The sequence below is a fragment of the Streptomyces sp. NBC_00986 genome (genome assembly GCF_045162565.1).
Lineage (GTDB): Bacteria > Actinomycetota > Actinomycetes > Streptomycetales > Streptomycetaceae > Streptomyces.
In genome coordinates this window covers 8,888,209-8,945,879 of sequence record NZ_CP108733.1, presented here as the reverse complement: position 1 = coordinate 8,945,879, position 57,671 = coordinate 8,888,209, and the positions used below count along the sequence as shown (strand labels likewise).

At 69.4% G+C, this 57,671-nt stretch carries 50 protein-coding genes (2 of these 50 only partly in view); 22 read left to right on the top strand and 28 right to left on the bottom strand.

The window, feature by feature from the left end:
• The 5 genes in view from cbiE to cobC are tightly spaced (each overlapping or abutting the next) and all read left to right on the top strand, a layout consistent with a single transcriptional unit that may run on beyond the window.
• Nucleotides 1–608, top strand: the end of a protein-coding gene (gene cbiE / locus OG504_RS40170) for a precorrin-6y C5,15-methyltransferase (decarboxylating) subunit CbiE (protein ID WP_405994187.1). 631 nt of this gene lie to the left of the window's left edge; 608 of the gene's 1,239 nt are visible here — the last part of the coding sequence; the start codon falls outside the window, past its left edge; its stop codon occupies nucleotides 606–608.
• A complete protein-coding gene (cobJ, locus tag OG504_RS40165) occupies nucleotides 605–2,314 on the top strand; it encodes a precorrin-3B C(17)-methyltransferase (RefSeq protein WP_405994186.1) in 1,710 nt (569 codons plus the stop codon). Before cbiE ends, cobJ begins: the two co-directional genes overlap by 4 nt.
• A complete protein-coding gene (locus OG504_RS40160; protein WP_405994185.1) occupies nucleotides 2,311–2,910 on the top strand; it encodes a precorrin-8X methylmutase in 600 nt (199 codons plus the stop codon). The genes cobJ and OG504_RS40160 overlap by 4 nt, the downstream gene beginning before the upstream one ends.
• The gene (locus OG504_RS40155; protein ID WP_405994184.1) at nucleotides 2,907–3,845 is read left to right on the top strand and encodes a sirohydrochlorin chelatase; all 939 of its coding nucleotides are present in this window, start codon (nucleotides 2,907–2,909) and stop codon (nucleotides 3,843–3,845) included. The genes OG504_RS40160 and OG504_RS40155 overlap by 4 nt, the downstream gene beginning before the upstream one ends.
• Nucleotides 3,835–4,929, top strand: a complete 1,095-nt coding sequence (gene cobC / locus OG504_RS40150; protein ID WP_405994183.1) for an Rv2231c family pyridoxal phosphate-dependent protein CobC — start codon at nucleotides 3,835–3,837, stop codon at nucleotides 4,927–4,929. Before OG504_RS40155 ends, cobC begins: the two co-directional genes overlap by 11 nt.
• A gap of 344 nt (nucleotides 4,930–5,273) precedes the next feature.
• Here cobC and OG504_RS40145 read toward each other — a convergent pair whose 3' ends face one another.
• From OG504_RS40145 to OG504_RS40125, 5 genes are all read right to left on the bottom strand, one after another.
• A complete protein-coding gene (locus tag OG504_RS40145; RefSeq protein WP_405994182.1) occupies nucleotides 5,274–6,179 on the bottom strand; it encodes an SCO1860 family LAETG-anchored protein in 906 nt (301 codons plus the stop codon).
• A 131-nt stretch (nucleotides 6,180–6,310) separates the two neighbouring features.
• Nucleotides 6,311–7,402 carry an amidohydrolase family protein gene (locus OG504_RS40140; protein WP_405994181.1) on the bottom strand — a complete coding sequence of 364 codons (1,092 nt, stop codon included), beginning with the start codon at nucleotides 7,400–7,402 and terminating at the stop codon, nucleotides 6,311–6,313.
• 89 nt (nucleotides 7,403–7,491) lie between these two features.
• Nucleotides 7,492–8,286: an amino acid ABC transporter ATP-binding protein gene (locus OG504_RS40135; RefSeq protein WP_405994180.1), complete on the bottom strand. Its 795-nt coding sequence runs from the start codon at nucleotides 8,284–8,286 to the stop codon at nucleotides 7,492–7,494.
• Entirely contained in the window at nucleotides 8,283–9,122 is an 840-nt protein-coding gene (locus tag OG504_RS40130) for an amino acid ABC transporter permease (protein WP_405994179.1), read from the bottom strand. The genes OG504_RS40135 and OG504_RS40130 overlap by 4 nt, the downstream gene beginning before the upstream one ends.
• On the bottom strand, nucleotides 9,119–9,970 hold the full coding sequence (locus tag OG504_RS40125; protein WP_405838714.1) for a transporter substrate-binding domain-containing protein: 852 nt from the start codon (nucleotides 9,968–9,970) through the stop codon (nucleotides 9,119–9,121). Before OG504_RS40125 ends, OG504_RS40130 begins: the two co-directional genes overlap by 4 nt.
• Nucleotides 9,971–10,155: 185 nt before the next feature.
• On the opposite strand from OG504_RS40125, the gene OG504_RS40120 reads away from it, so the two are divergent.
• The 6 genes from OG504_RS40120 to thpD all read left to right on the top strand — a co-directional run bounded on the left by OG504_RS40120 (nucleotide 10,156) and on the right by thpD (nucleotide 15,542).
• Nucleotides 10,156–11,256, top strand: coding sequence for a pyridoxal-phosphate-dependent aminotransferase family protein (locus OG504_RS40120; RefSeq protein WP_405994178.1), 1,101 nt, complete (start codon nucleotides 10,156–10,158; stop codon nucleotides 11,254–11,256).
• A gap of 209 nt (nucleotides 11,257–11,465) precedes the next feature.
• Nucleotides 11,466–11,990, top strand: coding sequence for a DinB family protein (locus OG504_RS40115; RefSeq protein ID WP_405994177.1), 525 nt, complete (start codon nucleotides 11,466–11,468; stop codon nucleotides 11,988–11,990).
• A gap of 278 nt (nucleotides 11,991–12,268) precedes the next feature.
• A complete protein-coding gene (gene ectA, locus OG504_RS40110) occupies nucleotides 12,269–12,775 on the top strand; it encodes a diaminobutyrate acetyltransferase (RefSeq protein ID WP_405994176.1) in 507 nt (168 codons plus the stop codon).
• A 101-nt stretch (nucleotides 12,776–12,876) separates the two neighbouring features.
• Nucleotides 12,877–14,148, top strand: coding sequence for a diaminobutyrate--2-oxoglutarate transaminase (ectB, locus tag OG504_RS40105; RefSeq protein ID WP_405994175.1), 1,272 nt, complete (start codon nucleotides 12,877–12,879; stop codon nucleotides 14,146–14,148).
• Between the two features lie 87 nt (nucleotides 14,149–14,235).
• A complete protein-coding gene (locus tag OG504_RS40100) occupies nucleotides 14,236–14,640 on the top strand; it encodes an ectoine synthase (RefSeq protein WP_327405016.1) in 405 nt (134 codons plus the stop codon).
• A gap of 5 nt (nucleotides 14,641–14,645) precedes the next feature.
• On the top strand, nucleotides 14,646–15,542 hold the full coding sequence (thpD, locus tag OG504_RS40095; protein WP_405994174.1) for an ectoine hydroxylase: 897 nt from the start codon (nucleotides 14,646–14,648) through the stop codon (nucleotides 15,540–15,542).
• A gap of 103 nt (nucleotides 15,543–15,645) precedes the next feature.
• On the opposite strand, the gene OG504_RS40090 is transcribed toward thpD, so the two are convergent.
• The 4 genes from OG504_RS40090 to OG504_RS40075 form a co-directional block, all read right to left on the bottom strand.
• A complete protein-coding gene (locus OG504_RS40090) occupies nucleotides 15,646–16,731 on the bottom strand; it encodes an aminotransferase class V-fold PLP-dependent enzyme (protein ID WP_405994173.1) in 1,086 nt (361 codons plus the stop codon).
• Between the two features lie 71 nt (nucleotides 16,732–16,802).
• Nucleotides 16,803–17,531: a DsbA family oxidoreductase gene (locus OG504_RS40085; RefSeq protein WP_405994172.1), complete on the bottom strand. Its 729-nt coding sequence runs from the start codon at nucleotides 17,529–17,531 to the stop codon at nucleotides 16,803–16,805.
• A 77-nt stretch (nucleotides 17,532–17,608) separates the two neighbouring features.
• Nucleotides 17,609–18,100 carry a GNAT family N-acetyltransferase gene (locus OG504_RS40080; protein ID WP_405994171.1) on the bottom strand — a complete coding sequence of 164 codons (492 nt, stop codon included), beginning with the start codon at nucleotides 18,098–18,100 and terminating at the stop codon, nucleotides 17,609–17,611.
• The gene (locus OG504_RS40075; protein WP_405994170.1) at nucleotides 18,097–19,092 is read right to left on the bottom strand and encodes a GlxA family transcriptional regulator; all 996 of its coding nucleotides are present in this window, start codon (nucleotides 19,090–19,092) and stop codon (nucleotides 18,097–18,099) included. The genes OG504_RS40080 and OG504_RS40075 overlap by 4 nt, the downstream gene beginning before the upstream one ends.
• A gap of 70 nt (nucleotides 19,093–19,162) precedes the next feature.
• Here OG504_RS40075 and OG504_RS40070 point away from each other — a divergent pair, with 70 nt between their 5' ends.
• Nucleotides 19,163–20,533 carry an MFS transporter gene (locus tag OG504_RS40070; RefSeq protein WP_405994169.1) on the top strand — a complete coding sequence of 457 codons (1,371 nt, stop codon included), beginning with the start codon at nucleotides 19,163–19,165 and terminating at the stop codon, nucleotides 20,531–20,533.
• On the opposite strand, the gene OG504_RS40065 is transcribed toward OG504_RS40070, so the two are convergent.
• Together OG504_RS40065 and OG504_RS40060 are read right to left on the bottom strand one after the other, a co-directional pair.
• Nucleotides 20,493–21,101, bottom strand: a complete 609-nt coding sequence (locus tag OG504_RS40065) for a DUF1349 domain-containing protein (protein ID WP_405994168.1) — start codon at nucleotides 21,099–21,101, stop codon at nucleotides 20,493–20,495. The genes OG504_RS40070 and OG504_RS40065 overlap by 41 nt on opposite strands.
• A gap of 118 nt (nucleotides 21,102–21,219) precedes the next feature.
• Entirely contained in the window at nucleotides 21,220–22,749 is a 1,530-nt protein-coding gene (locus OG504_RS40060; RefSeq protein WP_405994167.1) for an aldehyde dehydrogenase (NADP(+)), read from the bottom strand.
• A 133-nt stretch (nucleotides 22,750–22,882) separates the two neighbouring features.
• On the opposite strand from OG504_RS40060, the gene OG504_RS40055 reads away from it, so the two are divergent.
• The 3 genes from OG504_RS40055 to OG504_RS40045 all read left to right on the top strand — a co-directional run bounded on the left by OG504_RS40055 (nucleotide 22,883) and on the right by OG504_RS40045 (nucleotide 25,676).
• On the top strand, nucleotides 22,883–23,656 hold the full coding sequence (locus OG504_RS40055; RefSeq protein ID WP_033283195.1) for an IclR family transcriptional regulator: 774 nt from the start codon (nucleotides 22,883–22,885) through the stop codon (nucleotides 23,654–23,656).
• Between the two features lie 4 nt (nucleotides 23,657–23,660).
• Nucleotides 23,661–24,134: a GNAT family N-acetyltransferase gene (locus tag OG504_RS40050; RefSeq protein ID WP_405994166.1), complete on the top strand. Its 474-nt coding sequence runs from the start codon at nucleotides 23,661–23,663 to the stop codon at nucleotides 24,132–24,134.
• Between the two features lie 84 nt (nucleotides 24,135–24,218).
• Nucleotides 24,219–25,676, top strand: coding sequence for a peptidoglycan D,D-transpeptidase FtsI family protein (locus OG504_RS40045; protein ID WP_405994165.1), 1,458 nt, complete (start codon nucleotides 24,219–24,221; stop codon nucleotides 25,674–25,676).
• A 75-nt stretch (nucleotides 25,677–25,751) separates the two neighbouring features.
• Here the strand turns inward: OG504_RS40045 and OG504_RS40040 are convergent, their stop codons facing one another.
• Entirely contained in the window at nucleotides 25,752–27,203 is a 1,452-nt protein-coding gene (locus tag OG504_RS40040) for an NCS2 family permease (protein ID WP_405994164.1), read from the bottom strand.
• A 268-nt stretch (nucleotides 27,204–27,471) separates the two neighbouring features.
• Here OG504_RS40040 and OG504_RS40035 point away from each other — a divergent pair, with 268 nt between their 5' ends.
• From OG504_RS40035 to OG504_RS40025, 3 genes are all read left to right on the top strand, one after another.
• Nucleotides 27,472–28,038: a SigE family RNA polymerase sigma factor gene (locus tag OG504_RS40035; protein ID WP_019060605.1), complete on the top strand. Its 567-nt coding sequence runs from the start codon at nucleotides 27,472–27,474 to the stop codon at nucleotides 28,036–28,038.
• Nucleotides 28,035–28,889, top strand: a complete 855-nt coding sequence (locus OG504_RS40030; protein WP_405994163.1) for a hypothetical protein — start codon at nucleotides 28,035–28,037, stop codon at nucleotides 28,887–28,889. Before OG504_RS40035 ends, OG504_RS40030 begins: the two co-directional genes overlap by 4 nt.
• 106 nt (nucleotides 28,890–28,995) lie before the next feature.
• Nucleotides 28,996–30,678 carry a rhamnogalacturonan lyase B N-terminal domain-containing protein gene (locus tag OG504_RS40025; protein ID WP_405994162.1) on the top strand — a complete coding sequence of 561 codons (1,683 nt, stop codon included), beginning with the start codon at nucleotides 28,996–28,998 and terminating at the stop codon, nucleotides 30,676–30,678.
• Between the two features lie 72 nt (nucleotides 30,679–30,750).
• On the opposite strand, the gene OG504_RS40020 is transcribed toward OG504_RS40025, so the two are convergent.
• From OG504_RS40020 to OG504_RS40000, 5 genes are all read right to left on the bottom strand, one after another.
• On the bottom strand, nucleotides 30,751–31,704 hold the full coding sequence (locus OG504_RS40020; protein WP_405994161.1) for a MerR family transcriptional regulator: 954 nt from the start codon (nucleotides 31,702–31,704) through the stop codon (nucleotides 30,751–30,753).
• A gap of 193 nt (nucleotides 31,705–31,897) precedes the next feature.
• A complete protein-coding gene (locus tag OG504_RS40015) occupies nucleotides 31,898–32,347 on the bottom strand; it encodes a hypothetical protein (RefSeq protein WP_405994160.1) in 450 nt (149 codons plus the stop codon).
• Nucleotides 32,348–32,426: 79 nt separating this feature from the next.
• Nucleotides 32,427–35,084, bottom strand: coding sequence for a glycosyl hydrolase (locus OG504_RS40010; protein ID WP_405994159.1), 2,658 nt, complete (start codon nucleotides 35,082–35,084; stop codon nucleotides 32,427–32,429).
• A gap of 127 nt (nucleotides 35,085–35,211) precedes the next feature.
• Complete coding sequence (locus OG504_RS40005) at nucleotides 35,212–36,489, bottom strand: MFS transporter (RefSeq protein WP_405994158.1); 1,278 nt, start codon at nucleotides 36,487–36,489, stop codon at nucleotides 35,212–35,214.
• A 142-nt stretch (nucleotides 36,490–36,631) separates the two neighbouring features.
• Nucleotides 36,632–37,786 (bottom strand): right-handed parallel beta-helix repeat-containing protein, encoded by a 1,155-nt coding sequence (locus OG504_RS40000; protein WP_405994157.1) that lies wholly within the window; start codon nucleotides 37,784–37,786, stop codon nucleotides 36,632–36,634.
• A 246-nt stretch (nucleotides 37,787–38,032) separates the two neighbouring features.
• Here OG504_RS40000 and OG504_RS39995 point away from each other — a divergent pair, with 246 nt between their 5' ends.
• Nucleotides 38,033–40,249 (top strand): family 43 glycosylhydrolase, encoded by a 2,217-nt coding sequence (locus OG504_RS39995; RefSeq protein ID WP_405994156.1) that lies wholly within the window; start codon nucleotides 38,033–38,035, stop codon nucleotides 40,247–40,249.
• A gap of 12 nt (nucleotides 40,250–40,261) precedes the next feature.
• Here OG504_RS39995 and OG504_RS39990 read toward each other — a convergent pair whose 3' ends face one another.
• On the bottom strand, nucleotides 40,262–41,053 hold the full coding sequence (locus tag OG504_RS39990; RefSeq protein WP_405994155.1) for an HAD family acid phosphatase: 792 nt from the start codon (nucleotides 41,051–41,053) through the stop codon (nucleotides 40,262–40,264).
• Nucleotides 41,054–41,256: 203 nt separating this feature from the next.
• Here OG504_RS39990 and OG504_RS39985 point away from each other — a divergent pair, with 203 nt between their 5' ends.
• The 3 genes from OG504_RS39985 to OG504_RS39975 are packed head-to-tail and all read left to right on the top strand — an operon-like array spanning nucleotide 41,257 to nucleotide 46,395.
• On the top strand, nucleotides 41,257–41,619 hold the full coding sequence (locus OG504_RS39985; RefSeq protein ID WP_405994154.1) for a hypothetical protein: 363 nt from the start codon (nucleotides 41,257–41,259) through the stop codon (nucleotides 41,617–41,619).
• A 34-nt stretch (nucleotides 41,620–41,653) separates the two neighbouring features.
• Nucleotides 41,654–45,928 (top strand): DUF6531 domain-containing protein, encoded by a 4,275-nt coding sequence (locus tag OG504_RS39980; protein ID WP_405996561.1) that lies wholly within the window; start codon nucleotides 41,654–41,656, stop codon nucleotides 45,926–45,928.
• The gene (locus OG504_RS39975; RefSeq protein ID WP_405994153.1) at nucleotides 45,928–46,395 is read left to right on the top strand and encodes a hypothetical protein; all 468 of its coding nucleotides are present in this window, start codon (nucleotides 45,928–45,930) and stop codon (nucleotides 46,393–46,395) included. The genes OG504_RS39980 and OG504_RS39975 overlap by 1 nt, the downstream gene beginning before the upstream one ends.
• Nucleotides 46,396–46,443: 48 nt before the next feature.
• Here OG504_RS39975 and OG504_RS39970 read toward each other — a convergent pair whose 3' ends face one another.
• From OG504_RS39970 to OG504_RS39925, 10 genes are all read right to left on the bottom strand, one after another.
• Nucleotides 46,444–47,556 carry a right-handed parallel beta-helix repeat-containing protein gene (locus OG504_RS39970; protein WP_405994152.1) on the bottom strand — a complete coding sequence of 371 codons (1,113 nt, stop codon included), beginning with the start codon at nucleotides 47,554–47,556 and terminating at the stop codon, nucleotides 46,444–46,446.
• A gap of 52 nt (nucleotides 47,557–47,608) precedes the next feature.
• On the bottom strand, nucleotides 47,609–48,640 hold the full coding sequence (locus OG504_RS39965; RefSeq protein WP_405996560.1) for a pectinesterase family protein: 1,032 nt from the start codon (nucleotides 48,638–48,640) through the stop codon (nucleotides 47,609–47,611).
• A gap of 7 nt (nucleotides 48,641–48,647) precedes the next feature.
• Complete coding sequence (locus OG504_RS39960; RefSeq protein WP_405994151.1) at nucleotides 48,648–49,814, bottom strand: pectinesterase family protein; 1,167 nt, start codon at nucleotides 49,812–49,814, stop codon at nucleotides 48,648–48,650.
• Nucleotides 49,815–49,901: 87 nt separating this feature from the next.
• Nucleotides 49,902–51,212, bottom strand: coding sequence for a polysaccharide lyase family 1 protein (locus OG504_RS39955; RefSeq protein ID WP_405994150.1), 1,311 nt, complete (start codon nucleotides 51,210–51,212; stop codon nucleotides 49,902–49,904).
• 17 nt (nucleotides 51,213–51,229) lie between these two features.
• Nucleotides 51,230–52,018 (bottom strand): rhamnogalacturonan acetylesterase, encoded by a 789-nt coding sequence (locus tag OG504_RS39950; RefSeq protein WP_405994149.1) that lies wholly within the window; start codon nucleotides 52,016–52,018, stop codon nucleotides 51,230–51,232.
• Nucleotides 52,019–52,130: 112 nt separating this feature from the next.
• The gene (locus OG504_RS39945; protein WP_405994148.1) at nucleotides 52,131–53,468 is read right to left on the bottom strand and encodes an ABC transporter substrate-binding protein; all 1,338 of its coding nucleotides are present in this window, start codon (nucleotides 53,466–53,468) and stop codon (nucleotides 52,131–52,133) included.
• 114 nt (nucleotides 53,469–53,582) lie between these two features.
• Complete coding sequence (locus tag OG504_RS39940; RefSeq protein ID WP_405994147.1) at nucleotides 53,583–55,091, bottom strand: family 43 glycosylhydrolase; 1,509 nt, start codon at nucleotides 55,089–55,091, stop codon at nucleotides 53,583–53,585.
• A complete protein-coding gene (locus OG504_RS39935; RefSeq protein WP_405994146.1) occupies nucleotides 55,088–55,933 on the bottom strand; it encodes a PmoA family protein in 846 nt (281 codons plus the stop codon). The genes OG504_RS39940 and OG504_RS39935 overlap by 4 nt, the downstream gene beginning before the upstream one ends.
• On the bottom strand, nucleotides 55,933–57,126 hold the full coding sequence (locus OG504_RS39930) for a Gfo/Idh/MocA family protein (protein ID WP_405994145.1): 1,194 nt from the start codon (nucleotides 57,124–57,126) through the stop codon (nucleotides 55,933–55,935). The genes OG504_RS39935 and OG504_RS39930 overlap by 1 nt, the downstream gene beginning before the upstream one ends.
• Before the next feature lie 49 nt (nucleotides 57,127–57,175).
• Nucleotides 57,176–57,671, bottom strand: partial view of a carbohydrate ABC transporter permease gene (locus tag OG504_RS39925; protein ID WP_405994144.1) — the 3' portion only. The gene runs 389 nt beyond the window's last position; the window shows 496 of its 885 coding nt (coding positions 390–885); the start codon falls outside the window, past its right edge; its stop codon occupies nucleotides 57,176–57,178.

The window sequence follows — 57,671 nt, the reverse complement described above, 5'->3', positions numbered from 1 at the left end:
TCGCCGGGGCCGCCGTCGGACCGGCCCAATGGGCGCTGGACGAGCGGGAGTTCGAGCACCGGGACTCGATGATCACCAAGTTCGAGGTACGGGCGCTGGCGCTGGCCCGGCTCGGGCCCCGGCTCGGCGACCTGGTCTGGGACGTCGGCTCGGGCTCCGGGTCCGTGGCCGTCGAGTGCGCGCGGTTCGGCGCCGCTGTCACCGCCGTCGAGAAGACCCGGGACGGTGTCGAGCGGATCCGCGCCAACGCCGAGGCGCACGGCGTCGACGTGCACACCGTGCACGGGGCGGCGCCGACCGTGCTGTCCGACCTCGACGATCCCGACGCCGTGTTCGTCGGCGGGGGCGGGCGCGAACTGCCCGCCATCGTCACCGCGTGCGCACGGCGGGCCCGGCGGACCGTGGTCGTCGCAATGGCCGCGCTGGACCGGGTACCGGCCGTGCGGGAGGCTCTCTCCGCGGCCGGACTCGCGGTCGACGGAGTGCTGTTGCAGTCGTCCCGGCTGGCACCGCTGCCGGGTGATGTGACCCGGCTCGCGGCGACCAATCCTGTTTTTCTGTTGTGGGGCGTCCGACCCCCGGCATCTGCTGAAGGAGTTGCACAGTGATCGGCCTCATTTCCGCCACCTCGGCGGGGGCGACGGCGCGTAACCGGCTGGCCGCCGCGTGGCCGGACCGTACGCGCGTGTACGAGGGTCCCGTCGGGGACGCCGTCCGGGCCGCGTTCGCGGAGTGCGAGCAGCTCGTGTGTTTCCTCGCCACCGGAGCCGTCGTACGGCTGATCGCCCCGCTGTTGGGCGACAAGCGGACCGACCCGGGGGTCGTGTGCGTCGACGAGGGCGGGCGGTACGCCGTGTCGCTGGTGGGCGGACACGGCGGCGGGGCCAATGAACTCGCCGTGGAGGTGGGTGAGTTGCTCGCCGCGCAGCCTGTGGTGACCACGGCCACGGACGCGGTGGGCGTGCCCGGTCTCGACACGCTCGGCTTCCCAGTGGAGGGCGATGTCGCCGGAGTCACGCGAGCCCTCCTGGACGGTGAACCGGTCGCGCTGGACGCCGAGTTGGCGTGGCCGCTGCCGCCGTTGAAGGTGTCGTCCCATGGCGCCTACGTCATTCGCGTCACCGACCGCGCCGTCGAACCCGGCGAGCGGGAGGTCGTCCTGCGACCGCCGTCCCTCGTCGTCGGGGTCGGCACGTCCAGGGGTGCGCCGGTGGACGAGGTGCTCGGGCTCATCGAGAGCGCGGTGCGTGACGCGGGGCTGTCCCTCGCGTCCCTCGCCCGACTCGCCACCGTGGACGCCAAGTCGGACGAGCCCGGCATCGTCGAGGCGGCCGAGCGGCTCGGTGTGCCGCTGGTGACCTACTCCGCCGAGGAGTTGGCCGCCGTGGACGTGCCCAACCCCTCCGACGCACCCCTGGCCGCCGTGGGCACACCGTCCGTGGCGGAGGCCGCCGCGCTCGTCGGCGGGGGCGAACTCCTCGTCCCCAAGCGGAAGTCGGAGCGTGCCGACGGGCAACCGGCGATGGCGACCTGTGCTGTTGTACGGCGGGTCGCGCGCGGGCGGCTCGCGGTGGTCGGGCTCGGGCCCGGCGCCCGGGATCTGCTCACCCCGCGTGCCAAGGCCGAACTCCGGCGCGCCGCCGTGCTGGTGGGGCTCGACCAGTACGTCGACCAGATCCGCGATCTGCTGCGGCCCGGGACCGTGGTCCTGGAGTCGGGGCTCGGCGCCGAGGAGGAGCGGGCCCGTACCGCCGTCGCCGAGGCGCGCAAGGGACAGGCCGTCGCGCTGATCGGCAGCGGGGACGCCGGGGTGTACGCGATGGCCTCGCCCGCGCTCGCTGAGGCGTCCGACGACATCGACGTGGTCGGAGTCCCGGGCGTGACCGCAGCGTTGGCCGCCTCGGCGATCCTCGGGGCGCCGCTCGGCCACGACCACGTGTCCATCAGCCTCTCCGATCTGCACACGCCGTGGGAGGTCATCGAGCGGCGGGTACGGGCGGCGGCCGAGGCGGACATCGTGGTGACGTTCTACAACCCCCGTAGCCGGGGCCGGGATTGGCAGCTCCCGAAGGCCCTCGCGATCCTCGCCGAGCACCGGGAGCCGACGACGCCGGTCGGTGTCGTACGGAACGCGTCGCGGCCCGACGAGTCCAGCCGACTGACGACACTGGCCGCGCTGGATCCGGCGTGGGTCGACATGATGACGGTGGTGACCGTGGGCAACACGGCCACCCGGGACATCGCGGGGCGCATGGTGACACCGCGCGGGTACCGCTGGCAGGCATCGCAGACCTCACAGGAGGGCGCCCAGTGAACGGCGTTGACCGTGTGATCCATCCGATCGAGGTGGAGTCCTACCGGCGGATGCGGGCCCGGCTGGACACCTCGCACCTCCCGCCGCTGACCCGTGCGGTCGTGGAGCGGGTCGTCCACTCCGCGGCCGATCTGGAGTACGCGTCCGATCTCGTCCTGGACGAGGGCGAGTTGGCGAAGGCGCATGCCGCACTGCATACCGGGGCGCCCGTGGTCGTGGATGTACAGATGGTCGCGGCCGGGATCACCCGGCGCGAGACCGTGTGCCGGCTCCGGGACGCCAAGTCCGGTCCGGGGATGACCCGTTCGGCCCATGCGATCCGGCTCGCGTACGAGGAAGTCGGGCCCGGTGCCCTCTGGGTGATCGGCAACGCGCCGACCGCTCTGGAGGAGCTGCTGAAGCTGGATGCCTCCCCCGCGCTCGTCATCGGGCTGCCCGTCGGGTTCGTCGGCGCGGTCGAGTCCAAGGCCGCGTTGCGCGAGAGCGGGCTGCCCGCCGTGAGCAACGTGTCCGAGAAGGGCGGTTCGGCGGTGGCCTCGGCCGCGCTCAACGCCTTGCTGTATCAACCTGTTTCACCTATCGAGGAGAAATCGTGACCACCCCGCCGCCCGCCCTGCTCATCGCCGGACACGGCACCCGGGACGAGGCCGGAGCCGAGGCGTTCCGGTCCTTCGTACGGGAGTTGGGCCGCCGTCACCCCGAACTGCCCGTCGCGGGCGGGTTCATCGAGCTGTCGCCGCCGCCGTTGGGCGACGCGGTGACCGAGCTGGTGGAGCGGGGGGTGCGCCGGTTCGCCGCCGTACCGCTGATGCTGGTGTCCGCCGGGCACGCCAAAGGGGACATCCCGGCGGCGCTGGCCCGGGAGAAGGAGCGGCACGAGGGCATCTCGTACACGTACGGGCGTCCGCTGGGCCCGCATCCCTCGCTGCTGAAGGTGCTGGAACGGCGGCTCGACGAGGCGCTCGGCGAGTCGGCGCGGACGCCCGCCGACCGGGCCGACGTGACCGTATTGCTCGTGGGGCGCGGGTCGACGGACCCGGACGCCAACGCCGAGGTGCACAAGGCGGCGCGGCTGCTGTGGGAGGGGCGCGGATACGCGGGCGTGGAACCGGCGTTCGTGTCGCTCGCGGCGCCGGACGTGCCGAGCGGCCTGGACCGGTGCGTGAAGCTGGGCGCCCGGCGGATCGTCGTCCTGCCGTACTTCCTCTTCACCGGCATCCTGCCGGAGCGGGTGCGGCAGCAGACGGAGGGCTGGGCGGCGGCGCACCCCGAGATCAACGTACTGTCCGCCGAAGTCATCGGCCCGGAGCCGGAGTTGCTGGACCTGGTGATGGAACGGTACCGGGAGGCGGTCAAGGGCGATCTGCGCATGAACTGCGACTCGTGCGTCTACCGCATCGCGCTGCCCGGCTTCGAGGACAAGGTGGGGCAGCCGCAGCAGCCGCACTTCCACCCGGACGACGACGGTCACGACCACGACGGTCACGACCACGGGCACCACCATCACGGTGGGCACGCCCATGCACACTGACAGAGCCCACGATCCGACGGACAGAGCTCACGATCTCCGTCATCACGGTGACGTCGAAGTCCGGGACGACGGCGCCCAGTTGATCGATCTCGCGGTGAACGTCCGCGCGGACACGCCCCCGGCCTGGCTGCGGGAGCGGATAGCCGGTTCGCTCACCGGTCTCGCCGCCTACCCGGACGGGCGGGCGGCCCGGGCGGCGGTCGCGGCGCGGCACGGGCTGCCGGTGGAACGGGTGCTGCTGACCGCGGGTGCCGCCGAGGCCTTCGTGCTGCTCGCCCGCGCCCTGAAGGTCCGTCAGCCGGTGGTCGTGCACCCGCAGTTCACGGAGCCGGAGGCGGCGTTGCGGGACGCGGGGCACTCGGTGGGGCGGGTGCTGTTGCGGGAGGCGGACGGTTTCCGGCTGGATGCGGGGGCGGTGCGGGCGGTGCCCGAGGACGCGGACCTGGTGCTGATCGGCAACCCGACGAACCCGACGTCCGTCCTGCACCCCGCTGCGGTGATCGCCCAACTCGCCCGCCCCGGGCGGACGTTGGTGGTCGACGAGGCGTTCATGGACGCGGTGCCGGGTGAACGGGAGTCGCTGGCGGGCCGGACGGACATCCCCGGCCTGGTGGTGTTGCGCAGCCTCACCAAGACGTGGGGACTGGCAGGGCTGCGGATCGGCTACGTCCTTGCCGCCCCCGAGACGATCGCGGAACTGGAGCGGGCGCAGCCGTTGTGGCCGGTGTCCACGCCGGCGCTCGCCGCGGCGGAGGCCTGCATGGAGTCGCAGGCCCTCGCCGAGGCCGCCCACGCCGCCCACCGGGTCACCGCCGACCGTGCCCATCTCGTCGCCGGGCTGGCCGAGTTCGCCCCCGACGGACTCCGGGTCATGGAACCCGCCGAGGGGCCGTTCGTCCTCGTCCGCGTCCCGAATGCGGTGGCTGTACGCCGGCACCTGCGCGACCTGGGCTTCGCCGTACGCCGTGGGGACACGTTCCCGGGGTTGGACGAGGAGTGGCTGCGCCTCGCGGTGCGGGACCGGGCGACAGTGAACCGGTTCTTGCAGGCGCTGGACCAGGCGGTGACGTTGGCTGGGCGGTGAGGTCGGCTTTTGCCCACCCACCCGCCCGACTCGGCGGGCTGGAAGGTCACCCTCAAAACCTTTCCCACCCGCCCGTCTCGGTCGGCTGGAAGGTCACCCTCAAAACCCCTTCCCGCCCACCCGCCCGACTCGGTGAGCTGGGAGGTCACCGTCCAAAACTCTCCCGCCCGCCCACCCACCCGTCTCGGTCGGCTGGAAGGTCACCGTCCAGGCCCTGCCCGCCCGGCTCGGTCAACCCAAGAGGTCAGCCTCCGAGCCCTTCCCGCCCACCCGACCGTTTGCTGTCCCTTCAACGTGAGCCTTTAAAACGCCCGAGACGGGTGGGTGGGTGGGAAAGCAGTTCCTCAGCCCCGACGCCGGCGCGTCATCATCACCGCTCCTCCACCCGTCGCCAGCAACACCACCGCCCCGCCCGCGATGTACGGCGTCACGGAACTGCCCCCCGTCTCGGCCAACCCCGCCTCCGCAGGCGCCCCTTGGGGCTTCACATCCGGCGCCGGCTTGGAAGAGGGCGGAGTGACGGCGGCAACCTTGGGCGCCTGACAGGTCGCCTGCGCCAACGTCACCGTCCCCTCGACGTCGGCGACGTTCAGCTTCAACGGGTTGACGGAGACCTTGAGTTCGAGCGCGGTCGCGGCGGCCGTACGGGACGTGGTCGACGTCTTGGACAGATCGAGGCTGACCGACCCGACCCCCGGCACCTGAACATCCGTAGGACCACTGGCGGTCACGGTGACCCGCTTGCCGAGCACCGTCACCGCCCCCGGCAGATGCGACGTGGCGACGGGCGCCTTCCCCGCCTCGCACGTCGCCTTCGAGGTGACCGCGTCGACCTCGATGAGCGAGAGCAGCGGCAGCCCGGGAACATGGAGCCGCGCATGGGCGAGGTTCGTATACCCCTCGGCCTTCGTCGCGGACACCGTCGCCTTCGCCGTGGCGACATCCGCGCCGAGCACACTGAAGGGCTGACCGCCGTTCACCCCGTCCAACTGGGCGGTGAGCGCGGTCTTTTCGGCACTCTGCGGCGCCCGGACCTCGTTGAGGGAGACCGCGAGCGGAACGTCCACGGTCTTGTTGAGCAGGGACACGTCGAGCCCGGTGCGGAGCACGACGGCGCTCGCGCGACCCTGGTCGGTGGTCGCGTGGGCGGACCCCGCGCCGGCCAGCGCCACGGGACCGGCGGCGAGGGCGGTCGCCGTGGCCACGGTGGCCCAACGGCGTGCGGGCATGCGGAAGTTGGTGCCGTTCAAGGTGTGGGACCCCCAGAAGAGACATGCTTGGGACCCGGTAAGAATTACCCACGAAGGGTGAACCGTCAGCGATCCCGCGTCACTTCACCCCATCGTGGGTTTTCCGTGAACGTATTCGAATCGCCTGGCGACTATTCGACCACCAGCCCGTTCAGCACCACCCGCCGCGGCGACGCCAGCACGCGCACATCGGCGCGCGGGTCCGCCTCGTAGACGACGAAGTCCGCCGGCGCGCCCTCCTCGAGCCCCGGCCGCCCGAGCCACCCCCGCGCACCCCACGCGGTCGCCGACAGCGCCTCCACGGCGGGGATGCCGGCGGTGACGAGTTCCGCGACCTCGGCCGCCACCAGACCGTGGGCCAGGGAGCCCCCGGCGTCCGTGCCGACGTAGACCGGCACGCCGGCGTCGTAGGCGGCGCGGACGGTGTCGTAGCGCCGCTCGTACAGTCGCCGCATGTGGGCCGACCAGCGCGGGAACCTGGTGTCGCCCCCCTCCGCGAGCTTCGGGAAGGTCGCGATGTTCACGAGGGTCGGGACGATCGCGACGCCGCGCGAGGCGAACAGCGGGACGAGGTCCTCGGTGAGGCCGGTCGCGTGCTCGATGCAGTCGATGCCCGCCTCGACCAGGTCGCGCAGCGCGTCCTCCGCGAAGCAGTGCGCGGTGACGCGTGCGCCGAGCCGGTGGGCCTCGGCGATGGCCGCCTCCACCGCTTCGCGCGGCCAGCAGGCCGACAGGTCGCCTAGGTCGCGGTCGATCCAGTCGCCGACCAACTTGACCCAGCCGTCGCCGCGTTGGGCTTCCTGGGCGACGTAGGCGACGAGTTCGTCGGGTTCGATCTCGTGGGCGAAGTTGCGGATGTAGCGGCGGGTGCGGGCGATGTGCCGGCCCGCGCGGATGATCTTCGGGAGGTCTTCGCGGTCGTCGATCCAGCGGGTGTCCGAGGGTGAGCCGGCGTCGCGGAGCAGGAGGGTGCCGGCGTCGCGGTCGGTGACGGCCTGTGTCTCGGCGGTCTCGGCGTCTACGGGGCCGTGGGTACCGAGGCCCACGTGGCAGTGGGCGTCGACCAGGCCGGGTAGGGCCCAGCCGTCGACCGTGCGGATGTCGCGTCCGAGGGTTGGACGGTCGTAGGAGATGCGGCCGTCGATGACCCAGAGTTCGTCGCAGATGTCCTCGGGGCCCACCAGGACCCGGCCCCTCATGTGCAGCACCGGTAGATCGCTCATGGGACGCACGATAGTTCGTCGGGTACGGGTCCGTTGTGGCTGGTCGCGACCACGCGGCGGAGCCGCATATCGACACAGCCCCGCGCCCCTTAAGTGGCGCTGTCGTCGTCCTGTACCTCAGCCATCGCGGGGTCCAGTAGGCGAGACAAGAAGTGGCGGGTACGTTCGTGTCTGGGGTTCGCGATGACCTGGGCCGGAGTGCCGGCCTCGATGATCACGCCCGCGTCCATGAACACGACCCGGTCGGCCACCTCACGCGCGAACGTCATCTCGTGGGTGACGACCATCATCGTCATGCCCTCGTTCGCGAGCATCCGCATCACCGCCAGCACGTCCCCCACCAGCTCGGGGTCGAGTGCCGAGGTCGGTTCGTCGAAGAGCATCACCTCGGGGTCCATCGCCAACGCCCGGGCGATCGCGACGCGTTGCTGCTGGCCGCCGGAGAGGGACGCGGGGTAGGCGGCAGCCTTCTCCGACAGGCCTACGCGGCGCAGGTTCTCGGCGGCGACCTTGGCCGACTCTGCCTTGTCTCGGCGCAGAACCCGGCGTTGCGGGAGGGTGAGGTTCTCGGTCACGGTCAGGTGCGGGAAGAGGTTGAACTGCTGGAAGACCATGCCGATACGGCGGCGTACGGCGTCGATGTCGACATCGGGGTCGGTGATCTCGGTGCCGCCGACGAACACCCTTCCCTGGGTGGGTTCTTCGAGCAGGTTCACGCAGCGCAGGAGGGTCGACTTGCCGGAGCCGGAAGGGCCGATGACGCAGACGACCTCGCCCTGGCCGATCTCCAGGTCGATGCCGCGCAGCACCTCGTTGGTGCCGAACGACTTGTGCAGGCCGCGGACTTGGATCTCCGGGGCGCCCGTGACGGGACTGCCGTTCACCGGACCGCCTCCCCCGTCTTCGTCTCCATCCGACGGACCACGAAGCTCAGCGGGATCGTGACGAGGAGATAGCACAGGCCCGCCACCAGGATCGGCGTGGAGTTGGCCGTCGTACTGGCCAAGTCCCTGCCGTATTTGGAGAGTTCGCGTTCCTCCAGGGTGACGCCCAGGAACAGGACCAGGGAGGAGTCCTTGAAGAGGAGGACGAGTTCGTTGGTCAGCGGCGGGAGGATGATCCGGAACGCCTGCGGGACGATGATCGACACCATGGCCCGCGCCTGCGAGAAACCGAGCGAACGGGCCGCCTCCAACTGCCCTTTGGGCACCGCCTGGATGCCCGCGCGGATCGTCTCCGCCATGTACGCGGCCGACACCAGGCCGAGCGCGAGGGCGACCTTGCCGTACGTGCCGCCGACGATCTCCGTGCCCGGGAAGGCGAGCGGTACGGCGACGCCCACGAAGATGAAGATCAGCAGCGCGGGCAGGCCGCGGAAGATCTCGATGTAGATCCCGGCGAGCCAGCGGTAGGGACCCACGGACGACAGCCGCATCAGCGCGACGACCATGCCGAGGACGAGCCCGAACACGAAGCCGGACAGGGTGTAGAGCACGGTGTTCTTCAACGCCAGCGTGATGACGTCCGGGAACATCTGCTTGGCGATGCTCCACTGCGCGAACTGGTTCTTCAGGCGGCCCCAGTCGGCGGTGACCGCGAAGGCGATCACGGCGGCGGCGAAGACGGCGTACTGCAGGCCTTGGGACAGCCTGCGCCGCTGCCGTCTGCTCAACCCCTGTCTCCTGGGCTGGAGTTGGGGGTCCGCGGTGTCGCCGGTCATGAGGCCGACGGGGAGGCGGCCGAGGCGTCGTAGGGGCCGATCCACTTCTCGTACAGCTTCTTGTACGTGCCGTCGGCCTTCGCGTCCTTGATGGCCTTGTTGATGGCGGCGAGGAGTTTCGTGTTGCCCTTCTTGACCGTGAAGCCGTACTGCTCACCGGTGTTGAGGTTGTCGACGACCTTGAACGCGTCGGCGTTGGCCTTGGTCTTCAACCAGCCCTGGACGACCGGGTAGTCGATGATGACGGCCTGGACCTGGCCGGTGCGCAGGCCGTTGAGGACGGCGTCGGAGGACTCGAAGGAGACGGGGTCGAAGCCCTTGCTCTTGGCGTAGTCCTCGCCGGTGGTCTGCGCCTGGGCGCCGAGCTTCTTGCCCTTGGTCTTCACGTCGGCGAGGGAGGTGATCCCGCTCTTCTTGTCGACGAGGACGGCCTGGGTGGCGTCGAAGTACGGGTCGGAGAAGTCGACGTTCTTCTTGCGCTCGGCGGTGATGGTCATGCCGGCGGCGGCCAGGTCGCACTCGTCGGCGTTGAGGAAGGCGCCGGTCTTGAAGTTCTCGAAGGGGGTGTCGAGGATCGTCTGCTTCACGCCGAGGTCCTTGGCGACCAGGTCGATGAGGGAGACGTCGAAGCCCTGCACCTTGCCGTCGATCTCGGACTGGAAGGGCGGGTACGGGAGGTGGGTGCAGGTGGTGAGCCGGCCTGCCTTGACGAGTTCGACGCCACCGGCGGCGGTCTTCGAGCCGCTGCCGCCGCTGTCGCTCGACGTGCAGCCGGCCACGAGGACGAGTGCGGCGCTCGCGGTGGTGGCGGCCAGGGTGCGGGCCCGGCGGCCGAGGAGCGTGTTCACGGAGGCCTCCTGTGACGGAACTATGGGTTCCGATTATTCGGAGGGGTTCGGCGGGCCGCTCACCCGGACCGGTGACCAGGGGGCCGTCCGGGCTAAGAAGTCGCCGGTCGGAGGGGCACGGAGGGCGGTCGGGAGTGCCGGTTACCCTCGTTCCCACCGACTCCCGCGAGTGAAAGAGCACCGCCGTGACGCACCCCTTCCTCGACCTGGCTCCGCTGAGCGCCGCGCACTTCGCCTCGATCGAGGACCGGGTGGCCCGTCTGCTCGGTACCGAGCAGGATGTCGTGATCATGCAGGGCGAGGCGTTGCTGCCGCTGGAGGGTGCGATCCGTTCCACGGCGGGGCCGGGCACGCTCGCGCTGAACGTCATCACCGGCCCCTACGGGCAGACCTTCGGGAACTGGCTGCGTGACTGCGGCGCCGAGGTGATCGATCTCGCCGTCCCGTTCCACACGGCGGTGACCGCCGACCAGATCCGGGAGGCCTTCGCCGAGCACCCCGGGATCGACTTCGTGTCCCTCGTCCACGCGGAGGCCGCGACCGGCAACACCAACCCGGTCGCGGAGATCGGCGAGATCGTGCGCGCGCACGGCGCGATCTTCTACCTCGACGCGGTGGCCTCCATCGGCGCGGAGCCGGTGCTGCCGCAGGCGTGGGGTGTCGACCTGTGCGTGATCGGCGCGCAGAAGGCGATGGGCGGTCCGGCTGGGGTTTCGGCGGTGTCGGTGAGCGCACGGGCATGGGCCCGTATGACGGCCAACCCCGCGGCCCCGCGCCGCTCGTACCTCTCCCTCCTCGACTGGAAGGACCGCTGGACCGACGCCGGCCGCAGGGCGCTGCCGCACGCACCGGCCCAGTTGGAGATGCTGGCGCTGGAGGCGTGCGTGGAGCGCATCGAGGCGGAGGGTCTGGCCACGGTGATGCAGCGCCATGCGAGCGCTGCGGCGGCGACGCGGGCGGGTGCGGTCGCCTTGGGCGGCGGGCTCGAACCGTACGTCCACGATGCGGCGGAGGCCGCGCCGGTCGCTACGACGCTCAGGACTCCGTCGGGTGTGGTGGCCTCGGAGCTGGTGGCGAGGGCCCTGTCCTCGGACCCGGCGTTGCCGCTGGCCGCGGGCGGGGGCGCTCTGGCGAAGGAGATGATCCGGGTCAACCACTACGGGGTGGATGCGACGGTGGGGGCCGTACAGGGTTCCTTGGCAGCGCTGGGCGCGGCGCTGGCCGAGCAGGGGGTGTCGGTGGACCTTGAGGGGGCGCGGTCCGCCGTAGAGAACGCGTGGCGGTAGTCGTGAGCCGAGGTGGGCACTGGGGGCTCCGCCCCCAGACCCCCGATCGGCCCTGAAGGGGCCTCGTCCTCAAACGCCGGACGGGCTGAGTTGTGCCGGCCCGTATTGGAAGGCGGCGGACGGGCCGGATTGTGCCGGCCTGCGCTGGAAAGGCGCCGAATCCGATCCAACGGGCACCGGCGCGGACCCCCCGTGCCATGCTCCCCCGCATGACCACCGACACACCCCAGACCCTCCCCGACGGCCGCCCCATCCCCGCCATGACCGGCGCCGAACGCCCCATGCTCGAGAGCTGGCTCGGTTTTCATCGCGCGACGCTGGAGTCGAAGTGCGCCGGACTGGATGACACTCAGGTGCGGCTCGCCGCGGCCGCGCCCTCCTCGTTGACGTTACTCGGACTGGTCCAGCACCTCGCCGAGGTCGAACGGAACTGGTTCCAGCGGGTGTTCGGGCTCGATGTGCCGACGGTGTACGGCAGCGAGGACGGGTACGCCCTCGATCCCGGGCGCGGGATGGACGAGGCGCTCGCCGTGTGGCGGCGGGAGATCGCGCGGGGGCAGGAGCACTGTGCCGGACTGTCGCTCGACGGTCGCGGGCGGATCCCGGACGGGCCGATGGCCGGGGTCGAGGTCAGTCTGCGGTGGGTGCTGATTCATCTGGTCGAGGAGTACGCGCGGCACAACGGTCACGCCGACATCCTCCGGGAAAGCATCGACGGCGTCACCGGCGCCTAATTAAGATGTAATTCCCGGGAATTTTATCGCCTTCTTCGCGGGCAGCTTCCCATATTCTTCTGCCCGATTTCCGTGCGCCCAAACGCAAATAATTCGCGTAGATCTCGTGAGGGTTACACCCTTGTGACCCGTTACACAGGCCGCCCGTTTTACGCCTTACGCCCCGGTCAAATGCGTACATAAACTGCACCTTCGCACGCGTGATAACACAACACCACCTCAGACGTAACCCCATCCCTCCATGCAATTTCGAATTTCCCTCGGTAAATTCAATTCGCATGACTGCCACCCAAGCAGACCTGCACATCGACCGCCCCACGGTGGCCGACGGCGCCGCGTTGTGGCGTATTGCCAAGGACTCGAACGCCCTCGACCTGAACTCGTCGTACAGCTATCTGCTGTGGTGCCGGGACTTCGCCGGTACCTCCGCCGTCGTGCGGGACGAGCGCGGGGAGCCGGTCGGCTTCGTCACCGGGTTCGTGCCGCCGGACCGGCCGGGCACCCTGCTCGTGTGGCAGGTGGCCGTCGACGCCGCGCAGCGCGGTCGCGGGCTGGCCGCACGGCTGCTCGACGGACTGACCGAGCGGGTCTCGGGCGACTACGGGCTGACCGCGATCGAGACCACGATCACACCCGGCAACGCCGCGTCCGAGCGCCTCTTCACGTCGTACGCCGAACGCCACGGCGCCGCCGTCGAGCGCACGGTCCTGTTCGAGGCCGGTGACTTCCCGGACGGACCGCACGACCCCGAAGTGCTGTACCGCATCGGCCCGTTGAGCCTCTGACGGCCCCCGGCCGGTGGAGTCCCCGACGACTCCCGGCCGGTTACCCGGACTTCCCGCCACACCCCGCACCCCGTCACCCCCCACACCGAGGAGCGATTCGCGTGACCATCACCCAGCCCGATCTCAGCGTCTTCGAGACCCTGGAGTCAGAGGTCCGCAGCTACTGCCGCGCCTGGCCCACCGTCTTCGACCGGGCCCGGGGCAGCCGTATGTACGACGAGGACGGCCACGCCTACCTCGACTTCTTCGCGGGCGCCGGCTCGCTCAACTACGGGCACAACAACCCTGTCCTGAAACGGGCGTTGATCGACTACCTGGAACGCGACGGCGTCACCCACGGGCTCGACATGTCGACCAGTGCCAAGCGCGCGTTCCTGCAGACCTTCCAGGACCTGGTGCTGCGCCCGCGCGACCTCCCGTACAAGGTGATGTTCCCGGGCCCGACCGGCACCAACGCCGTCGAGTCCGCGCTGAAGTTGGCGCGGAAGGTGAAGGGGCGGGAGGCCATTGTCTCGTTCACCAACGCCTTCCACGGGATGTCCCTCGGCTCGCTCGCCGTGACCGGGAACGCCTTCAAGCGGGCCGGTGCCGGTATCCCGCTGGTGCACGGCACGCCGATGCCGTTCGACAACTACTTCGAGGGCAAGGTCCCCGACTTCCTGTGGTTCGAGCGGCTGTTGGAGGACCAGGGCTCAGGCCTCAACAAGCCCGCCGCCGTGATCGTCGAGTCCGTGCAGGGCGAGGGCGGCATCAACGCCGCCCGCCCCGAATGGCTGCGAGCACTCGCCGAGTTGTGCGAGCGCCAGGACATGCTCCTCATCGTCGACGACATCCAGATGGGCTGCGGGCGCACCGGCGCGTTCTTCTCCTTCGAGGAGTCGGGCATCGTCCCGGACATCGTCACCGTGTCCAAGTCCATCAGCGGCTACGGCCTTCCGATGTCCCTGTGCCTGTTCAAGCCGGAGCTGGACATCTGGGAGCCGGGCGAGCACAACGGCACGTTCCGCGGCAACAACCCGGCGTTCGTCACGGCCACCGCCGCCCTGGAGACGTACTGGGCGGACGGTTCCGCGATGGAGAAGCAGACCCGGGCCCGCGGTGAGCAGGTCGAGCAGGGGCTGATCTCCATCACCGAGGAGAACCTCGCCGACATCAAGGAGTACCGGGGCCGCGGACTGGTCTGGGGCATCGAGTTCAAGGACCCCGAGCGCGCCGGCCGGATCTGCGCCCGCGCCTTCGAACTCGGCCTGCTCGTCGAGACGTCGGGCCCGCAGAGCGAGGTCGTGAAACTCCTCCCCGCCCTCACCATCACCCCCGAGGAACTGGACGAGGGACTGAGCATCCTCGCCCGCGCCGTACGCGAGACCGTCTGAGCCGTAGGCGAGACCGGCCGTACGCGAGACCGTCTGACACCACACCCATCCCCACCTGACACCACGTCAAGGAGGCGTCACCACACCGTGATTGTTCGTTCGTTCAAGGAACTCGAAGGCACCGACCGGCACATCAAGGCCGCGTCCGGCACCTGGGAGAGCAAGCGCATCGTCCTCGCCAAGGAGCGGGTCGGTTTCTCGGTGCACGAGACCGTCCTCTACGCGGGTACCGAGACGTCGATGTGGTACGCGAACCACATCGAGGCCGTTGTCTGCGTCGAGGGCCACGCCGAACTCACCGACGACGAGACCGGGCAGACGTACACGATCACGCCCGGGACCATGTACCTCCTCGACGGACACGAGCGGCACACGATGCGGATCAAGGAGGACTTCCGCTGCGTCTGTGTCTTCAACCCGCCCGTCACCGGACGGGAGGACCACGACGAGAACGGCGTCTACCCGCTGCTGACCGAGCCCGAGGAGGTGTGACGAGCATGACCACCGTCACCAGCGTCACCGACCTGTACCCCAGCCGCGGCACCACCGAGGTGTCCGCCCCGCGCAAGGACCCCGTCGTCTGGGGCTCCCCCGACACCCCGGGCCCGATCCCGACGGCCGACCTCCAGGCCTTCGAGCGCGACGGCTTCCTCTCCATGCAGGAACTGCTCCGGGACGACGAAGTCGACGTCTACCGGCGGGAGTTGGAGCGTCTGGTCGCGGACCCGGCGATCCGGGCCGACGAGCGGTCGATCGTCGAGTCGAAGTCCAAGGAGATCCGGTCCGTCTTCGAGGTGCACCGGATCAGCGAGGTGTTCGCGCGGCTCGTGCGCGACGAGCGGGTCGTCGGGCGGGCGCGCCAGATCCTCGGCTCGGACGTGTACGTCCACCAGTCCCGGATCAACGTGAAGCCGGGCTTCGGCGCGAGCGGCTTCTACTGGCACTCGGACTTCGAGACCTGGCACGCCGAGGACGGGCTGCCGAACATGCGCACCGTGTCCGTGTCGATCGCGCTCACCGAGAACCACGACACCAACGGCGGCCTCATGATCATGCCGGGCTCGCACCGGACGTTCCTCAGTTGCGCGGGCGCGACTCCCGAGGACAACTACCGCCAGTCGCTGCAGATGCAGGACGCGGGCACCCCGTCCGACGAGGCGCTGACCGGCATGGCCTCCGAGTACGGCATCAAGCTGTTCACGGGCAGGGCCGGTTCGGCGACCTGGTTCGACTGCAACTGCATGCACGGCTCCGGCGACAACATCACGCCGTTCCCGCGCAGCAACGTCTTCATCGTGTTCAACAGCGTGGAGAACAAGGCGGTCGAGCCGTTCGCCGCGCCGGTACGACGGCCCGAGTTCATCGGCGCCCGGGACTTCACCCCGGTGAGGTGACGCCGAGACGGTTCGCCGCAAGGGCACCAGGGCACTCCGGTCACGGCGATCGGGGTGCCCTTCCGCGCTTCAACTGCCTTGCGGCATCAGCCTCTTGTCCGTGTCAGCCGGCCAGCACCTCCAACAGACGGTCGACGTCCTCGGCGGTGTTGTAGAGGTGGAAGGCGGCACGCAAGTTCCCCGCCCGGTTGGAGACTTCGACCCCGGCCGCGCTCAACTCGCCCTGCCGGTGGCCGAGTCCGGGCACGGAGACGATCGGTGAGCCCGGGGACGCGACAGGCCGGTGGCCGAGAGTGCCGAGGCCCGCGCGGAAGCGGTCGGCGAGGGTCAGGTCATGCGTGCGTACGGCGTCGACGCCCAACTCCTCCAGCAGCGCGAGCGAGTGGCGGGCACCGGCGTAGGAGAAGAGGGCCGGGCTCTCGTCGAACCGGCGGGCGGAGTGGGCGAGTTCCTCGACCGGGCCGTAGCAGCTGTCCCAGGGGGCCTCCCCCGCGACCCAGCCGGCGAAGACCGGGTTGAGGCCGCCGAGGTCCTCCGGGGTGACCAGGAACGCGACCCCGCGCGGGCAGAAGAGCCACTTGAAGCCGACGGCGGCGACATAGTCGTAGGCTCCCGCGTCGAGGTCGAACCAGCCGGCGGCCTGCGACGCGTCGACGTACGTACGCGCCCCGTGTTCGCGTGCCGCAGCCCGCAGTGCGGGCAGGTCGGCGATGCGGCCGTCGGCGGACTGGGCGGCGCTGACCGCGACGAGCGCGGTGCCGGGGCGTACCGACTCGGCGATCCGCTCCAGCGGGACGGCGCGCACCTTGAGGTCGGCGCGCATGTGGAAGGGGTTCACCACGGAGCTGAAGTCGGCCTCGGCGGTGAGGACTTCGGCACCGGCGGGCAGCGAGGAGGCGATCAGTCCGCTGTAGACCGCGACCGAGGCCCCGGCCGCCACCCGGTCGACCGGCACGCGGGTCAGCCGGGCGAAGGCGGCGCGGGACGCCTCGACGTCGTCGAACATGTCGGTCGGCGTGCCGACCGCGGCGGCCTCGATGGCGGTGTGCATCGCGGTGACGGTCCGCGTGGGGAGCAGACCGGTGCTCGCGGTGTTGAGGTAGGTGTTCTTCGGGGCGAACTCGGCGCGGACGAGGCTCTCGAAGGTCTCCATGCCACCACTCTGCGGCGCCGAGAAGCCCTCGTCCATTGCGAATTTTTACGTGGATCCGCTAAGGAACGCTTATAGATCCACCAGTACTCAGCCCTGACCTGCGGCTTTCAGGCCTGCGGCACCGCGCACCCGTCGGGCCCGCACGCCTCGGCGTCGCCACCACTGCCGGCACCGCTGTCGATCAGCTTGAGCGGGGAGTGCTCGCCCCACGCCTGCGTCAGCGCCTGGGCGAAGACCTCGGCGGGCTGCGCGCCGGAGACGCCGTACTTGCGGTCGAGGACGAAGAAGGGGACGCCGTTCGCGCCCAGCTCGGCGGCCTCGCGCTCGTCGGCGCGGACGTCGTCGGCGTACGCGGTCGGGTCGGCCAGCACCTTGCGGGCGCCATCGGCGTCGAGCCCGGCACCGGCGGCCAGCTCGACGAGCCGCTCATCGCTGTCGAACACGGACCGCTCCTCGGCGAAGTTCGCCTTGTAGAGGGCCTGGATCAGCTCGTCCTGGCGGCCGTGCTCCTTGGCGAAGTGGAGGAGGCGGTGCATGTCGAAGGTGTTGCCGTGGTCGCGGTCGCGGGTGCGGTAGTCGAGCCCCTCGGCGGCGGCCTGCGCACCGAGGTTGTCCTCACCGGCCTGCGCCTGCGCCTCGCTCATGCCGTACTTCTTGGTGAGCATCTTGAGCACGGGCTGGGTGTCGCCCTTGGCGCGCCCCGGGTCCAGTTCGAAGGACCGGTGCACGACCTCGACGCCGTCACGGTGCGGGAACGCGTCGAGCGCCTTCTCGAAGCGGGCCTTGCCCACGTAGCACCAGGGACAGGCGATGTCGGACCAGATCTCGACGCGCATTCTTCGGCTCTTTCCAGGACGTACGGGTGAGAGACAGAGGCTCTCTGTTTCCCCCGTGAACGTTCAAACAGCTCGCTTCATTCCCCCGTCACGGGCAGGCGCATCTCCAGGTGGTGACTGCCGTCGGACGGCTCGGCGACCCAGCCCTGCCGGACGTAGAAGCCCTGCGCCCGCTCGTTGTCGACATGCACATCGAGTACGGCGCTCCGCCGCCCGTCGGCCCGCCACTGCTCGACGCAGGCCGCGTGCAGGGCCGTACCGAGCCCGGAGCGCCACTGGTCGGGCTCGACATGGAACTGGAACAGCTTGACCGTGTCCGCCGCCCCGTCCTCCGGGACACGGAAGGAGGCGACGGCGACGATACGGCCGCTCTCGACCACGCACAGCACATGGGCGTCGGGCCGCTCGATGACACCCCGCCAGGCGGCGAGCCAGTCCCGCCCGTCCTCCGGGACGCCGTCGGGGTAGTACGTCGCCCGGGCCCGCGCGTGCAGCGCGGCGACGCTCTCCGCCTCTGCCGGGAGGGCCGTACGGATCACCGGGGTTCCACTGATTCGGTCACTGATCATGCAACCGATGACGTGACCTCGGCGGCCCCGGTTCCCAGACGGCTGAACTGCACCCGGTACGCGCTCGGCGTCAGCCCGGTGCGGCGGACGAGGTGGCCGCGCAGGGAGTCCGCCGTGCCCAGGCCGCAGGCGCGGGCGACCTGGTCCATGGGGAGGGTGGTGGTCTCCAGGAGTTCCTTGGCGCGCTCGACGCGCTGGTGGAGCAGCCACTGCAGGGGGCTCACCCCGCTCTCCGCGTGGAAGCGGCGGGTGAGGGTGCGGACGCTGACGCCCGCGTGCCGGGCCAGGTCGGTGAGGGTGAGCGGCTTGTCGAGGTTGCGCATGGCCCAGCCGCGGGTGTCCGCGCAGGCGACACCGCGCTCGGGCGGCAGCGGGGTCTGCGTGAACTGGGTCTGCCCGCCCGGCCGTACGGGTGCGACGAGGGCGAGCCGGGCGACCTCGTTGGCGACTGCGGCGCCGTAGTCGGTGCGGATGATGTGCAGGCAGAGGTCGATGCCGGCGGCGTATCCGGACGCGGTCAGGATCTGGCCGTCCTGGACGTAGAGGACGTCGCCCTTGAAGTCGAGGGCCGGGTAGCGGTCGCGCAGTTCGTCCGCCAGCCCCCAGTACGTGGTGGCGCTGCGGCCGTCGAGCAGCCCGGCCTCGGCGAGCACGAACGCGCCGCTGCAGATGGAGGCGATGCGCTTGCCCGCGGCGGCGGCCTCGCGGACGGCGGCGACGGTGGCCCGGTCGGGGTCGTACCGTTCGCCGGTGCCCGCGAGCACCACGGTGTCGGCGGTGTGCAGGACGTCGAGGCCGTGGCCCACATGGAGGTCCAGCCCACCGGTCGTGACGACCGGACCGGCGTCGGAGCTGCAGATGGTCACCTCGTAGCCCGGAGCGCCGTCGATCTCGACCTTCGCGAAGAGCAGCTCCGGGACGGCGAGGTTGAACATCGAGACGGGCGACGGCGCGATGATCGCGACGCGATGCGGTGACCGCTTTCTCGGCATGGCCAGAACCTCCGGACGTATGGCATTCGGGCCACTACTGTACGGCGTCGCGCCCCCACACCATGAGGACATGACAACACCCACCACCCAACTGGCGCCCCGCACCGGCAACTTGACCCCGCCCTCCCCCACGCTCACCCTCACCGCCGCCCTCCTCGGCTTCGCGCTCATCACCCTCGACGCGTCCGTGGTGAACGTGGCGCTGCCGTCGATCGGGACCTCGCTCGGTGGCGGGATGTCGGGACTGCAGTGGGTGGTCGACGCGTACACGCTGTCCTTCGCCGCGCTGATGCTGTCCACCGGCGCCTTCGCGGACCGGGCCGGGGCGAGCCGCGCGTACGCGATCGGCATCACGGTCTTCACCCTCGCCTCGGCGGCCTGCGGCCTGGCCCCGAACCTGCCCGCACTGATCGGCGCCCGCGTGCTCCAGGGCGTGGCGGCGGCCGTGGTCCTCCCGGCCTCCCTGTCCCTCGTACGACAGTCCTACGCCGAACCCGCCAAGAGGGCCCGGGCGGTGGCGACTTGGGCCGCGGGCGGCTCGGTCGCGGTGGCCCTGGGTCCGGTGGCCGGAGGCGCACTCACGACGGTCTGGGACTGGCGGGGCATCTTCTTCATCAACCTGCCCCTGGGCGCGACGGCTCTCGCACTCCTGCTCCGGGCCCCCCGCTCGGAACGCCGCCCCGCACCCCTGGACCTCCCCGGCCAGCTGACGGCGGTGCTCGCCCTCACGGCGGCGACGTTCGCGGTGATCGAGCGCGGGGGCACAGGACTTGCGGCCGCACTCGTCGCGATCCTCGCGGGCGCGGCCTTCATCCGCATCGAACGGCGCCAGTCGCACCCGGTGGTGCCGCTCGGCCTGTTCCGCAGCCGTACGGTGTCGGTGGCCGTCACGGCGGGTGCGGCGTGCAGTGTCGCCTTCTTCGGCCTGACCTTCGTCTTCGCGCTCTTCTTCCAACAGGTGCAGGGCCGTTCGGCGTTGTACGCCGGGCTGATGTTCCTGCCGATGACCGGTCTGATCCCGGTGACGAACATCGTGGCGGGCAAACTGGCGGGCCGCTACGGTGCCCGACTCCCCATGCTGGCAGGCCAGTTGCTGGCCGCGCTGGGCGCACTGGTCCTGCTGTACGTCGACGCGAGCACACCCCCGCTCCTGGTGGCCGTACTCCTCGTACCGATGGCCCTCGGCTGCGCCCTGACGGTCCCGCCGCTGACCGCGGTGATGATGGACGCGGTGACAGCGGAACGTGCGGGGTTGGCGGCAGGCGTACTCAACTCCGCACGTCAGGTGGCGGGCGGCCTGGGCATCGCGGTCTTCGGAGCACTGATCTCCGCCGACTTCACGACGGGCCTGCGAGAGAGCCTCGCGATCAGCGCGACCCTCTTCGCGGCAACAGCCTTCCTCAGCTTCCGTCTCTCAGATCGTTCGGCCAACCAGGCCTGAACTCGAGGTGGTCGTACGTCACGACACACCCCTCCCCTATCGGCGACTGCGTCATGAACCCGACGAGCGCAGCGTCCGTCTCCTTCTCGTCACCAAGGGTGAAAAGCCGGATGAATATCCAACGCTTGCCGTCGCGGGAAGCGTGGAAGGCAAAGGCCCGCCCGGTCCGGCTAACCCGCAGCCATACCGAACTCCCTTCCACGGTAAAGGAGTTGGCGTCGTCCGAGTGCCCCCGGGTCACCACCGTACAAACGGTGGGCACGTCAGGCGAGTACTCCAGACAGAGCTTGGCCCAGGCCCGTTCCCCGACATGGACGTAGAGCACCCCGGCGTCGAAGGACCCCGCGAACCCGACGGTGACGCGGGCGATGAGCTGAAAGTCCCCGTGCGGCGCCCCGAGCAACCGAGGCGCATCGGAGGCGGGTTCCAGCCCTTCCCCGGTAGGCGGCACAAACCGATCCTGACGGGGACCCGCCCACCCCGTGAGCACACCGTCCTCGTAGGACCAATGCCCGTCGGGCCCGTAAGTACGGAGGAGAAAAGGCAGTTCGGAAAGCTCTACGTCCATCAACTCATCATCTCAGGCCAGGGGAAGCGTTGTTAGGGGCGCGGGGCTGTGTCGATTTACGGCTCCGCCGCGTGGGCGCGACCAGCCACAACGAACCGGCACTCCGCACCCAACGGCGCTACCGCTCCAGATGCCCGTCATAACGCCGAGGCAGCCCCGACGGATTACCGTCCCGCAACTCCAACGGCAGCAACGCTTCAGGCGTGTTCTGGTAAGCCACAGGCCGCAGCCACCGCTCAATAGCCGTACCACCAACAGAGGTTGAGGTAGACGTCGTAGCCGGGTAAGGCCCCCCGTGATGCTGCGCGGGCGCCACCGCAACCCCCGTAGGCCACGCGTTGACCAACACCCGCCCGGCCAACGGCGTGAGTTCGGCGAGGATCTCCGCCCCACGCCCTTCCCCGGCCGCCTCCCCCGCCGACAGATGAACCGTCGCCGTAAGATTCCCCGGCAGCCGCGACAGCACGGCATTCGCCTGCGCGTCATCGTCGTAGCGCGCCACGACAGTGACCGGCCCGAAGCACTCCTCGAGGAGCAGGTCGTACGCCCCCTCGGCCGCCAGCTTCTCCGCCGGCACCGTCAGGAACCCAGGGCTAACCGTGTGCTCACTCCCCGCCCCCGGCGTCACCGGCGACTCCACCTCGGGCAACCCGGCCCGCTCGGTGACGCCCGCGAGGAAGTTGTCACGCATCCGGTGATCCAGCAGCACCCCGGAGTCCGTGTCACTGACCGCATCGGTGAGGGACTTGACCAGCCCGTCCCCCGCCGAGCCGGACGGCACCAGCACAAGCCCCGGCTTCACACAGAACTGGCCGACACCCAGGGTCATCGAACCCGCGAGCCCCGTACCGATCGCCTCGGCCCGCTCGGCCGCGGCCGCCTCGGTGACAACCACCGGGTTCAGGGAGCCCAGTTCGCCATGGAACGGGATCGGGACCGGACGGGCCGCCGCCGCGTCGAACAGGGCACGACCACCTCGTACGGAACCGGTGAACCCGGCCGCCGAGACCAGCGGGTGCTTGACCAGTTCGACGCCCGCCTCGAAGCCGTGGACCAGGCCGAGAACGCCGGCCGGGATGCCCTGCTCGGCGGCGGCCCGGCGCAGCACGCTCGCGACCAGCTCGGACAGGCCGGGGTGGTCGGGGTGCGCCTTGACGACGACCGGACAGCCGGCCGCCAGCGCGCTCGCGGTGTCGCCGCCGGGGACCGAGAAGGCGAAGGGGAAGTTGGAGGCCGAGTAGACGGCGACGACACCCAGCGGCACCTTGTAGCGGCGCAGGTCCGGGATCGGCGGGGTCGCGGTGTCGTCGGGGTGGTTGATGACCACGTCGAGGAAGGCGCCCTCGTCGACGATGTCCGCGAAGGCCCTCAACTGGTAGCAGGTGCGGGCGAGTTCGCCGTTCAGCCGGACCGGGCCGAGCGCGGTCTCCGCGTCGGCGACCTCGACCAGCTGGTTCTTGGCCGCTTCGAGCTGGTCGGCGGCACCGCGCAGGAAGGCGGCGCGGACCGTACGGTCGGCGAGCGAACCCCGTGCGGCGTGCGCGGCGCGGACGGCGGTGTCCACCTCCTGGGCTGTGGCCTCCACCGCAACCTGTTCACGCTGCTTCCCGGTTCGGGGGTCGACACTCCAGACTGGTGCTGCTGCCACCGCGGGTCCCTCCACACATGTAATGCCGCAGTTCTGGGTCATTCACCAGGGTCGTTCGATATGCTGAACGCTGTCTCTGATGATGAATATGCTCTCGGAGACTATTTCCCGTCGAACGAAGGGGTCAAGGGCGATGTCGGCAGGCGAGACAGGCGGCGGGGCACAGGTCAAGTCCGCGGTGCGGACGGTGGAGCTGCTCGAATACTTCGCCGGCCGGCCCGGTATGCACTCCCTCGCGTCGGTCCAGGAGGCCGTCGGATATCCGAAGTCCAGTCTGTACATGCTCCTGCGCACGTTGGTGGAGCTGGGCTGGGTGGAGACGGACGCGACGGGCACGCGGTACGGCATCGGCGTACGGGCACTGCTCGTCGGCACGTCGTACATCGACGGCGACGAGGTCGTGGCGGCGGCCCGCCCGACGCTGGACCGGCTCTCGGACGACACCACGGAGACCATCCACCTCGCACGCCTCGACGGCACGAACGTGGTCTACCTGGCCACCCGCCAGTCGCAGCACTATCTACGGCCCTTCACGCGCGTCGGCCGCCGCCTCCCCGCGCACTCGACCTCGCTGGGCAAGGCGCTGCTGAGCACGTACTCCGACGAGCAGGTCCGCAAGATGCTCCCGGAGACGCTGCCCGCGCTCACCGAGCACACGATCACCGACCGCGAGAAGCTCATCGAGGAACTCCACCAGGTGCGGGAGCAGGGCTTCGCCGTGGACCGCGAGGAGAACACGCTGGGCCTGCGCTGCTTCGGCGTCGCGATCCCGTACCGCACCCCCGCGCGGGACGCGATCAGCTGCTCGGTGCCGGTGGCGCGGCTGACTCCCGCCCACGAACAGATGGTCAAGGACGCCCTGTTCGACGCCCGTGACCGGCTCACCCTCGCCACCCGGAGGCTCTGAACTCATGCAGGTCTCGCTCCGCCCGGTCCACGACAGTGATCTGCCGGTCTTCTTCCGGCAGACGAACGACCCCGAGTCCGTCCGGATGGCCGCCTTCACCGCGAAGGACCCGACCGACAGGGACGCCTTCGACGCCCACTGGAAGCGCATCCGCGCCCTGCCCGGCGTTCGGAACCGCACGGTCCTCGCCGACGGCGACGTCGTGGGCAGCGCCGCGGTCTACGGCGAGCCGGGCGAGCGCGAGGTGACGTACTGGATCGACCGCACCTACTGGGGCAAGGGCATCGCGACGGCCGCGCTGCGCGACCTGCTCGCCGAGGAGCCCGAACGCCCGCTGTACGCGCGCGTGGCGGCCGACAACGCGGGCTCGCGGCGCGTGCTGGAGAAGTGCGGGTTCCGCGTCACCGGGCACGACCGGGGGTTCGCGAACGCGCGGGGCGAGGAGATCGACGAGCTGCTGCTGACGCTGGGGTCGTAGCGGACCGTTGATTTCATGAGTGCTCGATGAGAAAAAGCGGTGTTAGGGAACGATTCGTTCCCGGCCGATCGTCTTCAGAGCGGGATGAACAAGACGATCAGGCGCACCTCCGTCTTCGTACTGCTCCTCGTTCTCGCCCTCCTGGTGCGGGCGACCTGGGTGCAGTTCTACGACGGCCAGGCACTCGCGGACGACAAGGACAACCGGCGGAACGCGATCGAGACGTACGCGGCCCCGCTCGGGAACATCATCGTGGCCGGGAACGCGATCACCGGCTCGGCGCGGACGGGCAGCGACAGCGACCTCGCGTACAAACGCACGTACACGGACGGCAAGCTCTACGCGGCGGTGACGGGCTACGCCTCGCAGAGCTACGCGCCGACGCAGTTGGAGGGGATCTACGCCGATCTCCTCGACGGCACGGACAGCAGCCTGAAGACCGCCATGGACACGGTCACCGGCGAGCGGGCCGCCCCGGGCAACGTGGTCACGACGATCGACCCGGATGTGCAGAAGGCGGCGTACGACGCGCTCGGCGACAAGAAAGGCGCGGCCGTCGCGATGGATCCGACGACCGGCAAGATCCTCGCCGTCGTCTCGACCCCGTCCTACAACCCCTCGGCGCTGACCGACGCCAACACGGCCGCGTCGGCCTGGAAGCAGCTCACCGCGGACTCCGACAAGCCGCTGACCAACCGGGCGCTGCGTCAGCCGCTGCCGCCGGGTTCGACGTTCAAGCTGGTCGTGGCGGCCGCCGCCCTTGAGGACGGGCTGTACTCCTCGGTGGACGAGAAGACGACGAGCCCCTCGCCGTACACCCTGCCGGGCACGGTCACCCCGCTGAAGAACGAGAGCTCGTCCGCGCCCTGCACGAACGCCTCGATCCGCGTCGCGCTCCAGTACTCGTGCAACACCGTGTTCGCGAAGATGGCCGTCGACCTGGGCCAGGACAAGGTCAAGGCGATGGCCGAGAAGTTCGGCTTCAACGACGACAAGCTGGACATCCCGGTGCGGGCCTACCCGAGCGTGTACCCCTCCGACATGAACAAGTCGTCCACGGCCCTGACCGGCATCGGCCAGTACGACGTGACCGCCACCCCGCTCCAGATGGCCATGGTGTCCGCAGCCATAGCCAACGACGGCAAGCTGGTCTCCCCGCACATGGTCTCCGAGACCACCGACAGCGGCGGCGATGTGGTCCACAACTACGACGACAGCACGTCGACGAAGCAGATCGTCAGCTCACGCACGGCCCAGCAACTCCAGTCGGCGATGCAGACGGTGATCACGGACGGCACCGGCACGAACGCCGAGATCCCGGGCGTCACCGTGGGCGGCAAGACGGGTACGGCCCAGCACGGCGAGAACAACGACCAGTCGCCGTACGCCTGGTTCACGTCCTACGGCAAGTCCGACGACACCGGGAAAGAGGTCGCCGTGGCTGTCGTGGTCGAGCAGTCGGACGCGGCAAGGTCGGAGATCAGCGGCAACGGTTTGGCGGCCCCGGTGGCCAAGGCAATGATGAAAGCGGCGTTGCTGTGATGCCGCCGAGGGGCGCGGGGAACTGCGCGACCAGCCACGACAAACCATCAGCCAACCGCGCAGCGACCCTTACTCCTACTTCACACCGAGAATCTGCTCAACGGGGTCAATAGCGAAGTACACCAGGAACAGCGCGGACACCCCCCACAGCAACCAGTTGACCTCCTTCGCCTTACCGAGCACCGCCTTGATCACGACGTAAGAGATGAACCCGGCACCAATGCCATCGGTGATCGAGTACGTGAACGGCATCGCGGCGATGGTCAGGAACGCCGGTATCGCGATCTCGTACTTGTCCCAGTCGATGTGCTTGACGTGGGTCATCATCAGGAACCCAACGGCGATCAGCGCGGGCGCGGCGGCCTGCAACGGCACGATCGTGAGCAACGGAGTGAGGAACAACGCGAGCCCGAACAGCCCACCGGTGATGAGGTTCGAGAACCCGGTACGCGACCCCTCACCGACACCCGAAGCCGACTCGATGTACGCGGTGTTGGAGGACGCGGACCCGAGCCCGCCGGCCACGGCAGCCGCCCCGTCGATGAACAGGACGCGCCCGATGTTCGGCACCTGACCCTCGTCGTCCAGGAGACCGGCCTCCGCGCTGATACCGACGATCGTGCCCATCGCGTCGAAGAAGTCCGACAGGATCAGCGTGAAGATCAGCAGGACGACAGTGATCGCGCTGGTCTCACCGAACGCGCCGAACAGGCTGAAGTGTCCGATGAGTCCGAAGTCGGGCGCGGCCACGATCTTGTCCGGCACCTTGGGGGTCATCAAGCCCCAACTCTTGATGTCGGCAACGGAGTTGATGATGATCGCGAGGACGGTCATCGTGACGATGCTGATCAGGATCGCGCCCTTCACCTTGCGGGCGAACAGCGCGATGGTGAGCAGGACACCAAGACAGAAGACCAGAACGGGCCAGCCGGTGAGATGACCGACGGCGCCGAGCTGCACGGGCACCGTGGTGTCGGCGGCGTCCGGTATACGACTGACGAAGCCGGCGTCGACGAAGCCGATGAACGCGATGAACAGGCCGATGCCGACGCCGATGGCCTGCTTGAGCTGTTGCGGGATCGCGTTCATGATCGCCTCGCGCAGTCCGGTGAGGACCAGCACGCAGATCAGGACGCCCTCGATGACGACGAGACCCATCGCGTCGGGCCAGCTCATCAGCGGCGCCAACTGGAAGGCGACGACGGCGTTGAGGCCGAGGCCCGCGGCGATGGCGAGCGGCAGGTTGCCGCCGACGCCCATGATGACCGTCATCACGCAGGCCACCAGGGCGGTGGCGGTGACCAGTTGGCCGGTGTCGAGGGTGTGCCCGAACTTGTCCTTGGCGCTGCCGAGGATGATCGGGTTCAGGACGAGGATGTAGGCCATCGTGAAGAACGTGGCGAAGCCACCGCGTATCTCACGGCCGAAGGTGGATCCCCGTTCGGAGATCTTGAAGAACCGGTCGACACCGTTCGTCGCCGGTGGTTCGGCACTTGGCCGGTCGGCCACCTTCTGTGACTCGGACATGCGGGTACTCCTCGTGGCTTCAATGATCATCGGTGCGCGGATGCTGGCTGGATTGTTCCCGCGTTGAACCTGTTTCAGGTTTTCCCCGTGTTACGGAATCGAGGTCGGCCCGCCAGCCCGTGGTCGGCCTGTCAGACGTTGTTCGAAGGTCCGTACCAGACCGGCCAGTTGATCACTGCTACGCTTCCGGATCTCGCGGGGGTCACCCCCGAACAAACACGTGTCATCTACATGACACACACAAAACCGCAGCGAGGAGAGGTCCGCCGTGGGCACAGTCGTCGACGACGCCGCCTCCGAGGAGTTCCACGCCTTCTTCGAGCGCCACTACGCCGAACTGTCCCGCCTCGCCCACCTGTTGACGGGTGAGGCGGACGCCGCCGACGATCTCGCGGCCGACGCGCTGCTCGCGCTCTGGCACCGCTGGGACCGGGTGCGCGCCGCCGACCATCCCGCGGCCTACGCCCGCGGGGTCGTCGCCAATCTGGCCCGCACCCGGATCCGCAGCGCGGTGCGTGAGCGGCGGCGGGTCGCCCTGTTCTGGTCGCAGCGCGAGGAGAAAACCGAGAACCCGGACGTGGCCGGCGTGGTCGACGTCCAAGAGGCCCTGCGCAGGCTGCCGTTCCGCAAGCGGGCCTGTGTCGTGCTGCGGCACGCGTTCGACCTGTCGGAGAAGGACACCGCGCTCGCCCTCGGTGTTTCCGTCGGTACGGTTAAGAGCCAGACGTCGAAGGGCATGGCCGAGTTGCAGCGTCTGCTCGGCCCGCAGAGCCCTCCGCTGCGGATGCACGCGGCGCTGGCACGCGGCGGCGAGAGCGGAGGGAGGACCCGATGAGGCACCAGGACGTGCACGACGACGAGTTGATCGCCCGGCTGCACGAGGCGGCCGAGGGACACGAACCCGACCGCTCCCGCATCCTCGCCCGGCTCGAACGCGGTATGGCCGCACAGTCCCGCCCCGACCACCGGGCCACCAGGCCGCCCGTGTTCGGCTGGGTGCGAGTCGTCAGCGCCACGGCGGCTGTGGCGAGCGTCCTCGCCATCGGCGGTTACGCGGTGGCGTCCGCGGTGAAGAGCAACTCCCCCGCCGAGCAGACGGTGTCCGTCTCACCGACCCCGACGCCCACCCCGTCGCCGGACGCGACGAGCCGTAACCCGGTCAAACCGGTTGCCCCGAGCCCGAGTTCCGGCGATACCTCGCACAGCACCCCCAGGGCGAGCACCTCCCCGACCGAGTCCGCAACCGCCTCGCCCTCCGCACCCCCCGTACTGCCGGCCGCGTCCGGCACCCAGGACGGCCCGCTCTGGTCGGACGGTTCGATCGACCCGGGCAGCAACGACTTCTGGGCGCAGAGCGACGTCACCCTGAAGACGACCAAGCAACTCACCGCGCTCACCGTCCAGTTGAAGGTCAGGCTGACCGCCGGGGTCACCTCCGCGGGCGCCTGGCGCTCGCTGCCCGAGCAGGACTTCACGCAGACGGTGACGGAGCAGGACGGCTTCCTGGTCTACACGTGGGTGCTCAAGGAGGGCCGTACGGTCGCGGTCGGGGACTGGGTCTTCGCCGGGCAGTACAACCATGCGCGCGGCGGCCGGGACGCCAAGGACGACAGCTACTCGGCGGCGGGCACGGCGGCCGGCCAACAGCTGGCGGTGAAGGGCGACTTCGCGACGCAGAAGTCGTAGCCCCCGGTCGTAGAAGAAACTTCGGACGTGCGGCAACCCTTTCTCCACCGGTGACGACGAAGAGGCGCAAGGTTCCTCTCGCACGGAGTCACACGGAGCAAGTCGCTTGAGCACGCACAAGAAACACCTCACCCGTCGGCGGGTGCTCGGGGCCTCCGCGATCGGTGTCGCCGCCACCGGCGCGGCCGTCGCGGGCGGTACCGGCCTCCTCTCGTCCGCCAGCGCCGCCGCCTTCGGCTACACCGACGACGGCTCCAACTACGTGATCACCACGGGCAGTTCACTCGTCCTCAAGGTCTCCAAGTCGACGGGTGACATCACGTCCCTCGCCTACAAGGGCAAGGAGTACGAGGGCTACGGCGGCATGCACTCGCATGTCGAGTCCGGGCTCGGCGCTTCAACGGTCACGATCAAACAGTCGGGCTCGACGATCCTGGTGAAGGTCGTGCACGGCGCGATCACCCAGTGGTACGCGGCCCGCAGCGGCGAGAACAACGTCTACCTGTGGACGAACAAGGCGGACGCGTCCTTCACCGCGACGCGTTACATCGTGCGCGTGAAGCCGGGGGTGTTCCCCAACTCCGGTTCGGACGCGTGGGATTCGACGACCGACACGATCATCGAGGCCGGCGACGTCTGGAAGCACCCGGACGGCACGACCCGCTCCAAGCACTACTCGGGCAAGCGGACCATCGACTACGACCACGTCGGCTTCACGACGGGCTCGGTCGGCCTGTACCTGGTCCGCTCCAACCACGAGAAGGCGTCCGGCGGCCCCTTCTACCGCTCCCTGCTGCGCCACTCGAACGAGGGCGGGGCCGGGCTGTACGAGATCCTGCACTACAACGAGGCCCAGACGGAACCCGAACGCTTCGGCCTGCAGGGCCCGTTCGTGATCGCTTTCACGGACGGCGGCACCCCGTCCGCCTCCCTCTTCGCGGCGAATCTCGACACCTCCTGGGCGGACTCGCTGGGCATCACGGGCTGGGTCGGCAAGGCGGGCCGGGGAAAGGTGGCGGGGGTCGGCCTGAAGGGCATGAACGCCAACTACCCGTACACGGTGGGCTTTTCCAACTCGGACGCGCAGTACTGGGCGAAGGCGGCGTCCGGCACCGGCGCCTTCTCCTGCAAGGGGATGCTCCCGGGGACGTACACACTGACCGTCTTCAAGGGCGAACTGGCCGTCCACACAGGGTCGGTGGAGGTGACGGCGGGCGGTACGACGTCCTTGCACACCCTGAGCATCACGGGTGACCCGTCCACCGCGTCGACCGTGTGGCGCCTCGGCAACTGGGACGGCACACCAGGTGAGTTCAAGAACGCCGCCCTAATGACGTACGCCCACCCCTCCGACTCCCGCGCGTCCAAGTGGACCGGCAACGTCACGATCGGCAGCGGAAGCGAGGCCGCGTCCTTCCCGGCGTACATCTGGAAGGACGTCAACAACGGGGTACTGGTCTACTTCAAGCTGACCGCAGCCCAGGCCGCCGTGGCGCACACGCTGCGGATCGGGGTGACGACGGCGTACATCAACGCCCGCCCCCAAGTCACCGTGAACAACTGGGTCTCGGCGATCCCCGCCCCTCCCACCCAACCCTCGACGCGCGATCTCACCACGGGTTCCTACCGCGGAAACAACCACACGTTCGTTTTCAACGTCCCTTCCAGTGCGTGGAGTTCGGACGCGACGCAGTACAACGTCCTGAAGATCAACGTCGTCAGTGGTTCGACGGGGTCGGGCTTCCTCAGCCCGGGCACGTCGTTCGACTGCATAGACCTGCTGACCTGAGCCCCCCTCGGGCAGCAGAGCAACGCCCCTGCCGGTGACGATCGGCGGGGGCGTTGCGTTGTTCCCTGGAACTCAGGGACTCGTGCGTCCCGGCGTCCGGACACGCAGAGCCTGGACGGACCAGTCCAGGGCGGGAGCCAGGCTCTCCGGTGCCGTCCAGCCGTTGACCACCGCGAGCAGCTGGAGATATCGCTCCCTGCGGGGGTCGTTGACCCTCTCCAGCCGGGTCGCCAGCCGGTGGCGGAGTTCGATGTCGTCGGGGCGGCCGAGGAGCTGGGCATAGTGCGCCATGAACGACGCGACGAACGGATCGGCGCGAGGTGAGGCCGGGTCGATGCCGGCGGCCAGGGCCGGGCCGGCCTGGTCACGAACGACTGCGAAGATGTCGCGACGCGGGACCGCCGTGCCGCTCCGGGCCTGCTCGGCCGCCTGCTCCTCGACCAACCGCCGTACAGAGGCACGGAATTCCAGGTCCAGGGACAGTTCGGCCAACTCCACCCACGCCTGGACCTGTTCGGCCTCCGGGTTGTCGGGCAGTTCGGGGGTCATCGAGCGCATGACCCCGGCGAATGCGGGGGCGGCGTCGACGAGACCGCCGAAGACGGCGTCGAGGAACTCGCCGATCAGACGTCGGCGTTCGTCCTCGGAGAGCTGGGCCAGCCGGTGCATGAGTTCCGTCTCCTCAGGTGTGGACCCGCGCTCGGCCACCGCCGCCAGCACCGCGTGCCGCAGTCGCAGGACGCGGATCTGCACGGCCAGCGCTTCGGCGTGCGCCGCGGCGACCTCGGCAAGCGAGAGCTCACGGTCCACGACCTGGCGGATCGTGGAGAGGCCAAGTCCCAGCTCGCGCAGGGTCCTTACGAGGTCCAGGCGTGCGACGGCGTCGATGCCGTAGAGGCGGTAGCCGGCCGGGCTGCGGTCCGTCGGCGCCACGATCCCGCGATCGGAGTAGAACCGAACGGTCTTGACCGTGAGCCCGGTCCGCCGAGCGAGTTCACCGATCGAGTAGAGCGTGTCGCCGTCCATGCACCCACCTTTGCGTCTCCCCCTACTGGAGACTCAAGCGCCTTCGTGAAGGAGTCGGCGGTTCAGGAGGGGATTCGTCGGCGTCGTCGGGGCATGCTGGTGGTCCTGCGCGTGGGCCGGGAGGTGCTGGGATGCGGTGGTCGGCCGGGGCCGGTGGGTGGATGGTCGCCGTGGTGGTCGTCCTGGCGGGGTGTCACGCGTCGGAGGGTGGTGGACCGGTGGGAGGGCCGTCGGAGAGCAGCGGTTCGACGGAACCGTCGGCCAGTGCGCCGGCGCACACATCCGGAGTGCCGACCGGGGGAAGCCCGTCGGCGTCGGCCACCGGCTCCTCCGCTTCGCCGGGGAGCTGTGCCGCCGGGCAGGCGGAGGTCACCGTCAGCCCTGGTGACGCGGTCGTACGGCGGATCTGTGTGCGGCCGGGGACCGTGGTGTCGCTCGTCCTGCGGCCTCGCGCGGATGACAAGCAGTGGACGGCCGTGCGGAGTTCCGCGCCTGCTTTTGTCCTCGCGTCCGGATGGCGGATGGACGCGGACGGTACGGCCCACGCCTCGCTGCGGTGTGCGGGGGCAAGGGGCGGTACGGCGGACGTCACCGCGTCGGCGAGGACGCCTGATGTGGCGGGTGCGGCGCGGGCCGTCTTCACTCTGCACGTGAATGTGGTACCGTACACGACGCGGGGGTGACCCCGGCGACCCGGGACCACCCCTCCGACTGCCGCCGCGTCAGCGGCAGTTGCGCACGTCGATCGTGTAGATGCCGCGGCCGTGGGTGGCCGCGTACAGCGTCCGGCCGTCCGGGCTCAACTTCAACTGGAGTACGGCGACCGCCGGGAGGTTCCCGACGCGCTCCCAGGTCGTACGGCCGGGCGCGCGGTAGACGACGCCGAGGTCGGTGGCGACGGCGAGGCCGCCGTTCGGTGTGACGACCGCGGAGTTCGTCGGCACGTCGGGGAGGTTCTTCGAGATGTCCTTCCAGGTGGTACCGCCGTCGGTGGACTCGAAGACGTGGCCGACACCGGCGCCGGGGCCTTCGGTCCAGTGCCGGGAGAAGCCGTTCACCGCGAGATAGACGTGGTCGGCGTTCTTGGGATCGACGGCGAAACCGGCGAGGTAGCGGTTGGGCACGGTGCCGTCCGTGCCGGTGGCCGGGAGGGTGATGTCGTGCCAGCCGGTGCCGTCCGCGTTGCCGACCGAGATGCCGCGGGCGAAGCCCTGGTTGTTGCAGGGCCCGCACCAGGCCGCGTACACCTTGCCGCCCGAGGCCGCGACGGCGGTCGCCGTACGACCCTCACCGAGGTCGTACACGCTGGTCCACTCGTCGCCGCTGCGGATGGCGTAGCCGTGGGTCTGCACCCAGATGTGGCGGCCGCCCGCGATCCAGGTCGAGCTGTTCTTCATGTCGGCCGTGATCGGGGCGATGAAGCGGGCCTCACCGGTGGCGTTGTCGGCGGGGGCGACGTTGTACGACGTGATCTTGCTGGGGTCGGTGACCCAACTCCCGTCGTTCACCGCGCAGTTCTGGGTCACCTGGATGGCGAGGTAGACGTACTCCTCGGCGAGGTTGCAGCCGTTGGCCGGGTCGGTGAGCGTGTCGCCGCCGTCGCCGCCGAAGTTGGAACCCATCACGGTGTCGTTGCTGCGGAGGATCGACTGGCCGTTGTCCTGCAGCCCGCCGGTGACGGAGACGCCGCCGTAGGTCAGGTCCTTGCCGACGCCCACCGAGTAGTACTGGAGGGTGTCGATGGTGCCGTCGTTGAGCGAGGCCCAGTCGGTGGCGTGCCCGGAGGCGTCCTGAGCGCCGTTCAGGGGGCGCTTGTAGACGCCGCCGTCGTTGCCGACGTAGACGAAGCTCTTGCCGTGGTAGCTGCCGATCGCTACGCCGTGCTGGTCGGAGTGGGTGGTCGGGCTGCAGTCGCCGGTCTGCTTGGTGGGGTCGATGCTCCAGCAGGGGAAGCCGAAGTTCCAGTACGGGCCGACCGTGGACCAGTTGGTGCCGCCGTCCTTGGTCTCGTAGACCTCCTCCAGGCCCGCGTAGACGTGCTCCGCGTTGGCCGGGTCGACGGTCAGGAACTGGTTGTACCAGGCCTGAACGCCTGGCATGTAGCCGCTCGAGGTCAACGCCGAGCCGTCGGCGGCGAGTTGCTTGTAGTCGGCGATCTTCGTCCAAGGGCCGGTCGGGGAACCGGACTTGGAGACGTAGATGCCCTCCAGGCCGCTGTCCGGGTTGGTGTTCAGCTGCTCCGGGGACTGGTCGATGGCGTAGTAGCGCGAGCCGTCGGCGGAGCGGGCGAAGGTGACGTTGCCGACGTCGTCGGCGTCGGCGGGCAGGTCGCCGAGGCCGCTGGTGATCCGGGTCCAGACGCCGTTCACCTTGCTGTAGAAGCCGTTGTAGTCGTCACCGCTGCGCCAGCCGACCGCGAGGACCACCTTCGAGGGGTCCTTCGGGTCGATCGCGATGTCGTTGGCGATGTTCTTGTACGCGGCCGAGTCGTCGTTCGCGAGTGAACCGCCCGGCAGATAGGCGGGGTTGGGCGCGAACTCCAGCTTCCAGGCGCCGCTCAGCTTCTTCGTGGAGTGGCTCCACACGCCCTCACTGGTCGCCGCCCACACCTTGCCGCCGCCGAAGCGCAGCTCGTGGATGGTGGTGGACTCCAGCTCGTCACCGCCGACCCGGCTGCGGGCGGAGAACGTACCGTGCCGGGGGTTCGACAGGACGTAGACGCCACTGCCGAGATACGCGTCCGCGTTGGTCGTCGCCTCGCCGGTGCCCAGCCACAGCCGCCCGGCGCCGTCCAGCGCGAGCGCGCCGGTGGACTGCGAGGACAGCTTGTCGCTGATGGGCTGCCAGTGGCCGCCACCGGTGTGCGAGCGCCACACTCCGCCGCCCGCGCTGCCCGCGTAGACGTACCCGTCGTCGTCGGCGGCCATCGCGGCCATCCGGCCGGTGACATTGCCCGAACCGCCGCTGGAGTTGGAGTCGTAGTCGCGGTAGCGCGGGTCGTCGGAGTTGTACGGCAGGTTCGTGATGTTGCGCCAACTGCCGCCGGTGCTCGGCAGGTTGGTCAGACTCGTCCAGGCGGCTCCGTACGCGCCCGGTGCGACGATGCCGGGCGAGGTGCGGGCCTCGGCGTACTGGTCCGCGCCCTCGGCTATCTCGTCGGCCTCGTTGCCGTCGTCACCACCGTCGTCGTCGGCCTTCGCCTTGGGGCTGACGGCATCCGCCGACTGCCCTCGTTCAGCGGCGAGTTGAGCGAGGGCGCGGGCCCCGAAGGGGGTGCCGCCCGAGCCGGGCGCGGCGCCGGCGGGTATGGCCACCAGTGCGGCGGATGCGGTGACGGCGCAGATCGTGAACCAACGTCTCTTGCGGGTCGGTACTGACACCAGGCCTCCCGAACGGGAACGAATACAGCCGTCGGGGACGACCCGACCACCGGCGGCAGGAGACGTCCGGCATTTGGACAGCCCTTGACCAGAACCTGTCACCAAACATGGCTGGAAGCCGATCGGTTCACCGAGCCTGTGCCGGGGAGCCGGGGTCGGGTCGGAGTGCCGCGGTCCGTGTGCGGGCGATGACCGGCAGCACACCGGCGAGGACCAGGGCGATGCCGCCGGAGATCAGCAGCGGAAGGTGGCCGTCGGTGCCCCAGGCGAGCCCGGCCCACACGCCCGCGAGGAGCACGGCGGCGCCGGTGGCGCCCTGGAACAGACCTTGTGCGGTGCCCTGTTGGCGGTCGGGGACGAGTGTGGAGATCCAGGCCTTGCCGACACCGTCGGTACAGGCCGCGAAGCCACCGTAGAGCGGCAGCACCACGAACACCGCCCAGGGGCTGTGGATCAGGCCGAGGCCCAGATAGCCGATCGCGAAGAAGAGCAGGCCGGTGGCGAAGACCAGGGAGCGCGGCAACCGGTCGGACAGCGCGCCGGCGGGGTAGGACAGGGCGGCGTAGACGAGGTTGTAGACCGCGTAGGCGCCCACCACCCCGGCTGTCGAGAGGCCCAGGTCATGGGCGCGCAACAGCAGCAGCGCGTCGGGGAAGTTGACCAGGTTGAAGGCGAGCAGGATCACCAGGACACGCCGGTACGGGAGTGGCAGGGATCGCCATGGTGTCCGGACGGCCTTCGCCGCTGTGCCGTCGGCGGTCTTGGGTGAGCCGGAGCGGGGGCCGTCGGCCGACTTGCGGGAGCGGGGGTCGCGGACGGCGGCGACCAGTGCGGCCGACGCGACGGCGGGGAGCACGGCGACCCAGAACAGCGGGCGCAGCCGATGGTCGAGCGCCTCGTACAGGGCCAGCCCCACAAGCGGGCCGACCACCGCGCCGGCGGTGTCGGCGGCCCGGTGCAGACCGAACACCCTGCCGCGCTGCCCCTTCGGGACGCCCTCGACGAGCAGGGCATCGCGAGGCGCGCCGCGCATGCCCTTGCCGAGCCGGTCGGTGACGCGGGCCAGAAGCACCAACGGCCAGACGGTCGCCAGCGCGATCAGCAGCTTGCCCACCGCGGCCAGCCCGTATCCCGCACCGATGAGGGGCCGCCGGTCGAACCGGTCCGCGAGGCGCCCGGCGGCCACCTTGGTGATCGACGCCGCGCCCTCGGCCAGTCCCTCGATCGCGCCCACGACGGCGGGCGGGGCGCCCAGCACCACGGTCAGGAAGATCGGCAGGATCGGGTAGAGGAGTTCGCTGGCCGCGTCCTGCAGGAAGGACACCCCGCACAGCACCTTGACGTTGCGGGTCAGCCACGCGGGGCGGGGTCCGGTAGGCAGCGGGGCGCTGCTGGGCTCGGTCACGGGTACAGGATCCCCGGATACTCCGAGACACTCCCCACCCCGAAAACAAAGAAAGGCCCCGGTCGGCTCGCGGCGACCGGGGCCTTTCGCGCATCAGCTCTGAGCGTCGTCCCGTGAGAAACGAAGTCCGCAGTGGGGCACGTCAGTTCATCGTCGCGCCGATAGTCGCCGACCCCGTCGTAAGGAACGTCGTCGTCGGCAACGTCCCGCTGGACGACCGCACCCCGTACGCCGCAGTCGCATCCGTCGACTTGAACGACGGAGTCGCAACCCCGCCGTCCCAGTTGTTCGCCGCCGAGACCGCGCCCGAACCCAGCGTGTCCGAACCCCCCTTGTTGCCGACGGCGAGGTTGCGGGCCAGGCGGGACTTGCTCGTGGCGAAGAAGAAGCCGGCCTCCGTGTTGGCGTACGCCGTGTTGCGGTTGAGGATGATCGCGCCGGTGTTGGAGTTCTCGGTGAAGCCGTTGAGGGTGTTGTCCCAGGCCGCGTTGTCGTTGACGACGTGCGCGACCGCGACGCCTCCGCCGCCCAGCTTGAAGCCGTTGCCGTTGCCCTCGAAGGCGGAGTCGTTCCAGCGGTTCTTGCCGTTGCCGAAGGCCCAGGAGTGGTCGATGGTGACCGGCGAGGAGAACTGCCAGAGGTCGAGGCCGTCGTCCGAGTTGTTGTAGAGGCGGGCGCCGGTGACCTTGTTGCCGGTGCCGGAGCCGAACTTGATGGCGATGCCGTCGGCGTTCTGGCCGTGGCCTGCGGCGTCGTAGTTGCCGTAACTGTCCAGGTTCTGCACGAGGTTGTTGGTGGTGCCGTCGCCGCGCAGGGTGAAGCCGGAGTCGCCGTTGTTCGCCGTCACCAGGTTCTTGAAGATCCCTCCGATCGACGACGTGGCTACGAAGCCCTGTGCCGGGGAGTTCTGGAAGGTGAGGTTCTGGACGGTCCAGTAGTCGCCGTAGATGCCTGCCAGCCACTGCCCCGCGGGCAGTTTGGAGCCGTCGATCTTCACCTTCTCCGTGCCGTACGCCTCCAGCGTGATGCGGGCCGAACTGGTGCCGTCCGCCGTGGACTTGAGGGTCGCGGCCGGGGTGTAGGTGCCGGCGCGGACCTGGATGACCGTTCCCGCCGTGGCGTTGGCGACCGCCGACTCCAGCTGGGCGGTGGTGGACACGGTGACCGTCGACGAAGCGGCCTGCGCGCCACCGCTGTTGAGGCCGAGGTAGACGCCGCCCGCCCCCGCGGCGACGACCACCGCGGCGGCGATCGAGAGGGTGCGGGTCCTGCGGTGGCGTCCGGTGCTCGTACGCACGGCGTTGGTTCCTTTCCTGGATGACGAGGACGAAACGGGCCGGAGGGGCCGCCCCGGCCCGTTTCTGATCACTGGTCGCCGCCGCGGCCGGAAAGGGTTGCCGCGGTCACGGGAAAGGCCGGGAAAGAAGCGAAACTTTCGCTCCGGCCCGTCCCACCCGCACCGATTGACGCACCGCGCCCCGCTGGTGACACTCCGAAGGCACAGCCATTCAACAGAATCCCCCACACCCCCACAGGATGTGCCATGCGACCCCGCACCGCCCGCACCCTGCTGCTCCCCTTCCTGGCCCTCCTCACCCTCCTTCTCGCTCTGCTCGCCGCCCCGCCCAGTACCGCGCACTCAGGAGCACCGCCCGTGACCCACCCCAAGTACGCCGGCTACCTCTTCGCCTACTTCACCGGCGAGGGCACCGCCGACGGCGAACAGATCCGCTACGCCCTCAGCCGCGGCAACGACCCGTTGCACTGGCGGGAGTTGAACCAGGGCAAGCCGGTCCTGACGTCCACGATCGGCGAGAAGGGACTGCGCGACCCGTTCGTGATCCGCTCCCCGAAGGGCGACAAGTTCTATCTCGTCGCCACCGACCTGCGCATGTACCAGAACAGCAGCGGCAGTTGGGACGACGTCCAGCGGCACGGCAGCAAGTCCGTGATGATCTGGGAGTCGACCGACCTGGTCCACTGGACCGACCAGCGGCTGGTGAAGGTGGCCCCGGACAACGCGGGCAACACCTGGGCGCCGGAGGCCTATTGGGACGACTCGCTCGGTGAGTACGTCGTCTTCTGGGCGTCGAAGCTGTACGCCGCCGACGACCCCGGCCACACCGGCTCGACGTACAACCGCATGATGTACGCGACGACGAAGGACTTCCGCACCTTCAGCGATCCGAAGGTCTGGGACGACCCCGGTTACTCGGTCATCGACTCGACTGTCGTGAAGTACAAGGACACTTACTACCGCTACACCAAGGACGAACGCGACCCGTCCTCCGGCTCCCCCTGCTCGAAGTTCATCACCGGCGAGAAGTCGGCCTCGCTGACCTCCACGTCGTACGACTTCGTCTCGGAGTGCATCGGCAGCGGTGCGATCGAGCGCGGCGAGGGCCCGACGGTGTTCAAGTCCAACACCGAGAAGAAGTGGTACCTGTTCGTCGACGAGTACGGGCTGCGCGGCTACGTCCCCTTCGAGACCACCGACCTCGACTCCGGCGAGTGGACCCCGTCCACGGACTACCAGCTTCCCGCAAGTCCCCGGCACGGCACGGTACTTCCGGTGACGCAGGCGGAGTACGACCGGTTGCTGGCCGCCTATCCGGCGACCCCCACCTCGGTCGTGGACGCGACGGCACACGGACAGAAGGGGTACGCGGTCGTCACGGAGGCCTCGAAGAAGGTCGTGCTGCCCATGCAACCCGGCGCGGATCTCCGGCACTTGGCACCGGCGCTCGCGATCGGCGCGGGCGCGACGGTCAGCCCGCCGTCCGGTACGCGACGGGACTTCCGCGAGCCGCAGTCGTACACGGTCACGGCGGCGGACGGGACGAGCCGGACCTGGACGGTGGAGGCGGTACCGACGCGAAGTCCCGTGCTGCCAGGGCTGACCGCCGATCCGGACGTGCACCATCTCGACGGGCAGTACTGGATCTACCCGACGAGCGACGGCTACGCGGGCTGGGGCGGGACGAGCTTCAAGGCGTACTCCTCAAGGGACTTGGTCCACTGGCGGGACCACGGAGTGATCCTCGACCTGGGGCCCGATGTCTCCTGGGCCGACAAGAACGCGTGGGCACCGGCGGTCGCGGAGCGGGATGGGAAGTACTACTTCTACTTCTGCGCGGAGCAGCAGATCGGGGTCGCGGTGGCGGACTCGCCCGCCGGCCCGTTCCAGGACGCGCTCGGCAAACCCCTTGTGGCGAAGGGTGGTTCGTTCAGCGGCCAGATGATCGACCCGGCCGTCTTCACGGACGACGACGGACAGTCGTATCTCTACTGGGGCAACGGGCACGCGTACGTGGTGCCGTTGAACGCCGACATGACGTCGTACGACGCGACGAAGGTGAAGGACATCACGGCGGGCGACTTCCGTGAGGGGTCCTTCGTGGTGAAGCGCAAGGGGACGTACTACTTCATGTGGTCCGAGGACGACACCCGCAGCGAGAACTACCACGTGGCGTACGCGACGGGACCGTCCCCGCTCGGCCCGTGGACCGAGCGGGGCACGATCCTGTCCAGGAACCCCGAGTACGGCATTCTCGGCACCGGCCACCACTCCGTGGTGAACGTGCCGGGGACCGACGACTGGTACATCGTCTATCACCGGTTCGCCCTGAACGGGCCGGGAAAGCCTGGTGGGGACGGCACACACCGGGAGACCACCATCGACCGCCTGCGGTTCGCGGCGGACGGGACGATCCTGCCGGTGGTGCCCACCCTCGGGTCGATCAGCCCGGTACGGACCTAGCTCCGGTACGAACTAGCTGACGAAGTAGGTCGGGTTCGGGATCTTGTACGTCTTGTCGGCGTAGCCCCCGTCGAGGTCCGAGTACTGGTCGCCGAAGTTGGCGATGATGTTGTACCCGAGGTCCTCGATGTGCTTCCGGGTACCGGACTTGTACTGCACGGTGGTGCAGGTCCAGGTACCGGCGGTCGCGCAACTGCTCAAGTACGACGGCGGGTTGGCCGTGTTCTTGAGGAACATGTGGTCGGCGTCGAGGTTGACGTCGGCGCCGACCTTCTTCAGGTTGTCGACCGCGTAGGTGCGCTGGGCCTCGCTGAGACCCGAGTTGTAGAACACCGTGACGCCCTTGGACGCGGCGTACTTGACCAGCGCGGGGGTGCCGAAGACCTCCGGGCGGTTGGCCTGGGCGACATACGCGGCCCAAGTGGCCGAGCTGTAGCCGTAGTTGTTCTTCTTCTCGTAGTCGAGGCTGAGCAGCAGCGTGTCGTCGATGTCGAAGACGACCGCGGGCTTGGCGCCCTTGTGGTGCTTGTGGACGGCTTCGTCGATGTACTTCTTGGCGGACGCGTCGATGCGCGCCAGGTCCTTGGCGTAGGGGCTGGCCGCCGAGGCCTGGTAGACGCCGTTGGTGTCGAGCGTCGTGCCGTAGTAGGTGTCGATGTCCTTCGTCAACAGGCCTATGTTGTACGGCTCGTGCGTCGAGTTGGCCGTCGACTGGCCGGCGCTGGCGACGCCCGTGCCGTAGAGGGCGGCACCGGCGACGACACAGGCGGCGCCGAGGGCGGCCGCTCTAAGGGACTTCCGCATGGAATCTCCGGATCTGGTTTCTGATGGGTGATGCACCAGGTCAGGGACTGTCTACGCGCATCACACCGCGGAGGCGAGGGTCTTTATCCGATCGATACACAACCCACAGGCCGGGGAATTACCCCGTCATGGGGCGTACTTGACCCTCCCTTGACGGGCTTCTCCTAGGGTCGTGGCTGCGACTGCGAACGGGGGAACGCACGATGGGTGACGGAAAGGACCCGGCCAAGGTCCTCGACATCAAGACGGCCGACCTGAAGCGGACGGCACCGGACTTCCAGACAGCCGCCGTCGATCTCGGCAAGGCTCTGACCACGCTCGTGAAGTCCCTCGACGGGCTGGGCGAGCCGTGGGGGAACGACAAGCAGGGCAAGGAGTTCGGGGACTCCTACAAGCCGCTGCAGAAGAAGATCGAGGGCGCTGCGGGCACGCTGGTCCTCGGGCTGACCAGCATTCACGAGGCGATGGTCGACCTGGCGGACGGCCATGTGGACAACGACGAGTTGATCGCCGGCATGTTCACCGAAGTGAAGGTCACCAAGGCGGACGGCGCCGGTGAGCGTTGAGGACGAGGCCCGGAAGATCCTGCTCGACCTGGGCATGTGGTGGCCGGAGGCAGACTCCGGGAAGCTTCGGTCGGCGGCGACGGCCTGGCGCACCTTCGCGGGCGCCGTCGACGATCTGCGCGCGCCGGTGCAGCAGAGCGCATCGTCGATCATCCACAACAACACGGGCGAGTCGATCGAGGCGTTCGGAAAATTCTGGGGCCGGTACGCCAAGGACAAGGACAGCGGCTGGCTGAAAGACCTGGCCGACTCCGGGCGTGAAATGGCCACCGCGCTCGACAAGTTCGCCGACGCGATCGACGACGCCGTCAACAGGCTCTGGACGCAGATCGGCATCGACGCGGCCGTGATCGCGGGCGGGGTGGCGCTGGCGTTCTTCACCGCGGGTCTGGCCTCCGGCGCGGCGGTCGCGGCGGCCGACCTGGTGATCGAGTTCGGCGCCGGGCTGGGTGTCGCGGTCTCCACGACGATCGCCGAGATCGCCGGGGGCACGCTGGTCGCCGCCGCGTTCGGCGGTATCGAGTCGGTGACCGTCGATCTGGCCGTGGCGCAGCCGCTGAAGATGGCGACCGGACTGCAGCAGGGCTTCAGCCTCGACGAGGTCAACCAGGCCGCCGAGGACGGCATGCTCTTCGGCGGCGCGCTGGGCGCCGGCGGCGGGGTCGTCAAGGCGGGCATCGAGGGCGCGTTCAGCGATACGACACCCGTGTTCCTGCGGCCCGCGTCGCTCCGCCCCGACCTGGTCGAACTCGGCCCGGCCGCACGCGCCGCCGACCGTACGCCCTGCGTCGGCGAACCGATCGACGTGGCGACCGGCGCGATGCTGATGACCGCGACGGACCTGACGCTGCCGGGCGCGCTCCCCCTGGAGTTCACCCGCACCCACCTCTCCTCCTACCGCGGCGGTGTCCGCTTCGGCCCGACCTGGATCTCCACCCTCGACGAATGCCTCCAGATCGACGGTGAGGGCGTGGTGTTCGCGGCGGCGGACGGCATGCGCCTCGTGTACCCGGTGCCGGAGCCGGGCGTCCCGACGATGCCGGTGAAGGGTGTGCGCTGGCCCCTGGAATGGGACGGCAAGCCGGACAGCGCGATGACCGTCACCGACCCGGCGACCGGTGTGGTCCGCACGTTCGGCGCCCCGGTCCCCTCCCCCACCTTCGGCGTCTTCCATCTGACGCTGGACTCCTGGAGCGACCGCAACGGCAACCGCGCCGACGTCGAACGCGACGACGAGGGCGTCCCGTTCGGCATCCGCCACTCCGGCGGCCACTACATTGCCGTCGACACGACCGGCCCCCGCATCACCGCGTTGCGCCTGCTCGACGAACCCCCGTCGCGCTACGGCCCCGAGGGCCCGGTGGGCGAGGGCACGGTCGTGATGCGCTACGGCTACGACGGTGCCGGCAATCTCACCGAGGTCGTCGACTCCAGCGGGGAGGCACTGCGGTTCGCGTACGACGCGCAGGGCCGGATGACCAAGTGGACGGACCGGAACGGCACTTGGTTCTGCTACGTCTACGACGAGCGCGGCCGGGTCGTCCGCACCGAGGGCGTCGACGGCATCCTGTCCGGCACTCTGGCCTACGACGACTCGGCACGCACGACGACGTACACGGACTCGCAGGGCCGCGTCTCCACCCACCGGCACAACGCGGAGGGCCTGGTCGAGGAGGAGACCGACCCGCTGGGCAATGTCACCCGCACGCGGTGGGACGAGTACGGTTCCCGCCCCGTCACGGTGACGGATCCGCTGGGGCACACGACCCGGTACGAGTACGACGACGCCGGTAATCTCACCGAACTCACCATGCCCGACGGGGCGTCGACGCGGGCTGCCTACAACGCGCTCGGTCTGCCGACGGAGGTCGTGGAGCCGGGCGGGGCGGTGCGGCGGCACACGTACGACGAGCGGGGCAACCTGCTGACGACTCTCGACCCGACGGGTGCCGAGACCCGTTACGCCTACGACGCGCGCGGCTGCCCGACGGTGCTCACCGACGCGCTCGGCCACACCCGCACGATGGCGTACGACGCGGCCGGTCTGCCGGTGTCCCTGACGGACGAGTCGGGCCACACGACGTCGATTCGCCGCGACTCCTTCGGCCGGATCATCGCGGTGACCGACCCGTTGGGCCATACGACCCGCATGGGCTGGACCCCGGAGGGCAAGCCGTCCTGGCGTGAACTGCCCGGCGGGGCAAGGGAGTCGTGGACGTGGGACGCGGAGGGCAACCTGAGTGTCCACACGGACGCGGCGGGCAATGCCACGCACCACTCATCCACCCATTTCGACGTGCCCGCCGCACGGATCGACCCGGACGGGGCGCGGTACGAGTTCGCCTACGACACGGAGTTGCGGCTGACGGGAGTGACCAATCCGCAGGGTCGGACGTGGTCGTACACGTACGACGAGGCCGGACGGCTGGCCGCCGAGACGGACTTCAACGGGCGGACGCTGACGTACGCGCACGACGAGGCGGGACGGCTGAGCCGCCGTACGAACGGCGCCGGGGAGACGCTGCGTCTCACCCGCGACGAGGCCGGACGCGTGGCTTCGCAGCACGCCGACTCGGGCGAGGTCACCACGTACGCCTACGGCCCGGACGGCAGACTGGTCCGCGCGGCCAACGCCGAGGTCGATGTCGTACTGGAGCGCGACGCGCTGGGCCGGGTGCTGGCGGAGGCGGTCAACGGGCGGCGCACCACGCACACTTACGACGCGCTCGGGCGCCGCGTCCGGCGGGTGACACCGTCGGGCCTGGCCTCGGACTGGTCCTACGACCCCGTCGGCCGCCCGCTCGGCCTGCGCACGCCGGCGGGCGCGCTGGACTTCTCCCACGACGCGGCGGGCCGCGAGGTCGAACGCCGCATCGGTACGGAGGTGACGCTGACGCAGAGTTGGAGTGCGCGGGGACAGCTCACCGGGCAGTCCCTGGCCGCCGCGTCGCGAGCGGCCGGCGTCGAAGGGCTGCTGCAGCACCGCACCTACGCCCACCGTGCCGACGGGTACATCACCGAGATCCGTGAACTCACCTCCGGCACCCGCCACTTCGACCTCGACACCATGGGCCGGGTCACGGGCGTACGCGCTCACGGCTGGACCGAGACCTACGCCTACGACACGGCGGGCAATGTGGTGAGCGCGACCGCGCCCGGCCAACCGGCCCCCGAGCCGCACGACATCGACGGCACCCTCGTCCGCTCGGCGGGCCGCGACACGTACCAGCACGACGAGCAGGGCCGCCTCATCCGCAGGACCCACCGGCTGCTCAACGGCCAGAGCCGTAAGTGGACCTACACCTGGAACACCGAGGGCCGACTGACCGAGGTGGGCAACCCGGACGGCGGCCAATGGCGGTACGCCTACGACCCGTTCGGCCGCCGTGTGTCCAAGTACCGGGTGGCGGAGGACGGTTCGGCCGCCGAGCGCACCGAGTTCGCGTGGGACGGCACCTGTCTGGCCGAACAGACCGGCCCCGACGGCCTGGTCACCACCTGGGACTACGAACCCGGAACACCACGGCCGGTGGCCCAGACCCTGCACGAGCCGTCGGCCGCGCTCCCCAACTCGTCCTTCCTCGCCCGGCTGGCGGAGGAGACGCACCCCGTGCGGACGGGCCGTTTCCACGCCGTGATCACGGACACCGTCGGCACTCCCATGGAACTGGTCTCCGCGACCGGGGACCTGGTCTGGCAGCACCGCACCACCCTGTGGGGCACGGGCCTCCCGCCACTCGGGGACGACACCGCCGCGGTCGACTGCCCGTTGCGCTTCCCGGGGCAGTACGCCGACCCCGAGACCGGGCTGCACTACAACCTGCACCGCTACTACGACCCCGGGACCGCCCGTTACATCAGTCCGGACCCGCTGGGGCTGGAGCCGGCGAGCAATCACCACAGCTATGTGCACGCCCCGCTCACCTGGATCGACCCGCTCGGCCTTTCTCCGTGCAATTACGGCACGGACGACCTGTATTCGAGCGCCACCACCATCAATAAGGGCCAACTGTCCCCCGCGGGCCGGGCCCTGCAGAAACACGGCGACCCGAGCCCCGGAAACCTGGCCAAACGAGGCCAGGCACATGTCGACATGTACAATTTCGGCAAGGTCACCAATAGCGAACGGACCGAGATCGCCAACGAAATGATCCAGGACATCCTGACGGACCCGAACGTGGTGGAGAAAGTGAACACGTCAGCCCCGGCCCAATACGGTGGCGTCACCAGGGATTTCCGGGTCCCGGGCGGCTGGGGTGCCCGATGGAGCTGGCGCGGAGGTCAGCTCACCTTCGAAGGGTTCCTGTGATGGCAGGGCAGCACAAGAGCGAACTGACGTACCGGGCACAGGACTTCGTCGCCGACGGATCACTGCGCGACGTATGCGTACTCGACACCGCACTCGACGACTGGCAGCACATGTTCGACGGACTGCGGACGCTGCCGGGACGGCATGTCCTCACCTGGACACTCACCGACACGACGGAAACCGGCATTCCCGAGGCCTCCGCCGTGTGGTCGAAACTCCAGGACGACCCCGAGGAATCGGTGAGCCTGGCGATCGAGATCGACGGAATCTGGTTCACCTCCTACTTCTTCGAGATCGAGGAGATCGAGTTCACCTTCGATCCGTCCGACGTGGTGGACCAGGAAACCTTCGCACCGGTCCGCGATTTCGTGAAATGGCTGGGGAATTCGACGGGCCGGGAGGTCATCGTCACCATGGAGGGAAACGACCACGCCTCCATGCCCGCGCTGCTGCGCTGGACATCCTGACGAATGCGGGCCCGGTCCCGGTTTCCCGAACCGGGCCCACGGAGCAGGTCAGTTCATCGTCGCCCCGATCGTCGTGCTCCCTGTCGTCAGGAACGTCGTCGCCGGCAGTGTGCCGCTGGACGAGCGGGCGTTGTACGTCGTCGACGCGTCCGTGGAGACGAAGGACGGGGTGGAGACGCCGGAGTCCCAGTTGTTGCCGGCCGAGGTGACCGCGGAGCCCTTGCTGACCGAGCCGCCGCCGTTGCTCACCGCGAGGTTCTTGCCGAGTTTGGCGGAGCTGGTGGCGAAGTAGTAGCCCCACTTGCTGTTGGCGTACGCGGTGGTGCGGTTGATGACGAGGGCGCCGGTGTTGGAGTTCTCGGTGAAGCCGTTGCCCGCGTTGCCCCAGGCCGCCGAGTTGTTGATGACGTGCGCGACGACCTCGCCGTCACCGCCCAGCTTGAAACCGTTGCCGTCCCCCGCGAACGCCGAGTCCGACCACCGATTGACGCCGTTGCCGAAGGACCAGGTGTGCTCGACGGTGACCGGCGTGGAGAAGGACCAGAAGTCGATCCCGTCGTCCGAGTTGTTGTACAGCCGCGCGCCGGTGACGAGGTTCCCGCTGCCCGAGCCGAACTTGATGGCGACCCCGTCCGCGTTCTCGCCGTGCGTCGCGGCGTCGTAATTGCCGTACGAGTCAAGGTTCTTGACCGTGTTGTTGACGGTGCCGTCGCCGGTGAGCGTGAAGCCGGAGTCGCCGCCGTTGATGGTCTTGACGTTGTTCCAGTTGGTGCCGGTGCAGGACTGGCAGACGACCGCGCTGTCCGGGGAGTTCTGGAAGGTGAGGTTGGAGACGTTCCAGTAGTCGGCCGTCAGCTTGAAGATCCACTGTCCGGACGGCAGCGACGAGCCGTCGATCTTCACCGTCTCCGAGCCGTACGCGGTGAGCGTGACCGGCGCGGACGAGGTGCCGTTCGTCGTGGACTGGAGGGTGGCCGTCGGGTAGTACGTGCCGCCGCGCACCTGAATGACCGTGCCGGCGGTGGCACTTGAGATCGCGCTGGTCAGTTCGGCCGTCGTGTCGACGACGACGGTGGCGGCCTGGGCCTGGGTGGGGAGGACGGCCAGCCCGGCGCCGAACGCCAGGACTGTGCCGAGGGTGAGAGCGGTACGACGAGACATAGGAGTGCGGTCCTTTCGTCGTGCGGTTTTTTTGGGGGGGGATGCGCGGATCTCAGGGACGCCAGTCACCGAGGTAGGTCGCAGGAGTGTGCAACCTGGCTTCGGTGGCGGTGAGTTGGGGCCGGTTCTCCGGGACGGTGATCACGGAGCCCGGCCCCGTGTTGCGGTACTCGTGGAAACGCATCGACTGCCAGGGATAGGCGTCGCGCATGTTCGTGTACGGCGCGACCGGGTCGATGCCGGGCCCGATCCGGGTGTCCCGCACGACGAGGGACGGCCAGGCCGTCGTCTCGTACGACGGGACCCACGGCCGGGCCAGCTTGTACACGGCGTCCTCGGCCGCCGAGGTGACGCGGGAGCGGACCGCGAGGAATCCGTGCGGATTGGCGCGGGCGGTGGAGGGCGCGAAGACCATGCCCTTGGGGGTGAACTCCACATCCCGGGCAAGGGTGTTGAAGTGACAGTCCGTGAAGACGGCGGTGGCCCGTCCGAAGACGAAGTCGACGTCTCCCTCGATGTAGCAGCGCGAGTAGCAGTGCCGGTCGAAGGCCTCCAGCGCGCTCGTGTCCGCGAACAGGGTGTCCTGGTGGGCCAGCAGCCGCACGTTCGTGAAGTACGAGCGGTCCCCCGTCACATACGCGGCCACCGCCTGCGTCCCCGTGATCTCCGGATGGTCCGCGCGCAGCCAGTCGTTGGCGAGGGTGAGGTCCCGTACGGTCAGCCCGGGCGCCGCCGACGTGAAGGTCGCGGAACCCGCCGTACCGTACGTCCCCGAACCGTCCGGCTTCTGCGTCCCGTTGGCGTTGTCGTAGACGATGACGACGTCACGCGGGTCGCGCGTGGCACCGCGCAGTGTCAACTCCCCTGCCCCCACAGGCACGTTGACGACTCCGCGGTACGTCCCCGGGTGCACGACGATCGTCCAGCCGCTGCCCTCCACCGCGTCCACGGCCGCCTGCACCGAGTCACCGGGCCGGACGTGCAGGACATGACGACGGTCGAGCGCCACGGCAGGCTCGGCACCAGCGGCCACCAGCCCACCGGCGATTCCCGTCAATCCCGTCAGGAGTGTGCGTCTGCGCAGGGCCATCTCAGCGCCTCCGCCCCGGTGTCCAGTCACCCAGATACGCCTCACGGGTCGCCGACACGGCCTGTTCGGCGGTGAGTTGGGGCCGGTTCTCCGGGACGCTGATCACGGCACCCGGGCCCGTGTTCCGGTACTCGGCGAACCTCTGCCCCTGCCAGGGATAGGTGTCCGACATGTTGATGTACGGCGCCACCGCGTCGATCCCCGCACCCAGCACCGTGTCCCGCACGGTGAGCATCGGGTGGGCGGTGGTGTCCGACCCGGGCACCCAGGGACGGGCCAACTTGTAGTAGGCGTCCGGGGCTTGGCTGCTCACGCGGCTGTGCGTCACCAGGTATCCGCGCGGGTTCGCGACCGCCGTGGAGGGCGCGAAGACGAAGCCGTACGGTGCCGCCGCCAGGTCGGTGCGGTTCAGGGTGCGGAAGTGGCAGCGGTCGTAGACGGCGGTCGCGCGCCCGAAGACGAAGTCGACGTCTCCCTCGACGTAGCAGCGCGCGTAGTACTGGCGAGCGAAGACACCGAGGGCCAACGAGTCGGCGTACAGCGTGTCTTGATGCCCCAGGAAGCGGCAGTCGAAGAACGCCGAACGGTCGCCCTGCACCTTGATCGCGACCGCCTGTGTGCCGGTGATCTCGGGGTGGTCGGCGCGCAGCCAGTCGTTGGCGAAGGTGATCCGGCGGGCCGTGAAGCCGTCGGTGCGGATGGTCGTGGTGGCCGAGCCGGTGGTGCCGTAGGTGCCCGAGCCATCGGGTTTCTGGGTGCCGTTGGCGTTGTCGTAGACGATGACGACGTCACTCGGGTTCTCGCTCGCGCCGATCCACGTCATCTCGGAGGCGGCGGCGGTGAGTTGGCCGGTCGCCGGGTCGGTCACTCCGGCGGTGACCGTCTCGCGGTAGACGCCGGGGGCGATGACCAGGGTGTATCCGGCGGTGGTCGCGGCGGTGACGGCGGCCTGGACGGTGGTGAAGTCGCCCCGGCCGCGCGGGTCGACGTACAGGGTGAGCGGGGTGAGGCGCGCGGCGGGTGAGCCGTAGCGGCCGAACGGGCGCGGTCTGCCGACGGCGAGGGCGGGGACGGCGGTGAGGCCGAGCGCGACGCCCGCGCCGACGCTCGCTGCGAGGAATCCCCGTCTGGACAGGGGCAGTTCGAGGGAGTGGTGGTGCGAGGGCATGCGGGTGCTCCTTCGCGGTGTGGCTCGTGAGGTGGGCCCGGTGCCGGGCCGGTCGGACGGAACCGGCCCGGTGTGTACGGGGATTGGTCAGCGCAGGCGGCCCGAGCCCGCGCCCCGGTCGACGATGAACGGCACGGCCTTCGCGGGGTCGATCTTCGTGCGCAGGGTCGGTGTCCAGCCCGCGCCGGACTGCAGGATCTCAGTCGGCACGCCCGCGTTGTGGACGGCGATCAGGTCGGTGGGCTTGCCGTTGACGTAGTTGTCGTCGGCGGTGAGTGGCGCCTCGGACCACTTCTTGAGGATGGTGGCCTCGTCGATGCCGGCCGGGACCGTGAACGCGTTGTGCTCCGCGACGAGTTGGGACTCCAGGCCGATGCCGTAGCTGTAGCCGTAGCCCGTCTCGGCGACGAAGTGGTTGTTGTACGAGTCGACTTGGCCGAAGCGGACGCGGGGTGCGCGCTCGACGAGGTTGGAGAACAGGTTGTGATGGAGCGTCATCTTCAGATGGCCCCGGTCGATGGCGGCCGTGGAGGCACTGTCGCTGTTGCCGATGAGGATCGTCTTGTCGTGGTCGGTGAAGACGTTCCAGGAGGCGGTGACGTAGTCGGCGCCCTTGACGACGTCGAGTTCACCGTCGTGCTGCTCGAAGATCCGCCCGTAGTAGGTGGGCAGCGAACTGTCCGGGTGGGCACCGTCGGTGAACGTGTTGTGGTCCAACCACACATGCGTGGAGCCGTAGATGACGGCGCTGTCGTACTCGGAGTTCCAGTTGCCCGTGTCGCCGTCGGTCGGGTCCCACTGCGGGAAGCAGTCGAGCGGGCTCTCGAAGGCCAGGTTGCGGACGATGACGTTGTCGACGGCCGTGATCTGCAGGCTGGCGCCCTTGAAGCCGGCGTTCTTGCCGATACCGATGATGGTGGTGTTGGCGGGGACGAACGCCTTGATGGCGGTGTTCTGGTTGGCGGCGGATGCGCGGCGCAGGCCCTCTGGGCTGTCGGCGGGCTCGTTGTCGAGGTTCTGGCCGTAGCCCCAGACGGTGGGGTCGTAGGTGGCGAGGTACTGGGCGAAGTCGTAGCCGGGCGCGGCGAAGGAGTCGCAGCCCTCGGCGTTGGCGTCGATCACACCCTTCACTCTGATGATCTTCGGCGCGGTGCCGCCGGCGGCCAACGCGGCTTTGAAATCAGCCCAGTTGGAGACGGTGTAGACGTGATCGGAGGTGGCCGCCGCGCCACCGCCGGTGCCGGTGCCGTAGGAGGCCCAGCCGTCACCGGCGCCGAGGGTCTGCCGGTCGAGGGGGCGCGGATGGGCCTGGGCGGTGGTCGTGGTGACGGCGAGGGCCAGGGCGGTGCAGCCCACCAGCGTTGCTATGACACGTCCATGACATTTCTGTGTGCGCATCGTGCGGGTCTCCTTGCCTACGCGTCCGAGGCGTCGCTCGCCTCGGGCCAGGTGATCCAGGACGTCGGAATGTCCTCGTGCAGCCGGACGACATCACGCGACGCGAGCACCCGGGTGCGCAGCAACTCCCGCGCCACGAGCCGCGCCACGGCGATCGCACCGGGCGGATTGAAGTGCGTGTTGTCCTGCTCGGTGTCGGTCCAGTTGAAGTAGACCTTCGTCTCCTCCACCCCGAGCCGCTGCCACAACGCGAGCGACAACGCCTCGATGTCGAGCAGCGCGATACGTTCCTGCTGGGCAAGCGCACGCATCGCAGCCGGGTAATCGCCGTGCGTCGGCAGCGCGTTGCCGTCCACGTCGAACCTGCGGCGCTCGACGGGAGTGGCGAGCAGGGGCCGGGCGCCACGGCCTCGGGCCCCGTCGATGTACATCCGCAGACAGTCCTGGAAGGTCGTCCAGGGCTCGGTGTAGCGAGTGGGGTCGGCGGTCTTCTCGTCGTTGTGCGCGAACTGGACGAGGAGGAGATCGCCGGGCCGAATGGCAGCGAGGATTGCGTCCAGCCGCCCCTCGTCGATGAAACTCTTCGAACTCCGGCCGTTCACAGCGTGGTTGGCGACCTTCACTCCCCTCCGCAGGAAGAAGGGGAGCGCCATTCCCCACCCGGTTTCCGGAGCTTCGGGGACGTACTTCTGGGCGGCGGTGGAGTCACCGGCGATGTAAAGAGTGCGCTCCCGCCGAACACCACCACCACGTAAAGGAACGGCGGCGAGAGCACCTAAGGCAACCTGCCTACGACTAAGAGACACGATCGGCTCACCTCTCGGCTTTCGTCTTCTGTCTTTTGTCTTTAGGGGCGCGGGGCACTGCGCGACCAGCCTTCACCGGCCGGCAGTCCCCCACAATCCGCAACCACCCAACTCAGTGGTTCTTCTTCCAGTCCGCCTGAGCCTTGTTCAACTGATCAGCCAACGTGTCCAGGAACTCCTTGGCCGTCACCTTCCCCAGCAACAGCTTCTGGAAGTTCGGCTCGTTGTCCGCCTTGGAGATCGTGTTCCAGTCCGGCAGGTAATACGGCAGCTGCACAATCTTCGTGGAGGCCCCGTTCAACGCCGCCGCCGCCAACTGCGTGGGCTCGGACTTCTGAATCCACGCCGCACTCGCCGCATCCGTGTTGGCCGGAACCTGCCCGGCCGACTCGTTGTACTTCGAGTTCTCCGCCGCGGACACCGCGAACTCGACGAACTTCCAGGCCGCTTCCTTGTTCTTGCTGGACTTGAACAGACTCAGCCCGTCAACGGGGTTGGAGATCTGCACCCGCGTACCGTCGTCCAGAGTCGGATTGGGAATGCCCTTGAACTTGTCCGCACCCAGAGCCTTCAGATGATCCTGGTACGACCCGAGGTTGTGACTCAACATCCCGATCGTTCCGCTGTCCCACTGCGCGACCATCTTCGTGAAGTCGTTGTTGAGGTCGGCGGACGGTGTGTCCTTCTTGAACAGCCCGACATACTTCGCCAACGCGGCAACATTCTTCGGGTCGTTGACCGTCGTCCTGTCCCCGTTCCAGAACGACGTGATCCCGGTCTGCCCGTACACCGCGTCGAGCGCAGGAGCGATGGATCCTTCGCCACCCCGAATGGTGAACCCGAACTTGTTCTTCGCCTTGTCGGTGAGTTTGTCGGCGGCGGCATAGAACTTCGACCAGGTGGTCGGCGCGTCCAGCCCCGCCGCCTTGAACAGATCGGTGCGGTACCACAAGGTCCCATTGTTGGCGGAGGTGGGAATCTGATACAGCGTGTCCCCACCCCCCGCACTCTTACTGACGTCGAGCAGGTTCTGGCTCAACTTCCCGTTCAGAGAACTCGACTTGAGCCGGCTGTCCAACGGCTCCAACGCCCCCTGCACCGCGACCTCGGCCAACACCGCCGTCCCCACGCCGCCGACGTCGGGCAGCCCGCCGCCCTGGATCGCGGTGTCGTACTTGGACTGGGCGCTCGCGGCCGGTATCCCGACGTACTTGACCTTGATGTCGGGGTTCTTCTTCTCGAAGTCCGCGATGATCTGCTTCCAGATGTCGGTGCGGACACCGCCGTTGTTGTCCCAGAAGGTGATCGTGCCCTTGCCGGACCCCTCGCCGCCCTTGTCCCCCGCGGCGCCGCTGCCGTCGTCGCCGCAGGCGGTGGCGGTCAGCGCGAGCACGGAGCCCAGGGCGACGGCCACGGCGGCACGCCTGCTTCTGCGGATGCTGGTCTTCATAGAGCGGCTCTCTTCTTGTGGATGCGACGGTGTGATGGCCTCGCGGGCGGTGGGCAAGCGCTTGCCACGGAGGTGCGTCATTGCGACTCCCAACAGGCGGACGGGCAGGGTGAGTTAGAGAGAACTGATCCGGAACCGCGTGAAACCGGCCGCGCCGGCATGTCCCGTGCCGACGGGCGCGAGCGCGAAGAGCCCGAGCAGGGCGCCGACCCAGCGCCAGGGGGTGGCGGCGAAGACCTGACCGCTCGAACGCGGCCCGCCCCCGACGTCGTAGAAGTAACGGCAGCGCGCCCCCGCGCCGATCTCGATGCGCAGCCGGACCCGTTCCTCGGGGGCGAGGCACGACTCCCCCGCGCCCCGTTCGCGCTCGGCGACGGGCTCGGCGAAGCGGTGGACGAACATCACCGTGCCGTCCGTGCTCCGCTCCAGCCCGATCCAGCTGTACGCGTCGCCCAGCACGGCGAGTCCGGCCCGCGCGCCCAACTCCTCGCTGTGCAGCCGTAGTTCGACCTCGACCGCGACGGGTGTGCCGGGGAGGCGCTGGGTGAGGAGGTTCGGGAGGCTGCGCAGGTCGTGGGTGTCGGCGGAGCGGACGCAGGTCAGGCGCAGGCCGTCGCCGGAGTGGTGGGTGGCCCAGCCGTCCTGCGGGTTCGCCGTCCACTGCCACTGGCGGCCGTACCGTCCGCCGGGGAAGTCGTCGTCGGTGGCGGGCGCGCCGGGCGGCTGCGGCGGGAGGTCCGGTTTCCGGTGTACGGCTACGGGGGCACCCGCGTCGCCGATGACCGGCCAGCCCTCGTCGTCCCAGCGCATCGGCTGGAGGTGGACCAACCGGCCGTAGGCGCCCCGCTGTTGGAAGTGCAGGAACCAGTCCTCGCCGGTCGGGGTGCGCACCCACGCGCCCTGGTGGGGGCCGTTGATGTCGGTGTCCCCTTGTTCCAGGACGACCTTCTCCTCGTACGGGCCGAAGAATCCGCGTGAGCGGAACGCGCCCTGCCAGCCCGTCTCAACTCCCCCTGCGGGGGCGAGGATCCAGAACCAGCCGTCGTGCTGGTGGAGTTTGGGGCCCTCCAGGGTGAACCAGCCGGGGATGCGGTCGGCATCGACGATGACCTTGCCGTCGTCGAGCAGGGTCGTGCCGTCGGGGTGCATGCGGTGGCCGGTGAGGCGGTTCTTGATGCCCGCGCGGGACTTGGCCCAGGCGTGCACGAGGTAGGCCTCGTCGTTGTCGTCGTCCCACAGGGGGCACGGGTCGATCAGGCCCTTGCCCTCCTTGAGGAGGTGCGGGCGGGTCCAAGGGCCGCGTATCTCGGGGGCGTTGACCTGGAAGATGCCCTGGTCGGGGTCGCCCCAGAAGATCCAGAAGCGTTCGTCGTGGTACCGCAACGCCGGGGCCCAGACTCCGCAGTCGTGACGCGGGGTCCTGAACTCCCTGGCCGGTTCGAGGCGTTGGAGCGCGTGGCCGACCAGGGTCCAGTTGACCAGGTCGCGGGAGTGCAGCAGCGGCAGGCCCGGTACGCGGCCGAAGCTGGACGCGGTGAGGTAGAAGTCGTCGCCGACGCGGATGACGTCCGGGTCGGACCAGTCGGCGTTCAGGACGGGGTTCGTGTACGTCTCGTGCGTCACTGGCTGACCGCCTTCCGCACCAGCGCCGTGGCCTCGGCACGGTCGAGGCGGCCGTCGGCAACGACGGTGACGATCCGTCGTACGACCGTGTCGCCGGGCGGGATCGGCAGCCGCTCGTCCGACGCCAACGAGGCGCCCACGCCCGGGTATTCGGCGGTGCGGACGAACCACGGGTCCTGGCGGGAGCGGTCCGTGGCGCCGGCGAGGACCAGGGTCCAACCGGTGCCGGCGAGGGCGAGCCAGTCGGCTCGGGTGCCGTGGATCTCCGGTTCGCCCTCGTGGTCGGCGGTGAAGACGCGCGCGGTCTCCGCTTCCTTCCGGGCCCGCCAGAAGAAGCCGCCGTAGGCCGCGCCGGGGCGGCCGTTCGTGGCGGGGCTGCCGATCGAGAGGGGGTCCGGGGTGACGTTGGTGAGGGAGAAGGTGAAGTCCAACGCCCAGGCGGTGTCGGTGAGTTCGGTGGCCGCGACGGTACGGCGTTCGCGGAGCAGCTCGGCACCGGAGGCCACCCAGCGCAGTTCCTCCACGAAGCCGTCGGGGTCGCGGAGTTGGAAGGCGGCGTGGCGCTGGGCTCCGTGGTTGTCCAGTTCCGTGGGGCCCTGGCCCTGGACGTAGGTGCGGCCGCCCCAGAAGTTGTGCCCCTCGACGTCGGGAACGGCTACACCGACGCCGAGGTGGTGGGTGTGGTCGACGGGGCTCAACTCGGTGACCGCCGTGCCCGCCAGGGTGGTCACCGGGTGCAGATACGGGCGCGGGGAGAGCCGGTCGGGCAGCTCGGGCCGGGTGACGTACCGGGCGACCGGGCGGCCCGCGACGCGCAGCACCGGCGTGTCATGGGTGATCATCAGGTGCTCACCTCTTTCGGTGGGGCCCAGGAGGCGCCCAGCTCGGAGTAGAGGGCGAGGGTGTCGGCCGCCGCCGTGACCAGGGCGTCGACGCCGGGGACGACCCGGCGGTTCTCGGTCGGGATCAGGTGCCAGGCGCCGGTGGGCAGCGGGGCCGGGTCGGGGGCCTGGCGGATCGCCTCAACCACCTTCATGAAGGCGCCTGTTGCGTCCGGTTCGACCAACAGGGCGTCGCCGTCGGTGAGATGGGCGACGAGGTTCTCCAGCAGGTCCGTGCTGCCGTACTCGAACTCCTCCGGACCGTGGCCCGCGCGCTGGAGCAGGACGCGGTCCTGCTTGTACCAGTAGGTGATCCGGCCCTCGGTGCCGTGCACCAACACGTAGGGCTCGCCGGGGTGTTCGGCGCACAGGGTCACGGCGACGGTGACCGGGCGGCCCTGGACGGTGGTGACGCGGACGCAGGAGGTGTCGTCGGACTCGATGTCGTTTGCGCGGACGAGTTCGGTCTCGATGCGGACGACGTCCTCGGCGCGGGGCGTGTCGTTGAGGGCGAGGGCGGTGGCGACGGCGTGTGCGAGGGGGTTCGTCAGCACGCCGTCGATCACGTCGACGCCGTTCAGGCGCCGCTTGCCCGCCCAGGGGGCGCGCCGGTAGTACGCCTCGTCGCGGGCCCAGGCACCGGCGCCGCCGACACCGGTCAGCGTGCCGATCGCGCCCTTCTCGATCAGCTCGCGGACCGCGGGCACGGCGTGCGAGCCGAGCGACTGGAACCCGATCTGGCAGACGACCCCGGCCGCGGCGACCCCGTCGGCCATCCGGCGGAACTCGGCGTACGAGGGCGCGGGCGGCTTCTCCAGCAGCAGGTGCACGCCCCGCTGCGCGGCGGCCAGGGCGAGGTCCGTGTGGGTCGGGATCGGGGTGCAGATCACGGCGACCTGGGCGCCGGTGGAGTCGAGGAGGGCACCGAAGTCCGGTGACTGCGCGGGGAGTTCGCCTCCGAACTCCTCCTCGGTCAGCGGGGTCAGCTCGCAGATGCCGACGAGGCGTACGAGTCCCTTGTCCTGGAGCCGGCGGATGTTCTCGACGTGCCAGCGGCCGTGGCCCCGGGCGCCCGCGAGGACGATGGAGACGGGCGGGGTGACCGCCGTGGCCGCGGGTGTGGAGACGGTCGTAGGACCGGTGGTGGATGTCATGGGATTCTCCCTGCGTCGACGATCTTCGCCAGCAGGGTAAGCGGTTGCCTCATCCCTTCACCGCCCCCGCGCTGAAGCCGGTGATCAGCCACTTCTGGATGAAGGCGAAGACGATGACCACCGGTACGGCCGCGATGATGCCGCCCGCCGCGAGCGCGCCGAGGTCGACGCTGTCCGCGCCCATCAGGGTGTTGAGGCCGACCGGGATCGTCTGCTTGCTCTGGTCGGACAGGAACATCAGGGCGAACAGGAAGTGGTTCCAGGCGTGCACGAAGGCGAAGGAGCCGACGGCGATCAGCCCGGGCCGCAGCAGCGGGAGGACGACGATGCGGAAGGCGGCGAAGCGGTTGCAGCCGTCGACCCAGGCGGCCTCTTCGAGGGACTGCGGGACGTTCCGGATGAAGCCGCTGATGAGGATCATCGACAGCGGCAGCTGGAAGACGGTCTCCGCGATGATGACGCTGCCGAGCGAGTTGATCATCTGGAGCTTGGCGAAGATCTGGAACAGCGGGACCAACAGCAGGGCGCCCGGCACGAATTGGGAG

Coding starts and splice junctions, on each gene's coding strand:
- cobC (WP_405994183.1), top strand. CDS start 3,835: ATGCACACTGACAGAGCCCACGATCCGACGGACAGAGCTCACGATCTC.
- OG504_RS40140 (WP_405994181.1), bottom strand. CDS start 7,402: ATGAGCGATCTACCGGTGCTGCACATGAGGGGCCGGGTCCTGGTGGGC.
- OG504_RS40130 (WP_405994179.1), bottom strand. CDS start 9,122: ATGACCGGCGACACCGCGGACCCCCAACTCCAGCCCAGGAGACAGGGG.
- OG504_RS40115 (WP_405994177.1), top strand. CDS start 11,466: ATGACCACCGACACACCCCAGACCCTCCCCGACGGCCGCCCCATCCCC.
- ectA (WP_405994176.1), top strand. CDS start 12,269: ATGACTGCCACCCAAGCAGACCTGCACATCGACCGCCCCACGGTGGCC.
- thpD (WP_405994174.1), top strand. CDS start 14,646: ATGACCACCGTCACCAGCGTCACCGACCTGTACCCCAGCCGCGGCACC.
- OG504_RS40090 (WP_405994173.1), bottom strand. CDS start 16,731: ATGGACGAGGGCTTCTCGGCGCCGCAGAGTGGTGGCATGGAGACCTTC.
- OG504_RS40085 (WP_405994172.1), bottom strand. CDS start 17,531: ATGCGCGTCGAGATCTGGTCCGACATCGCCTGTCCCTGGTGCTACGTG.
- OG504_RS40080 (WP_405994171.1), bottom strand. CDS start 18,100: ATGATCAGTGACCGAATCAGTGGAACCCCGGTGATCCGTACGGCCCTC.
- OG504_RS40075 (WP_405994170.1), bottom strand. CDS start 19,092: ATGCCGAGAAAGCGGTCACCGCATCGCGTCGCGATCATCGCGCCGTCG.
- OG504_RS40070 (WP_405994169.1), top strand. CDS start 19,163: ATGACAACACCCACCACCCAACTGGCGCCCCGCACCGGCAACTTGACC.
- OG504_RS40065 (WP_405994168.1), bottom strand. CDS start 21,101: ATGGACGTAGAGCTTTCCGAACTGCCTTTTCTCCTCCGTACTTACGGG.
- OG504_RS40055 (WP_033283195.1), top strand. CDS start 22,883: ATGTCGGCAGGCGAGACAGGCGGCGGGGCACAGGTCAAGTCCGCGGTG.
- OG504_RS40050 (WP_405994166.1), top strand. CDS start 23,661: ATGCAGGTCTCGCTCCGCCCGGTCCACGACAGTGATCTGCCGGTCTTC.
- OG504_RS40045 (WP_405994165.1), top strand. CDS start 24,219: ATGAACAAGACGATCAGGCGCACCTCCGTCTTCGTACTGCTCCTCGTT.
- OG504_RS40040 (WP_405994164.1), bottom strand. CDS start 27,203: ATGTCCGAGTCACAGAAGGTGGCCGACCGGCCAAGTGCCGAACCACCG.
- OG504_RS40030 (WP_405994163.1), top strand. CDS start 28,035: ATGAGGCACCAGGACGTGCACGACGACGAGTTGATCGCCCGGCTGCAC.
- OG504_RS40020 (WP_405994161.1), bottom strand. CDS start 31,704: ATGGACGGCGACACGCTCTACTCGATCGGTGAACTCGCTCGGCGGACC.
- OG504_RS39995 (WP_405994156.1), top strand. CDS start 38,033: ATGCGACCCCGCACCGCCCGCACCCTGCTGCTCCCCTTCCTGGCCCTC.
- OG504_RS39990 (WP_405994155.1), bottom strand. CDS start 41,053: ATGCGGAAGTCCCTTAGAGCGGCCGCCCTCGGCGCCGCCTGTGTCGTC.
- OG504_RS39985 (WP_405994154.1), top strand. CDS start 41,257: ATGGGTGACGGAAAGGACCCGGCCAAGGTCCTCGACATCAAGACGGCC.
- OG504_RS39980 (WP_405996561.1), top strand. CDS start 41,654: ATGTGGTGGCCGGAGGCAGACTCCGGGAAGCTTCGGTCGGCGGCGACG.
- OG504_RS39975 (WP_405994153.1), top strand. CDS start 45,928: ATGGCAGGGCAGCACAAGAGCGAACTGACGTACCGGGCACAGGACTTC.
- OG504_RS39970 (WP_405994152.1), bottom strand. CDS start 47,556: ATGTCTCGTCGTACCGCTCTCACCCTCGGCACAGTCCTGGCGTTCGGC.
- OG504_RS39960 (WP_405994151.1), bottom strand. CDS start 49,814: ATGCCCTCGCACCACCACTCCCTCGAACTGCCCCTGTCCAGACGGGGA.
- OG504_RS39955 (WP_405994150.1), bottom strand. CDS start 51,212: ATGCGCACACAGAAATGTCATGGACGTGTCATAGCAACGCTGGTGGGC.
- OG504_RS39945 (WP_405994148.1), bottom strand. CDS start 53,468: ATGAAGACCAGCATCCGCAGAAGCAGGCGTGCCGCCGTGGCCGTCGCC.
- OG504_RS39935 (WP_405994146.1), bottom strand. CDS start 55,933: ATGATCACCCATGACACGCCGGTGCTGCGCGTCGCGGGCCGCCCGGTC.
- OG504_RS39930 (WP_405994145.1), bottom strand. CDS start 57,126: ATGACATCCACCACCGGTCCTACGACCGTCTCCACACCCGCGGCCACG.